At 41.3% G+C, this 47,075-nt stretch carries 51 protein-coding genes and 1 pseudogene (1 of these 52 running past the window's edge); 17 read left to right on the plus strand and 35 right to left on the minus strand.

Annotated features, from left to right (window positions below):
- Positions 1-467: the 3' portion of a protein-glutamine gamma-glutamyltransferase gene (locus B6A27_RS15720; protein ID WP_080862609.1), read on the plus strand. The gene continues 355 nt to the left of window position 1, outside the view; only the last 467 of its 822 coding nucleotides appear in the window; its start codon lies beyond the left edge, outside the window; its stop codon occupies positions 465-467.
- Here B6A27_RS15720 and B6A27_RS15725 read toward each other — a convergent pair.
- The gene (locus tag B6A27_RS15725) at positions 444-1,346 is read right to left on the minus strand and encodes a DMT family transporter (protein ID WP_080862610.1); all 903 of its coding nucleotides are present in this window, start codon (positions 1,344-1,346) and stop codon (positions 444-446) included. The genes B6A27_RS15720 and B6A27_RS15725 overlap by 24 nt on opposite strands.
- Positions 1,347-1,420: 74 nt before the next feature.
- Between B6A27_RS15725 and B6A27_RS15730 the strand changes: the two genes are divergently transcribed.
- Entirely contained in the window at positions 1,421-2,098 is a 678-nt protein-coding gene (locus B6A27_RS15730; RefSeq protein WP_044745071.1) for an MgtC/SapB family protein, read from the plus strand.
- A 293-nt stretch (positions 2,099-2,391) separates the two neighbouring features.
- Here the strand turns inward: B6A27_RS15730 and B6A27_RS15735 are convergent, their stop codons facing one another.
- A complete protein-coding gene (locus B6A27_RS15735; RefSeq protein ID WP_080862611.1) occupies positions 2,392-4,089 on the minus strand; it encodes a methyl-accepting chemotaxis protein in 1,698 nt (565 codons plus the stop codon).
- Complete coding sequence (locus B6A27_RS15740) at positions 4,086-5,264, minus strand: ATP-grasp domain-containing protein (RefSeq protein WP_066148905.1); 1,179 nt, start codon at positions 5,262-5,264, stop codon at positions 4,086-4,088. Before B6A27_RS15740 ends, B6A27_RS15735 begins: the two co-directional genes overlap by 4 nt.
- 694 nt (positions 5,265-5,958) lie before the next feature.
- Between B6A27_RS15740 and B6A27_RS15745 the strand changes: the two genes are divergently transcribed.
- On the plus strand, positions 5,959-7,599 hold the full coding sequence (locus B6A27_RS15745) for a M4 family metallopeptidase (RefSeq protein WP_080862612.1): 1,641 nt from the start codon (positions 5,959-5,961) through the stop codon (positions 7,597-7,599).
- A gap of 189 nt (positions 7,600-7,788) precedes the next feature.
- Here B6A27_RS15745 and B6A27_RS15750 read toward each other — a convergent pair whose 3' ends face one another.
- A complete protein-coding gene (locus tag B6A27_RS15750; RefSeq protein ID WP_044745075.1) occupies positions 7,789-8,055 on the minus strand; it encodes a hypothetical protein in 267 nt (88 codons plus the stop codon).
- Positions 8,056-8,135: 80 nt separating this feature from the next.
- Positions 8,136-8,639: a GNAT family N-acetyltransferase gene (locus B6A27_RS15755; protein WP_172798661.1), complete on the minus strand. Its 504-nt coding sequence runs from the start codon at positions 8,637-8,639 to the stop codon at positions 8,136-8,138.
- A 139-nt stretch (positions 8,640-8,778) separates the two neighbouring features.
- On the opposite strand from B6A27_RS15755, the gene B6A27_RS15760 reads away from it, so the two are divergent.
- Positions 8,779-9,951 (plus strand): MFS transporter, encoded by a 1,173-nt coding sequence (locus B6A27_RS15760; RefSeq protein ID WP_044745076.1) that lies wholly within the window; start codon positions 8,779-8,781, stop codon positions 9,949-9,951.
- Between the two features lie 568 nt (positions 9,952-10,519).
- Here the strand turns inward: B6A27_RS15760 and B6A27_RS15770 are convergent.
- The 3 genes and pseudogenes from B6A27_RS15770 to B6A27_RS15775 all read right to left on the minus strand — a co-directional run bounded on the left by B6A27_RS15770 (position 10,520) and on the right by B6A27_RS15775 (position 12,926).
- On the minus strand, positions 10,520-12,391 hold the full coding sequence (locus B6A27_RS15770; RefSeq protein WP_201722574.1) for a hypothetical protein: 1,872 nt from the start codon (positions 12,389-12,391) through the stop codon (positions 10,520-10,522).
- Positions 12,392-12,409: 18 nt separating this feature from the next.
- Positions 12,410-12,481 (minus strand): annotated as a pseudogene (locus B6A27_RS19445) (SEC-C metal-binding domain-containing protein); the annotation flags it as partial.
- Between the two features lie 256 nt (positions 12,482-12,737).
- Positions 12,738-12,926 carry an H-type small acid-soluble spore protein gene (locus B6A27_RS15775; protein ID WP_066148897.1) on the minus strand — a complete coding sequence of 63 codons (189 nt, stop codon included), beginning with the start codon at positions 12,924-12,926 and terminating at the stop codon, positions 12,738-12,740.
- Positions 12,927-13,262: 336 nt separating this feature from the next.
- Here B6A27_RS15775 and B6A27_RS15785 point away from each other — a divergent pair, with 336 nt between their 5' ends.
- Positions 13,263-14,246, plus strand: a complete 984-nt coding sequence (locus B6A27_RS15785; protein ID WP_231734629.1) for a potassium channel family protein — start codon at positions 13,263-13,265, stop codon at positions 14,244-14,246.
- On the opposite strand, the gene B6A27_RS15790 is transcribed toward B6A27_RS15785, so the two are convergent.
- From B6A27_RS15790 to B6A27_RS15810, 5 genes are all read right to left on the minus strand, one after another.
- Positions 14,240-14,644 carry a YugN-like family protein gene (locus B6A27_RS15790; protein ID WP_044745080.1) on the minus strand — a complete coding sequence of 135 codons (405 nt, stop codon included), beginning with the start codon at positions 14,642-14,644 and terminating at the stop codon, positions 14,240-14,242. The genes B6A27_RS15785 and B6A27_RS15790 overlap by 7 nt on opposite strands.
- 350 nt (positions 14,645-14,994) lie before the next feature.
- Positions 14,995-16,113, minus strand: coding sequence for an RNA-guided endonuclease TnpB family protein (locus B6A27_RS15795; RefSeq protein ID WP_080862614.1), 1,119 nt, complete (start codon positions 16,111-16,113; stop codon positions 14,995-14,997).
- A gap of 11 nt (positions 16,114-16,124) precedes the next feature.
- Positions 16,125-16,523, minus strand: coding sequence for an IS200/IS605 family transposase (tnpA, locus tag B6A27_RS15800; RefSeq protein WP_044745562.1), 399 nt, complete (start codon positions 16,521-16,523; stop codon positions 16,125-16,127).
- A 136-nt stretch (positions 16,524-16,659) separates the two neighbouring features.
- Positions 16,660-17,772: an AimR family lysis-lysogeny pheromone receptor gene (locus B6A27_RS15805; protein ID WP_080862615.1), complete on the minus strand. Its 1,113-nt coding sequence runs from the start codon at positions 17,770-17,772 to the stop codon at positions 16,660-16,662.
- Positions 17,773-18,059: 287 nt separating this feature from the next.
- A complete protein-coding gene (locus B6A27_RS15810; RefSeq protein ID WP_044745082.1) occupies positions 18,060-18,290 on the minus strand; it encodes a helix-turn-helix domain-containing protein in 231 nt (76 codons plus the stop codon).
- A 167-nt stretch (positions 18,291-18,457) separates the two neighbouring features.
- Between B6A27_RS15810 and B6A27_RS15815 the strand changes: the two genes are divergently transcribed.
- Complete coding sequence (locus B6A27_RS15815; RefSeq protein ID WP_236631860.1) at positions 18,458-18,826, plus strand: helix-turn-helix domain-containing protein; 369 nt, start codon at positions 18,458-18,460, stop codon at positions 18,824-18,826.
- A 313-nt stretch (positions 18,827-19,139) separates the two neighbouring features.
- Here B6A27_RS15815 and B6A27_RS15820 read toward each other — a convergent pair whose 3' ends face one another.
- Positions 19,140-20,489, minus strand: coding sequence for a glucose-6-phosphate isomerase (locus tag B6A27_RS15820; RefSeq protein ID WP_080862618.1), 1,350 nt, complete (start codon positions 20,487-20,489; stop codon positions 19,140-19,142).
- A 272-nt stretch (positions 20,490-20,761) separates the two neighbouring features.
- On the opposite strand from B6A27_RS15820, the gene B6A27_RS15830 reads away from it, so the two are divergent.
- Positions 20,762-21,370: a transglutaminase domain-containing protein gene (locus B6A27_RS15830; RefSeq protein ID WP_080862620.1), complete on the plus strand. Its 609-nt coding sequence runs from the start codon at positions 20,762-20,764 to the stop codon at positions 21,368-21,370.
- 86 nt (positions 21,371-21,456) lie between these two features.
- On the opposite strand, the gene B6A27_RS15835 is transcribed toward B6A27_RS15830, so the two are convergent.
- Positions 21,457-22,620, minus strand: a complete 1,164-nt coding sequence (locus B6A27_RS15835) for an iron-containing alcohol dehydrogenase (RefSeq protein WP_080862621.1) — start codon at positions 22,618-22,620, stop codon at positions 21,457-21,459.
- A 267-nt stretch (positions 22,621-22,887) separates the two neighbouring features.
- On the opposite strand from B6A27_RS15835, the gene B6A27_RS15840 reads away from it, so the two are divergent.
- Positions 22,888-23,121, plus strand: coding sequence for a DUF378 domain-containing protein (locus tag B6A27_RS15840; RefSeq protein ID WP_044745087.1), 234 nt, complete (start codon positions 22,888-22,890; stop codon positions 23,119-23,121).
- Positions 23,122-23,169: 48 nt separating this feature from the next.
- Here B6A27_RS15840 and yugI read toward each other — a convergent pair whose 3' ends face one another.
- Complete coding sequence (yugI, locus tag B6A27_RS15845; RefSeq protein ID WP_066148889.1) at positions 23,170-23,547, minus strand: S1 domain-containing post-transcriptional regulator GSP13; 378 nt, start codon at positions 23,545-23,547, stop codon at positions 23,170-23,172.
- A gap of 187 nt (positions 23,548-23,734) precedes the next feature.
- Between yugI and B6A27_RS15850 the strand changes: the two genes are divergently transcribed.
- Positions 23,735-24,100: a helix-turn-helix domain-containing protein gene (locus tag B6A27_RS15850; protein WP_044745089.1), complete on the plus strand. Its 366-nt coding sequence runs from the start codon at positions 23,735-23,737 to the stop codon at positions 24,098-24,100.
- A gap of 54 nt (positions 24,101-24,154) precedes the next feature.
- Here the strand turns inward: B6A27_RS15850 and B6A27_RS15855 are convergent, their stop codons facing one another.
- The 3 genes from B6A27_RS15855 to B6A27_RS15870 form a co-directional block, all read right to left on the minus strand.
- Positions 24,155-25,324, minus strand: coding sequence for an aminotransferase (locus tag B6A27_RS15855; RefSeq protein ID WP_066148888.1), 1,170 nt, complete (start codon positions 25,322-25,324; stop codon positions 24,155-24,157).
- Positions 25,321-25,821 carry an Lrp/AsnC family transcriptional regulator gene (locus B6A27_RS15860; protein ID WP_044745091.1) on the minus strand — a complete coding sequence of 167 codons (501 nt, stop codon included), beginning with the start codon at positions 25,819-25,821 and terminating at the stop codon, positions 25,321-25,323. The genes B6A27_RS15855 and B6A27_RS15860 overlap by 4 nt, the downstream gene beginning before the upstream one ends.
- Before the next feature lie 184 nt (positions 25,822-26,005).
- A complete protein-coding gene (locus B6A27_RS15870; RefSeq protein ID WP_044745093.1) occupies positions 26,006-26,269 on the minus strand; it encodes a DUF1871 family protein in 264 nt (87 codons plus the stop codon).
- A gap of 198 nt (positions 26,270-26,467) precedes the next feature.
- Here B6A27_RS15870 and B6A27_RS15875 point away from each other — a divergent pair, with 198 nt between their 5' ends.
- Entirely contained in the window at positions 26,468-27,634 is a 1,167-nt protein-coding gene (locus B6A27_RS15875; protein WP_066148884.1) for a MalY/PatB family protein, read from the plus strand.
- 586 nt (positions 27,635-28,220) lie between these two features.
- On the opposite strand, the gene B6A27_RS15880 is transcribed toward B6A27_RS15875, so the two are convergent.
- The 3 genes from B6A27_RS15880 to kapD all read right to left on the minus strand — a co-directional run bounded on the left by B6A27_RS15880 (position 28,221) and on the right by kapD (position 29,722).
- A complete protein-coding gene (locus B6A27_RS15880; protein ID WP_080862623.1) occupies positions 28,221-28,736 on the minus strand; it encodes a superoxide dismutase family protein in 516 nt (171 codons plus the stop codon).
- A gap of 59 nt (positions 28,737-28,795) precedes the next feature.
- Positions 28,796-29,005, minus strand: coding sequence for a hypothetical protein (locus B6A27_RS15885; RefSeq protein WP_066148880.1), 210 nt, complete (start codon positions 29,003-29,005; stop codon positions 28,796-28,798).
- A 90-nt stretch (positions 29,006-29,095) separates the two neighbouring features.
- Positions 29,096-29,722 carry a 3'-5' exonuclease KapD gene (kapD, locus tag B6A27_RS15890; RefSeq protein WP_066148879.1) on the minus strand — a complete coding sequence of 209 codons (627 nt, stop codon included), beginning with the start codon at positions 29,720-29,722 and terminating at the stop codon, positions 29,096-29,098.
- Positions 29,723-29,939: 217 nt separating this feature from the next.
- Between kapD and B6A27_RS15895 the strand changes: the two genes are divergently transcribed.
- The gene (locus B6A27_RS15895) at positions 29,940-30,362 is read left to right on the plus strand and encodes a hypothetical protein (protein ID WP_044745098.1); all 423 of its coding nucleotides are present in this window, start codon (positions 29,940-29,942) and stop codon (positions 30,360-30,362) included.
- 14 nt (positions 30,363-30,376) lie between these two features.
- Positions 30,377-31,705: an ArsB/NhaD family transporter gene (locus B6A27_RS15900; protein ID WP_080862624.1), complete on the plus strand. Its 1,329-nt coding sequence runs from the start codon at positions 30,377-30,379 to the stop codon at positions 31,703-31,705.
- Between the two features lie 372 nt (positions 31,706-32,077).
- On the opposite strand, the gene B6A27_RS18880 is transcribed toward B6A27_RS15900, so the two are convergent.
- Positions 32,078-32,230 carry a hypothetical protein gene (locus B6A27_RS18880; RefSeq protein WP_172798626.1) on the minus strand — a complete coding sequence of 51 codons (153 nt, stop codon included), beginning with the start codon at positions 32,228-32,230 and terminating at the stop codon, positions 32,078-32,080.
- A gap of 300 nt (positions 32,231-32,530) precedes the next feature.
- Between B6A27_RS18880 and B6A27_RS15905 the strand changes: the two genes are divergently transcribed.
- Positions 32,531-33,136, plus strand: a complete 606-nt coding sequence (locus tag B6A27_RS15905; protein WP_080862625.1) for a biotin transporter BioY — start codon at positions 32,531-32,533, stop codon at positions 33,134-33,136.
- Between the two features lie 38 nt (positions 33,137-33,174).
- On the opposite strand, the gene B6A27_RS15910 is transcribed toward B6A27_RS15905, so the two are convergent.
- From B6A27_RS15910 to B6A27_RS15925, 4 genes are all read right to left on the minus strand, one after another.
- Positions 33,175-34,173 (minus strand): inorganic phosphate transporter, encoded by a 999-nt coding sequence (locus tag B6A27_RS15910; RefSeq protein ID WP_080862626.1) that lies wholly within the window; start codon positions 34,171-34,173, stop codon positions 33,175-33,177.
- Positions 34,174-34,190: 17 nt separating this feature from the next.
- Positions 34,191-34,811, minus strand: coding sequence for a DUF47 domain-containing protein (locus tag B6A27_RS15915; protein ID WP_044745103.1), 621 nt, complete (start codon positions 34,809-34,811; stop codon positions 34,191-34,193).
- A 373-nt stretch (positions 34,812-35,184) separates the two neighbouring features.
- Complete coding sequence (locus B6A27_RS15920; RefSeq protein ID WP_080862627.1) at positions 35,185-36,678, minus strand: leucyl aminopeptidase; 1,494 nt, start codon at positions 36,676-36,678, stop codon at positions 35,185-35,187.
- A gap of 70 nt (positions 36,679-36,748) precedes the next feature.
- A complete protein-coding gene (locus tag B6A27_RS15925) occupies positions 36,749-37,120 on the minus strand; it encodes a DUF309 domain-containing protein (RefSeq protein WP_044745105.1) in 372 nt (123 codons plus the stop codon).
- A 90-nt stretch (positions 37,121-37,210) separates the two neighbouring features.
- On the opposite strand from B6A27_RS15925, the gene B6A27_RS15930 reads away from it, so the two are divergent.
- The gene (locus B6A27_RS15930) at positions 37,211-38,041 is read left to right on the plus strand and encodes a cobalamin-binding protein (protein WP_080862628.1); all 831 of its coding nucleotides are present in this window, start codon (positions 37,211-37,213) and stop codon (positions 38,039-38,041) included.
- Between the two features lie 184 nt (positions 38,042-38,225).
- Here B6A27_RS15930 and B6A27_RS15935 read toward each other — a convergent pair whose 3' ends face one another.
- The 5 genes from B6A27_RS15935 to B6A27_RS15950 all read right to left on the minus strand — a co-directional run bounded on the left by B6A27_RS15935 (position 38,226) and on the right by B6A27_RS15950 (position 41,553).
- Positions 38,226-38,927 carry a 3D domain-containing protein gene (locus tag B6A27_RS15935; RefSeq protein WP_066148862.1) on the minus strand — a complete coding sequence of 234 codons (702 nt, stop codon included), beginning with the start codon at positions 38,925-38,927 and terminating at the stop codon, positions 38,226-38,228.
- Positions 38,928-39,033: 106 nt separating this feature from the next.
- The gene (locus B6A27_RS15940; protein WP_044745108.1) at positions 39,034-39,357 is read right to left on the minus strand and encodes a YuiB family protein; all 324 of its coding nucleotides are present in this window, start codon (positions 39,355-39,357) and stop codon (positions 39,034-39,036) included.
- 132 nt (positions 39,358-39,489) lie between these two features.
- Positions 39,490-39,618 (minus strand): YuiA family protein, encoded by a 129-nt coding sequence (locus B6A27_RS18735; RefSeq protein WP_159720923.1) that lies wholly within the window; start codon positions 39,616-39,618, stop codon positions 39,490-39,492.
- Between the two features lie 138 nt (positions 39,619-39,756).
- Positions 39,757-40,254 carry an NUDIX domain-containing protein gene (locus tag B6A27_RS15945; protein WP_080862632.1) on the minus strand — a complete coding sequence of 166 codons (498 nt, stop codon included), beginning with the start codon at positions 40,252-40,254 and terminating at the stop codon, positions 39,757-39,759.
- A gap of 75 nt (positions 40,255-40,329) precedes the next feature.
- Positions 40,330-41,553 carry an NAD(P)/FAD-dependent oxidoreductase gene (locus B6A27_RS15950; protein ID WP_080862633.1) on the minus strand — a complete coding sequence of 408 codons (1,224 nt, stop codon included), beginning with the start codon at positions 41,551-41,553 and terminating at the stop codon, positions 40,330-40,332.
- A gap of 267 nt (positions 41,554-41,820) precedes the next feature.
- On the opposite strand from B6A27_RS15950, the gene B6A27_RS15955 reads away from it, so the two are divergent.
- Entirely contained in the window at positions 41,821-42,813 is a 993-nt protein-coding gene (locus tag B6A27_RS15955; protein ID WP_066148859.1) for an NAD(P)/FAD-dependent oxidoreductase, read from the plus strand.
- Between the two features lie 153 nt (positions 42,814-42,966).
- Here the strand turns inward: B6A27_RS15955 and erpA are convergent, their stop codons facing one another.
- Together erpA and dapF are read right to left on the minus strand one after the other, a co-directional pair.
- On the minus strand, positions 42,967-43,329 hold the full coding sequence (gene erpA / locus B6A27_RS15960; RefSeq protein WP_080862629.1) for an iron-sulfur cluster insertion protein ErpA: 363 nt from the start codon (positions 43,327-43,329) through the stop codon (positions 42,967-42,969).
- Positions 43,330-43,488: 159 nt separating this feature from the next.
- The gene (gene dapF, locus B6A27_RS15965) at positions 43,489-44,343 is read right to left on the minus strand and encodes a diaminopimelate epimerase (protein WP_044745112.1); all 855 of its coding nucleotides are present in this window, start codon (positions 44,341-44,343) and stop codon (positions 43,489-43,491) included.
- A 192-nt stretch (positions 44,344-44,535) separates the two neighbouring features.
- On the opposite strand from dapF, the gene B6A27_RS15970 reads away from it, so the two are divergent.
- The gene (locus B6A27_RS15970; protein ID WP_249218696.1) at positions 44,536-45,249 is read left to right on the plus strand and encodes a DUF2225 domain-containing protein; all 714 of its coding nucleotides are present in this window, start codon (positions 44,536-44,538) and stop codon (positions 45,247-45,249) included.
- Between the two features lie 219 nt (positions 45,250-45,468).
- On the opposite strand, the gene B6A27_RS15975 is transcribed toward B6A27_RS15970, so the two are convergent.
- Positions 45,469-45,708: a YuzB family protein gene (locus B6A27_RS15975; RefSeq protein WP_044745114.1), complete on the minus strand. Its 240-nt coding sequence runs from the start codon at positions 45,706-45,708 to the stop codon at positions 45,469-45,471.
- 226 nt (positions 45,709-45,934) lie between these two features.
- Here B6A27_RS15975 and B6A27_RS15980 point away from each other — a divergent pair, with 226 nt between their 5' ends.
- Positions 45,935-47,005, plus strand: coding sequence for an NAD(P)/FAD-dependent oxidoreductase (locus B6A27_RS15980; protein ID WP_080862630.1), 1,071 nt, complete (start codon positions 45,935-45,937; stop codon positions 47,003-47,005).
- Positions 47,006-47,075: the final 70 nt, after the last annotated feature.

Here is a 47,075-nt window from a genome sequence, read left to right on the forward strand (position 1 = left end):
CTATTGTCATCATTTTCTATAAGGCAGTCTTAGATACGATTGACCGGCAAACTTTTAATCAACTGTTCGCCAACCTTCTTTTATACGATTGGCATTATGACGAAGATTTAGGAGTACAAACAAAAACCGGGAACGACTACATTCCCGGCGATTGTCTATATTTTAAAAATCCTGATGTCGATCCAGAAATGCCTCAATGGCAAGGAGAAAACACCATTTACTTAGGAGACGACCTTTATTATGGGCATGGGATCGGAATCAAAACAAAGGATGAAATTATTTCAGCACTCAATAAACGGCGAAAAAAAGCAGCGAAAAAGTCAGCTTACTTATTAGAACAAACAACAAGAGTAGATTTTAAATATTTAAGTAGGTTTGCAAATAGCGAGCAGCGCATAGCTTTGCCATTCGATCCAAGCCGTCTGTTCATTGGGAAAATCGGTTCATCCACTTTCTTGAATTTGTAATGTTTTTTTTCGATTTTCACTCCATAAATATGTGCCGATGCCCAATAAAATTAAGGAACCGCCAATCCATTGCGATTGCTGGATCATTTCTCCAAGTAAAAAATAGGCTAAAATAGCTGCACCAACAGGTTCAAATAAAATTCCCATTGAAATGGTCGCAGCACTTACCCATTTTACCGACCAATTCATTAACGAATGGCCCAGCAAAGTAGGGATGATAGCAAGTAAAATAAAACAAAGCCAATCTGTTTTTTTATAAGAAAATAGAGGATAGCGAAAGCAAAGCACATAGAGCAGCAGGGTGAGAGAGCTGATTCCATACACAACATATGTATAGATCGTCAGCGATAGTCTTTTTCGTAAATCCTGTCCAAACAGCCAGTATCCTGTAATCATCATGCAAGCAAGCAAGGCTAGCATATCACCGAATAGCGCCTGTCCGCTTATTCGAAAATCTCCCCAGCTAATGATGGTGCTTCCAACAATCGCAAGCAAGCCGCTTAACAACGCGCCAATCGTCAATCTTTCCTTAAAAAACACGTAGCCTCCAGCGAATGCAAACAATGGTTGCAGCGTCACAAGCACAACAGAGCTTGTTACCGACGTATAGTTTAAAGATTCAAACCAGAGAATAAAGTGAAAAGCTAACAATACACCAGAGATAGCAGAAAACCACCAATCTCTTTTCGAAATTTTCAATAGTTCACGCCAAGCCGGGAGAAACATCGGAGTCATCAGTAAAACTGTGAAAAAAAGACGGTAAAAAGCGATTACAGCTGCAGGAGCGTGCGCCCATTTTACTAAGATGGCCGATGTTGATATCGAGAGCGCACCGATAAAAAGAGCGAGATACGGCTTAAATAAATTTTGTGATTGCATCATCCATCCCTCGTTCAACGTTTTATAATTTATAATGATTATAACATTGACTGAAGAAGAAAAGGTGATAAAATATGGATTTTCATCTTTTTATGAAGCTAGGAATATCAACAGTATTAGGCCTTGTGATCGGCATCGAGAGAGAATTAAAGCGAAAGCCGGTGGGATTAAAGACATGTTTAGTCATTTCCATTGTGAGCTGCTTATTAACGATTGTTTCTATTGAGTCGGCATATGTATTTCCTTTAAAAAACCGCATGGCCATGGACCCGCTTCGTCTTGCTGCGCAAATTGTATCCGGCATTGGTTTTTTAGGAGCAGGCGTCATTTTGCGACGGGGGAACGACAGCATTTCAGGTCTGACAACGGCTGCTCTTATTTGGGGAGCAGCCGGAATCGGCATTGCCGTTGGGGCGGGATTTTACTGGGAAGCTATTTTAAGCGTGGGATTACTTATTTTAAGCGTAGAACTCATTCCTCTTCTCACCTCTTTTTTCGGCCCAAAGCAGCTGCGAGAAAAAGAGTTTGTTTTACAAATTACTATTTCTAATAACGATCATATTGATGATGTGATTTCTGCCATTAACCAGCAAATCATTGATATAAAAACGGTTCGAATTAAAGATTTTGATGATCATCATCATCTTATTAGACTAAAAGTAGCTGTCGATCAGAAAAAATCAATAACGGATGTCTATTATTCGCTTCGCAGCATCTCATCCATTGTTCATATTGATATTGAAAGTGGTTAATGGTGGACAATCCAAGAATGCAATGATCCATTATTTTACTAAAAATATGGAATAATTGAGCTAGACACAAGCGTTTCTGCCAGATGCATGCCCAGTCGGCAAGCGAATGGCTTGCCGACTATGGCAGAAAAGCGAGGAATCAAGCGATGCCAATTGTTTTTTATTGAATCATCAACACACCTGACATTCCATTAAAGTGATATCATTACACTTGATTACGCCGCTTAAACGAAAAGGCCGAAAGATTCACTCGACTCTTTATAAATTGAGATCGTGATTTTACTGAGGAATACTTACTCTATCTTAAACTTTGCAATCATCTCTTGAAGGTGATCAGCTAAACGTTTTAGTTGAATGTTCTGCTCCTTTAAGTAATCAATAGTATGGTTTTGTTGAATAGCAGAAGCAGAAATCTCCTGAATCACCGCTACCCCTTGTTCAGAAATAGCCGCAATTTCCTGAATGGATGTCAAAACCTGATCGGAGGATTGGTATAGATCTTCTGTATTTTTGGCGATAGCATCCATTCCTTTTGTTAACTGCTCTACGGATTCATAAATCGCATGAAATAGTCGGCCATTATCTTCAGCAATCTCCACCCCTTTTACAATATCTTCAAAATCTTGCTGATTTAGCTGAAGCACCACTTTAGCCTGTTCGTTCATTTCCTCTATCGCTTGAGAAATGACTTGAATGGATTCGTCGGTTTGATGGGCCAGCTTCTGAACTTCTTGAGCTACGACCGAAAATCCTCTCCCTGCATCTCCAGCGCGGGCTGCTTCGATGGAAGCATTTAAAGCCAGCAAATGAATCTGCGATGAAATCTCTTGAATCATTTGAATAATGTGGTTAATCTGTTTTAGTTTTTCCCCAAGATCAGACAGATTTTGTTTACTCGTTATTCCATTTTGTTTAATTTTACTCATTTGTTCTGTAATCATTTGTACTTGAATGTTCCCTTTTTCCGCCTGCTCTCGTGCCTGACCTGTAAGGTTTTTAATCCATTTTGTTTGCTCGTCGACATTAGAAATAGACATCGACATTTCAGAAATCATATGAGAAATGCGATCAATATGATGCGCTCTTTCCTCTGATCCTTTTGCTTCTTCATTTGTGCTGACAGCAATTTGCTGCGATGCTTGAGACAATTCGGCAAAGGACCCCAAAAGAATTTCACTGCTTCCATGGATGGTTTGTGAATTATCGCTTACTTGCTGAATGATATGGCTTAAATTTTTTCTCATTTCTTCAAAACTGGCTGCTAAAATGCCGATCTCATCTTCTCGTTTCATCTTGATCGGCTGGCTAAGATCCCCATTAGAGAGACGCTTTGTGTACTGTACTAATTGTTTTAAAGGCTTGTCTATTCGATTTCCGATGAATAGCGCCAGTATGATGCCAGCTGCAATCATCACCGCAGTTAAAATGATCGAAAAGGTCCATATCCAATGCTCGAGTTGCTTAATAAACTTAGCACTCATGTCCACGCCAATGATCGCATCCGTTCCCCGCACCGGCATAAAAAAGGATTTATGGACTCCCCACTTATCTTGGTAAATGCTGCTTAAAATCTGTTCTTTTTGTTCATATGATTGTTTTTGTTCCTCTGTAAACGGAGACTCCACCATAAATTCGTCGCTGTCATTTAAAGCGACAATGACATCTCGCCCATTATGTCTCGCCAATACATATACATACTCAATTCCGTTTTTATTTTTAATAAATGAGTCAAGCTCTTGTTTAAGCTCCTCCCCATATTTCTCTGGAAAGGCAATAACATTTTGAATAAGAGTTGGATCAAGTTTTTCCGCCAATGTTTCACCATTTTCAGTTAAGCGCTCATCAAACTGTGGAATTACATGATCTTGGATAATGTAACTAGACACATAATAAACAAAGCCAAATGCAACGACGGAAAATAGAATAAAAGGCAAGATAAAACTTATAATAAGCTGAGATCGAATCGATTTTCTCCAAAGCATCTTTTTCATTCTTTAGCCCCTTCTCCCGAATATTGAAGTTCCTTTCTGTGGATAAATGCTTGTAAATCGAGCCGCAGCAACCGATAAAGCTCGTCCATTGTTTTGCTTTTAAAAAATACGATCGCAAAAGTTCGGTCATTTGCTGCTTGTATCGGCCGGTATTCTAAGATGTGGTCAAACTGTTTTTGAAATAATGGGTGATTAATGGATTGAATCAAGCTTTGAGAAATATGCATAGGAATTTCGGCGCAAAGGAAGCTATAGATGTGATCGTCCATATGTTGAAGCGTTCTGTTCCAGTCCGGGCATGTTCCTCGGAAATAGTGTTCATATACATTGCATCCATAAGCATAGAATCCGAGATCTGTTGTACCTGCTCCAGCAAACCGAAGCGGGTTCACTTCAATCGGAATTATGCTGTCATTGTTTTTTCTAATTTCAAAATGAATAGGAAAGTTTTTTAATGGATAAATTTCTTGAAACTGATGCATAAACGCAAGAATGTCATCGTAAATCTCGGCAATCACCTGCTTGGATGTATAATAAATCCGGTCTGATGTATCATATTCATCTTTAAACAATCGTTTAAAAACATTTAAAATCACCGGATGACCGCTGTGGTCATAATAGCCATCAATCGCGTATTCTTCTCCAAAAATCCATTTTTCAATTAAAATACTTTCTCCATCAATAACACTTTGATACATATTCTCCGCTACAAACAGTTCTGTTTCTAACTGCCGCAACGCCGCTTCCCATTCATTTGCGCTTTTTACTTTATATACGCCTACGCTTGAGTACCCTTTGCTGGGCTTTATGACAACAGGAAAAGGGATCTCATCAATCGAATGGCTGTACAGCTCATTCCTATCCGCAACTTTGTAAAAATAATCTGGATACATTTTTTTCAAAGCAGAACGAAAAAGCCCTTTGTCTTTTAACTGTTTGGACCAACGGTTTTGCACGCTATCTGGGGCATATGATTCAAGCAATTTTAAACAGCTTTCTGAATTCGTTAATAGTTTTGTTTGCTCATTCATGAGCCCAAAAAATTCTGTCTCGTCTAATGTCTTTAAGCCATTTAAAGAATTCGATGGATTCCCCTGAACCAAAACAGGGATATCCAATTCTTGCAATGATGCAAGCAAAATCGGTGAAATAATTTGATCATTGATAAGAATCATCTTGATGCACCTTTCTAATAAATAAAAATTAGTACTATAGAAGCACGCTCGTCCATGCTACATCCATGTCTTATCATGTTACTCTAACTGTACAAAAACATTAGGTTGACTATACCGCAATGAAACCAAAGCACTACTCCTTTCACTATTATTTTAGTAAACTATTTCTAACATTTTCTTTATCGTCAGGACTGGAGTAATTTTTAACATATTCCACTGTTATTACTCTATTGTGTAAATTGGCTCATTTCAGAAAGTATTTAACTTTTTCCAATAAACTTTCCTCATTAGGAAATTTGTTCAGGGAATTTCGGTTGTTTATGTCTTCTTTCTCTTTATTTAAAGCGATCATCTATCGAGCAATACAATCAAACTAATTGTCCTTCGTGCTGTAATAATTATGATGAATGGACCGTATTAAAACTCACGATCGGGAGGCAAATCGGCTCGCCGGCTTCAGATGAAAAGCGAGGAATCCGGTATTGTTCATTGGTTTTTATTGGATGATCAACACGCCTGATCGTTAGCTGCAATGAGGCACAGTCCATTTAACACTATGAACATATTGAAAAATAAAGGCCAAATCATTCCCATCTCTATCCAACTTTAATGACCACTTTCTCAATACCCATTTGTCGTTTTGTATAATACAATTTTTATCGTATATAATCCAATTTTACAAAGGAGGAAATTTATGAAAAAGAAAGCTACTTTTATTTTAGCAGCAGGTTTAACGTTTAGTGCCCTTCTTCCATCATCGTATGCGGCCGTACAATCTCCCGCAGCACAAAAGCATGCCCACCAGAAAATGCAAATCCTCCAAGAAAACTGGGATGCGAAAAACGGTGCTCCAGAATTTCTATCCGGAAAGCTATCTTCACAGTCTTTTAAAAGCGAAAAAACGATCCGGGAATTTTTGAAAAACAATCAAGAAATTTATCAGATCAATCCTGACACAGAGCTTACATTAGTCGATGTGAAGACCGATGAATTAGGCATGACCCACTATAAATATGTTCAGTCACTCAATGGCGTTCCGATAGATGGCGGAGAATTTTTAGTCCATACGGATAAAAACGGGATTGTCAAAGCCACGAACGGAAAGCTCCGTCCTAGCGCTTCGGACAAATTTAAAAACAAAACAGCCGCTAAAATTTCGGATAAAGAAGCCATTGACTTGGCTTGGAAGCACATTAATGTAACGAAACAAGAAACCGAGGTCAAAGAGGATAACGCACCTTTAAAAGAAAAAGCGGATGTCGCCAATACGGTGGAAAAAAGCAAACTAGTTGTTTACGAGAAGGATGGAAACTACTATTTGACCCACAAAGTAGAATTGCAATTTATTTATCCGTATCCGGCCAATTGGAAAATTTACGTTGATGCAAATAACGGCAAAATTGTCGATGCCTACAACGCTGTAGCCGAAGAGGCAACAAGCGGCTATGGCTACGGAGTATTGGGAGATTATAAACGTCTTAACACTTATTATTCTAACGGCACCTATTATTTATACGATGTGACAAAGCCGATGTCAGGGGTCATCGAAACACGCACGGCGCAAAATGGCACGAGCTTGCCTGGCTCCTACTCTGTTGACAGCGATAATGCATGGACTGCTTCTTCACAACGTGCTGATGTAGATGCCCATTATTATGCAGGAGTCGTCTACGACTATTACAAAAACACGCATAATCGCAATAGCTTTGATAACAACGGAGCAACGATTCGCTCAACGGTTCACTATAGCAATAGATATAACAACGCATTTTGGAACGGAGTACAGATGGTTTATGGAGACGGGGACGGAACGACGTTCGCTCCTTTATCAGGCGGACTCGATGTTGTCGCACATGAGTTAACACATGCTGTCACTGATCGAACAGCAGGGCTCGAATATCGCAACCAATCAGGCGCATTAAATGAATCAATGTCAGATGTTTTCGCTTGCTTTGTAGATTCAAATGATTACTTAATCGGAGAAGACGTCTATACACCTAACGTTTCCGGCGATGCTTTAAGAAGCCTTTCTAATCCTCAAGCATACGGACAGCCAGCTCACATGAACGACTATGTATACACCTCTTCAGATAATGGCGGAGTGCATACAAATAGCGGTATTCCAAATAAAGCTGCCTATTTGACGATTACTGCAATTGGCAAGGAAAAAGCAGAAAAAATTTATTATCGAGCATTAACTGTCTATTTAACTCCAACAAGCAATTTCAGCAATGCTCGAGCCGCTTTATTACAAGCTGCTGCTGATTTGTACGGATCCGGCAGTTCAACATATAATGCGGTGGCCAACGCTTGGAACCAAGTAGGAGTATATTAAACCTCCTCCAAATAGAGCCAAAGCCAAAAGAATATGATTTCTTTTGGCTTTGGCCTTCTTTCATCTATCGAATGATGCAACCCGCTTCACAAGCAGAATCTCATTTTTTCGACGGTCAGAGGCTAATCAAGGTACCGTTCGCTTGAAGGGCGGAAATCTACTTAGCAAATGTATGATGACATGTTTTGGTCAGTGTTTCGGCAAAAATTCCTCAATGATATGGCTGTCTCCACCATGAATCTGATTGGAAGCTAACAACTCTTTTTCCGTTAATAATTGAAATCCATACCTTTGCAGCTCGCGTTTTTGAATTTCAGACAACTGCTCATAAGACACAATAGCCGGTGTCCCCGACGATTTATAAATTAGGTTTTTCGTGACTGGACATTGGAATACATCAGCGACAAATCCTTCTCCATCTTGGATCGTAAATAGACGAATCGGCATTACATTCATACTTTCTCCCTCTTTTCACTGTTTGTTGGCCTTTATAAGTACTGACGATTTATCTATTATATTTCCCACCAACCGACTGTCTATACGATGCGTTTTCCTACAATGATAAGATCTCGCTCCACGCCATCTAATTCCGCAACTTTCGGAAAATGCCCCCATGTAGTAAAGCCAAAATGAGAGAAAAGACGCAAGCTTGGTTCGTTATGGGCAAAAATAAATCCGAGTAGCGTTTTAATATTCAGCCTTGGGCATTCATCAATGGCGGCTTGTAACAATTGCTTTCCCATTCCTTGTCCGCGATATTGTTCAGAAATATAGATGCTGATTTCCGCTGTATGCTGATAAGCAGACCGTCCATAAAAAGACTGAAAGCTGAGCCATGCACATATTTGCCCCTCTTTCTCAACGACCCATAGCGGCCGGGTGTCAGCAGAATGTTCCCAAAACCAGCTTTCTCTGCTCTCTACCGTTATCGGTTCTAAATCTGCTGTGACCATTCTTGAGGGAATGGTTTCGTTATATATACGAACAATCGCCGAAAGATCCTCATAACGAGCATCCCTAATAATCAATGATTCCTGCATACTTCCCATTCCTCCTTAAGCATTTTATTTGCAAAAATACATAAAAAGGGAGCATACTTAAATATTATTTAAAGCGAGTGACTGAATCTTCCAGAAGCGCTGATTTTACTTCTTAATAAAACATGAAAGGAGGAAGCAGATGAATAAGACACTGATCGTGTATTTAGTGTCGCTTGCTGCATTTCTTGGTCCATTTACACAAACGATCTACACACCTATTTTACCAGAAGTCACAAAAGATTTTGGCACATCTTCATTTTTGGTGAATTTGACAATCTCCATTTTTACTTTGTTTTTAGCACTCATGCAGATCGTTTATGGACCTCTTACAGATACAAAGGGGCGAAGAAAGGTTCTTTTATTTGGTATTTTTATTTATGTACTAGCATCTCTTGGCTGTTTCTTTTCACATTCCATTTCTATCTTGCTCGTCTTTCGCGCTCTGCAAGCCATTGGAATTGCGGCTGGCTCCGTCGTTGCTGCTACGGTGATCGGCGATTTATTTGAAGGGAAAGCAAGAGGAAAAGCGATGGGAACGTTTCAAATGATGGTTTCGCTTGGCCCGGTCGCAGGGCCGATCGCTGGAGGCTTTATTGGGGGAAGCTTTAACTTTCATACCGTCTTTCTTGTCCTTGTATTCGTAGGCGCTGTTATTTTCCTGTTCAATTTTATTTTTTTAAAAGAAACTAAAACGGAAACAGGCTCTACAGAACGCTTCCAGCCACGGGATTTTGTTTTTATTTTAAAAAATCACACGGGCGCGTCCATCATTTTATTGGGCTTTACGCAATACTATGCGCTATATAACTTTTTAGTATTTTTGCCAAACATTTTGAACGACCGATACGCGCTTCCAGCAGAACAAAAGGGAATCGTGTTTCTATGCATGTCTTTGTTTATTGTCGTGGGCAGCTTCGTCGGCGGAAGGATACAAGGACGCTTCCCAAGCCGAAATGTGATTGTCACGACCGCCTATTTAAATGTGTTGGCCGTGTTCTTATTTCTTTTAGTTTCACATATAGCGCTCCCATTACTGATTGTTTCCATCATGCTATTTGGATTCTTCCTAGGAACCTCTTTGCCTGTACAAACAACTCTTCTTACGCAAATATTTCATTCCAACCGATCTACTGCTATTGGGGTCTATAATTTTTTCCGATATATTGGAATGGCGTGCGGACCTATAATCGGGAGCTGGCTTCTTAAAATCGGCGGATATGATACGATCTATGGATTTGTTGATGTGCTGTTTCTCTGCTGCTCGTTAATACTTATGAAGCAATTTGGCAAAGCAGCCTATAAGCCGCAATAATCCAACGTTTCTAGTGGTCATTTAGGGAAGGACGTTCGAACAAGATTTGTCCTTTCCCCCATTGAACCATATCGCTTTTCGTGGCCAACAAACTCGTAGGTTGAAAACATATTATAAGACTCTTCCGTTGAAAAATGAAGAAATTAAGGTAGCTGGAGCATCATGGATATGAGGCCTTGCTGTTTCGGCAGCCGGGTGTAAGACTGAAAGCAACGTTCTCAAACCTTCGTCACACAGATGCGTGACGAAGGCAAATTCACAAATTCGTTTCCGGTCGCCGCTCTTCCAAAGATCGTTCGTCTCTTTTTTACTAGCGTTGATATAGCGTGAACGGATGCTCCGGCTAACATATCGCCCCATTTCTGCCCTATAATCTAAACTTCCAAAAATCAAAAGCCCTTTCTCCTCCGCGTCTGATCGTTTTGCCCAGGTGGTAATGGATAAGATGGAAGAGAAAAAATACGAAGCACAGCTTGTTAGGGGGTTGGAGGCATGTAGAGATGATGGGCAACTAGGCTGAAAGATTCACTGTCCATGATTTTTTATTCCTCATCCCGTTCTCATGTTGCTACCATTTTGTTTTAAAAGAAGGAGCCATTGCTTGAAGCCACCCAAGCAGTTCACGCTCCTTTTGCCAAAAAGCAAGATGTTCTTTTGCATATATGACAGCTTCATTTTCATCGCCAAGACTATAAAACGAAGGAGAATTTGTTGGAGGCCGCTTCTTTTTCAATACATAATCCATCACATACTCATTTGTTTGCCAAGCTTGCTCTAACAATTCCTCCATCTCTTCATGAAGACCGTATCTCAAGTACGCTAAAAGCAAGCGATTATAGCTGATGAAGGCAGTGGGCTCATCATACTGCTCTATCAGTTCTTCTGCTTTTTCGTATTTTTCCGTTTCTAAATAAGCAGGCAACAGCACATAGCGAGTTCCTTGATTGTCGTTAAAATCTAATTGAAGCAGCTGCTCATACTGCTTAATCGCTTTTTCTTTTTCTCCGAGCAGCCAAAGTGCCTGTGCGTACTTTTCTTTTGCTCTCATATATGATCTTGTTTCCGTTATCATCCAGAAATGACCTTTATAGTCACGGAAGAAGCTCTTTCCAAGCTCCTTTTCTCCCGCTTCCATTCCTTTTTGATAATAGGTCACCGCTTCCTTCAATGTCGTTGCTTCGTCACCTAAAATATTATAAGCAGCTGCACTATTCGGGTACAAACGCAAAGCTTGATGCACAAGCTCCTTTCGCCTTTTTGGATTTACTTCGTGAAATGCTTGATCAAGCAATTCTTGTGCTTGTTCTCTCAACGATTCGCTCTTTTTATTAGTAAGCATCGATTGAACAAACAAGTGTCCTTCTTGAGCTGCTGAATCGTTTGGTTTCTGTATGAGACGACGAATATTATGCCTGTTTGGTTCAGTCGTGATTTGCGAATGGGGAATGAACTCTGGGGTTAAAATGCGTCCTTCTTCAAAATGATCTATTTTTTTATATATTTGTGCGATAAACTCTGCCATAGACTCTTCCATTTCGCGATATTTGATAGCCATGCTCCTGCTGGAAATCCTGTAGCATTTTGCGATCTCTTTCTGTGTTGCCGCTTGGTACGGAATCACAATGACAAGAGTTAAATAATGGATAGCAGCTGCATACAGCTCCGGCTTTTGAATAAAAGGCCGCTCTAAGTCGCAATATACCTTCCATAGCACAATAGCCACATAAATCCAAGGCCCATTTCCATGAATTTCTTCCATTCGCTCCTGCAATACATAGGCCACCTGTTCATAAACTGGTTGCTCCCATTCAAGCGATTCAATTGAAAGATATTTAGAAGATAATTGTAAAAAGCATTCATATAATAGCTCCGGAAAAGATAAGGTAACAAATTCACGGACAGAAACATCTTTTTTTTCATCAAACATCTCCTGAAGGAGTTCAATGACTGTTTCGGCTACGTGCCTTTCTATTTCTAAACAAGAAATAAAAAAAGAATAGGCTGGACCAGAGGATACAAGGGTTCCGATAAGCAAATGGCCCTCTTTTATTTCTGGTTTATCGAAGGCAATACGTTTTTGTTTTTGGGTAAAAATATCTTCAGCGATCACAAAGCTGAGGGATTCTCGTTCGATGACGCGCACAAACGAAGGGAACTCACGACCCCAAGTGTGGAGAAGTTTGCGGATAGTTGGGCTCTTAATCTGTGAAGCGCATGTTTGGATATAATGTTCAATAATCGTTTTTCTGTTCACCAACGGTTGGCAGAATATCGCCCATAAAGTGGTATAAAATACAAACAGTTCGTCCCATTCATCATCTAGTAAATGGTTCGTTCTTCGCGCAATAAATTCACCCAGTTCCTTTTTATGTTTTGTCAAGGCATAATGGAGCAAATCGCGCTGGACCTGCATAACCTCCTGCATGATGAATTCATTCATCGATATTACCTCTCGCTGCTTGCCACAACATTTTTGATATTTTTTTCCACTTCCACAAGGACAAAGATCATTTTTCCCTGCTTTCTCCATCCATCTTCACCTCTTTCTTATTGTTTATGATCATATATTTTTGACCACCTTGCTAGAAAATCCTCTATATTCACCTTAATATTTCTTAATATTTCGACATATAATCCTCTCGATCTCCACTCCGTTAAGAGATGGGATCTCGGTGGATGATGTTAAAACAATGAAAATTATATGATCTGTCTGTTATGGTCGATTGATAAAGGAGTTTAAAAAAATAAAAGCAGCCTTTATTGCAAAAAATTTAAAAACGCCTTATTCAGGCGTTTTCTTCTTCCAGCTCTTCGACTGGCACTTCTCTCGTTTCTTGAAGCAGACCGTCACGCATATGTACCTTGGCTGTTCCAGCTTTCTCATTGTAATCGTCAATCCAGACAGGCACACCATTGTAATAAACAGAAACATCAGCAGGTGAAGAAATAATTTGCTTAACACGGTTCATATCCATGAAAGCATCCTCCTTGCATTGGTTAATAGCAGTAGTAGTGTTGGCAATTGAAGAAGATCTATGCAAGAAAAACATGATTTTGTGCAAAATATCCATATCTATAAAAATGCAGAGGGCTGCGGAAAATCGAAAGCTAAAGGCAAAGCCACGGACTTTTTCTTGCGTTATGTGACCATCACATGGCAACAAGCCAAACAACGTCGCCTCCAGCCCCATTCATGGATCTATAAGCGATTGGTTATTCAGCGACCCAACCATTGAACCATGCAAGCCTTATCTCATACCAAAAGCGAAGTGGTGAATCTGCATCTATATGCCTAAATGAAGGAGGAAACGATGAAATACGCTTATTTTCGTCTCCCTATATTTGTCCGCATGCTGCTTGTAGGATTCAGCTTTATTCTTTTATTCGGAGGTCTGATTCATGCCGCAGAGCCGAATACATATCGAACGTTATTTGATGGCATATGGTGGGCCATTGTAACGGCCGCAACCGTCGGCTATGGAGATTTTGTTCCCAAAACGATGCTTGGCAAATTTCTTGGCATTGCGCTTATTTTATTTGGTACAGGCTTTATTTCGGCCTATTTTGCAGCGCTATCTGCTTCCGCCATATCCAGAGAAAATGCTCTCTTGCATGGAAACGTTGCTTATACAAAAGAGGGGCATGTTGTTGTCGTCGGCTGGAACGAACGAGTACGCGAGCTGCTCAAGCAGTTAACAGCCGCTCACCCGTCCTTTACTTTTGTTATTGTAGATGCAACACTAGACGTTCTTCCGGTTTCTTATAACCAAGTCCACTTTATTAAAGGAAATCCGACCTATGATTCGATCTTACAAAAAGCGAACGTAGCAAAGGCAAAGATGATTGTTATCACAGCCGACCAGCATAAAAATGAATTGGATGCCGATATGGCATCAATTTTAACTTTATTGTCAGCCAAAGGAATCAATCCAGACATTTATGCCATCATTGAAATTTTGACGACGCAGCAAGTCAACAATGCCAAACTAGCAGGTGCAGATGAAATTATTCAAACGAACCAGCTCTCAAGCTTTTCGATCATCAACAGCCTTCAGTCTCCGGGCATTTCGCCGCTAATTGAACAGTTATTGTATCGACTTGGGGAAAACTGTTTTCAATTTCTTGATCCACCTGATGAGCTGGTTGGACAGACAATGGCTGAAAGCAGCCGCATTTTGCTTAATCAACAAATTCTGTTGATTGGAATTATCAGAGAGGGAGTGCCATTTATGAATCCCTCCCCCCTTTTTACCATTCAACAAAGCGATCGGCTTTTTGTGCTTAAGCATCACTGAAGCAAATGATTTTCCAGCTCCTTCACAAGTATTTTGCCTATATTGATATATTTTTCTGGAATTTGAGCGTCTGGGTCTTGTGGCTCTGCAAATTGATTAAATGATGCGCTCAAATTTCCGATATGGGCATGATCATCCACGCCAATTTGGTATTTGTGTGATAATAAATAGGGGCGCCCTAGTTTGACGGTTGTCCCATTGGAGTCAAGCTGCCCATCAACGGCTTCAAATGGGACACGCAAAAATTGATAGCCCACTTCGTCGTCAATTTTATAATCGAATGAACCATGGTCGTAATCCCAATTGCCACCAATAACATAGCCGAGCGGTTTAAGCTCCTGTTCAAGCTTATATAAGCGAAATGTTTTGCCTTCTAATGCGGAAGGAATTTCAATCATGACAAATGACCTCCTTTTTTAAATAGATTGCCCTAATTGTCATGATCTTAAAATATATACACACAACTTAACATGTTAACATTTGCTTTTTTCTACTTAACAACGCCGCGTTACAGAAGCAAGAATAGGTCTAAAAGCGGCGTTGCTTCAACCGTAGCATGCTTGTTTGATCTTTAGGTGATATTTTTATACTAAAAAGGCATGCCGTTTCCTCTATTGTTCCATAGCTTGTGAACTACCCACCACTTATCAATCTTGCGGTTTGATTGAAGTGGGGGCTTCTCGGGTAGTCCTATCTAACGATAGGAAATGGACCGAGCGAACCCTCTTGTTCCAAGAGTTGTTGTTTTTTATGCGAACGCTACTAAGCGTAATCCTTCATTTTTGATATTGATCGCAGAATTGTGATCGCGATCCAATACTAAACCACAAGAACATTGGTACACACGTTCAGATAACGGCATTTCTTTTTCTTTGCCACAACAAGAACACTTTTTTGTCGAAGGAAACCATTTATCGATTTTGATCAGTTGTTTTCCTTGCTCTTTTAGTTTGTATTCTAAGAATCTTGTGAACATCCCCCACCCGTTATCATGAACGCTTTTTCCAAAATGAAGGGCTTGAGACATACTTTTCATGTCTAAGTCTTCGATGACTACAGCGTCATAAGTGATTGCTAATTCTTTTGACTTGTGATGAAGAAAATTCATGCGTTGGTTTGCTATTTTTTCATGTAATTGAGCCACTTTTAAGCGTTGTTGTTCCCATCGTGAAGAACCTTTCTTTCTACGGGAAAGAATTCGCCCTGCTTTGGCCAGTTTGTCTAACGCTTGTCGATAGTAACGTGGGTAATTGGCTTTCTCACCCCGTTCGCTCTCGACATATAGACCGTCCATGGCAAAATCTAAACCGACCACTTTTTGAATCTTGACAGGTTCCATTTTCTTTTCATATTCGGTCAAAATCGAAATATAGTATTGGCCCGACTTTGTTTTAGAAATGGTGCAAGATTTGATTTTATACTCGGCGGGGATTTCTCGATGTTGCTTCATTTTGATCGGTTTTTTGAACTTGGGCAATTGGATATGACCATTTTCCAACTTAATATTGCCGTTGACCATGTTGGTTGTGTAAGATTGCTTATGCTTTTTACTTTTGAATTTCGGAAATTCCGTCCGACCTTTGAAAAAGTTTTTATAGGCATTTTGCAGGTTGATTTGCGCGTTTGCCAAAGCTAATGAGTCCACTTCTTTGAGAAACGGAAATTCTTCTTTATATTTGGCGGGTGTTGGCCACTTTTGCTTTTTAAGCCGTTCTTTATCGTTTTTGAATTTTTCATATCGTTCTTTGCGTTCGGCGAGCATTTGATTGTAGACAAACCGCACACAACCAAACGTTTTCTCTAATAACTCTTTCTGTTCTTCATGGGGGTATAGGCGAAACTTGAACGCTTTGTGTTGATGGGTCATATCAAATCAACTCACTTTTTGCCTTGATTCTCAATATACTTCCTTATGACATCTATTGGAGCACCGCCTGTTGTAAGCATACAAAAGCTTCTTGACCAAAACATTTCTTTCCACAGTTTTGTTCTGATATGAGGAAAATTTTTCTTTATCAGTCGAGAACTTGCGCTTTTATAGGCATTGATAAACTTTGACAATTCGGAATTAGGATGGGCTTTGAATAGAACGTGAACATGATCGTTGTCATGATTCCATTCTGTCAAAGTAATGTTGTATTTGCTTCCAATCTCAATAAACATATTTTTTGCAAAATCAGATATTTCATCAGTGAATACTTCTCTGCGGTACTTCACGACTAATACAAGATGGTAATGTAACGAGAACACTGAATGATTATTACTATCTAATTTCATTGATATATCAATCCTTTTATCTTTATAAGACTGATTATATCAAAACCTTTGGTTATCGCCAACCGAAATTCATCTCCCGCCTACTCACGGGGCTGTGCCCTTCACGTTCCTTGAGGCGGGAGACTTCTTTCAGAAATTACGTTAAATATCTTCTTGGCAGCCGAACGTGGAATAATTCCCCGTTTTTCAGAAATTCTGTTTCAGCAAATTTCATGAGTCGCAAATCGCCTAATGCGAGGGCTTTGTAGCAAAGATGAAACGGAGAAAGCTTCCCGTTTTCTTTAGCTATCTCTTCCAATAAATAAAGAGCTCTTTCTTTTGAAAAAGCATCTGGCTGGCGCGCTAAATAATGTGCTTTTTCCGCCTTATCAGTTAAATATAAATTTTGGTGCATTCCATTCGTGATTTTAATAAAATCATGCGTCGCATAAAGGGCGTGCTCATAATCCAAAAATCGCTCAGAACTTCCAATTTCCTTAAAATGTTCAATCGCTTTTTCAATATAATAAATACTTTTGTTATAATCGTCATAAACATAGATCTCTGCTAATAAATGCAGCATAGAATTAACAAAAAATGGGAATTTTCTGAAATTTTCTAAATTGATCGTCTCTTGAGCGATTGAAATCGCATCTTGTAAATGCGATTGCTTTGTATAATAAATCGCCATGATTTCTTTGATTCGAATCATATAGGATTCTTTGATATAGCTGTTTTTAATGAATTCCGCTTCGTTAAACGCTTCGGCAGCTACCGGTAAAATGAGTCCGTATGAATGTAAGCTAAGAAAGCTATATAAGGACATAATTTTCACTAAAACAAGAACTTCAGGTACCTCCGCTTCTTTTCCTAAGCGAAATTTCATTTTTTCTAACTCATTGTACAATTGAACAGGAGAAATCTCAGCGTTTTTTTTCTTCAGACAAAGCAAATACAGATCGCTAAAGCAGCTCGGATAAAGCTCAGCCAAGCTAGATACCAGCTCATATAGCCCATTGTTGGCGGCCCATTCAATCGCTTCTCGAACAGCCTCGTCGTTCTTATTATTTAGACAGTAATCGATAATGAACGATGACTGATGATCTGTGTCAAATAAAAGACAACTCATGGACAAAAAATGATGAAAATGCATGGATTGATTTTCCGGAACATATTCGTGAATCTGCTTGTCCAGCATTTGCGTGCATTGCAAAGCAGGATCCTCTTGCTGCGTCCGTTCTTGATTCATTTTTTGCACAAAATTCCCCACTATACTCCTCCTCTGTCAACAGGATTTTTTTCATGTAATAAAATTAGCGAAAGCAGAAGGAACAAAAGCTGGTTCTTTCAATATTCGCTCTTATCTTATTATTATGGCATAAAAAAATTAAACATCCAACAGATATGGATAATTATGGTTTGTTTATTTTTTTGCAATACATTCATTCTCGACTGCATCCTGCAACAAAGGCCAAAAGTATACGAAATAAATCTTTTTCCTACCACATTGCCTGCCTTATTCTCTGCATCCTACCAATGCAGCATTTTCTGTACGTCCTACATATTGTCTCGCTTTTTAGCATAATCCCATATAAAAAAATGCTCATAAGGTACATTATACAGCTGAGCCAGCTCCATTAGCTCCTCCGCCGTAAAAGGCTGCTGGCCGCTTTCTTTGCGATGATAAGGATAGACGGTATTGAACCCTAAAAGCTTTGCAACCTCCCCTTGTGATAAACCTTTTGCTTTTCGACATTCTCTAATTTTGCGAAGATTGACCTTTACCAATGACCCCACCCTCTTTTCTGTTGCATTTTTCGCAATCAACACTTCTTATTATATGTTTCATTTTTCGCAACGTCAAACATTTTCTTTCGTTTTTCGCAATTTTGTTTTGCATTTTTAGCAATTATGATATGATTTTTTTCGAGAAACATAAGGGAGTTATGCGAGTGATGAGTGTACTAGGTTATCGGTTGAAAAAGTTAAGAGAAAAGCATAACCTTACCCAAGAACGGGCTGGGGAAATTTTCGGTCTTACAAAATATCAAATTCATCGCTATGAATCAGGAGCAAGCAATCCCGATCCTGAGACGATTCGAGAATTTGCAGATTATTATGGTGTATCTACTGACTATTTGCTTGGACGCACCGTCAATCCGGACAAGGCAACGGGCGAGGAACATGCTCAGAAGGAAGAACACGATCCGGAGTTAGATGTATTGATCAAAGAGTTGAAAAACGCTCCTAAAGAACAACGGCAGCAACTTCTAAAAATATGGGAGATTATTAAAGGAAAAGGAAATCAAACGAACGAGGAATAATGATAGTTGAGTTTTATTGTTCAAAATAAGAGGCTGTCTCTATCCATATGATCCTTGAGAGGAATGGAGGCGGAGCCTCTTTTTTGTTGGGAGCCGAGGACAGCTGTTGTCTCTAGCATGTTTCAGCTCATAAGCTTCGTTTCCCCAATATCTTTTATCAACTAAGGAGCTTTCCCTTCTATACTCTTGGCTAGAGGCAGGAGGCTTCTAGGTGAGTATTATGGTCAATTCCTTAAACACATCGCAAATCGGGGTCCCTCAACATTGTAAGAGACCCCGATTTTTCTTGCTTTTTATATGTCGCAAAACCTCGTTATTTCAAGCGTTTTTCAAGCTCGGCCTTCTTCTCCTCATAGCCCGGCTTGCCTAAAAGAGCGAACATGTTCACTTTATAAGCTTCTACTCCCGGTTGGTCAAATGGATTCACTCCTAATAAATAGCCGCTCATGGCGCACGCTTTTTCAAAGAAGTAAACGAGGTAGCCGAATGTATATTCATCTAATCGTGGAAGCGTCACGACCAAATTCGGAACTCCTCCGTCAGTATGAGCGAGCAGCGTGCCTTCAAACGCTTTTGTATTAACAAAATCAACCGTTTGCCCCGCTAAATAGTTCAAGCCATCCAGATCGCTGTCTTCGGCTTCAATCGTCAGTTCATGGCGCGGTGTTTCCACTTTAAGAACGGTTTCAAATAAATCGCGACGTCCTTCCTGCACATATTGTCCTAATGAATGGAGATCGGTCGAGAAGTTTGCAGATGCCGGGAAAATGCCTTTTTGATCTTTCCCTTCGCTTTCGCCAAATAATTGCTTCCACCACTCTGCAAAATATTGCAGCGCAGGCTCGTAGTTGATCAGCATTTCGATTGTTTTTCCTTTATTGTAAAGAATATTACGGACAGCCGCATATTGATAAGCCGCATTTTCTTCAAGCTCAGATTTGCTGAAGTCTTCATGCGCTTGTGCTGCCCCTTTCATCATTTCTTCAATGTTAGCACCGCTGACCGCAATTGGAAGCAAACCAACAGCCGTCAAAACGGAATAGCGTCCGCCCACATCATCCGGAATAATAAAGGTTTCGTAGCCTTCTTCTGTCGCCAATGTTTTAAGCGCGCCCCGAGCACGGTCCGTTGTCGCGTAAATGCGTTTACGAGCTTCTTCTTTTCCGTATTTTTCTTCCAGTAGCTTGCGGAAAATACGGAAGGCGATTGCTGGCTCCGTCGTTGTTCCTGACTTGGAAATCACATTAATGGAGAACTCCTTGCCTTCCAGCAAATCCATGACATCTTTCATATAGGTCGAGCTTATGTTATTGCCAACAAAAATAATTTGTGGCGTGCGGCGCTGTTCCTTTGGCAGCACATTATAAAATGAATGCTGGAGCATTTCAATAGCCGCCCGGGCCCCCAAATAAGACCCGCCGATACCAATGACAAGCAATACATCGGAGTCTGCTTGGATTTTAGCAGCTGCTTTTTGAATACGGGAGAACTCTTCGCGATCATAATCAACAGGAAGGTCGATCCATCCTAAAAAATCATTTCCCGCTCCTGTTTTTTCATGCAATGAATGGTGTGCCACCTTCACGGCATCGCGCAAATATGTAAGCTCATGCTCTCCGAAGAAAGATCGTGCTTTCGAGTAATCAAAACGAATATGTGTCATACTCTCGTTCCTCCAAGAGAAAAATATTGTACTTCTTACACTTTAACGAAACAAGCAAGGATAATCAAGCGATCAAAAAAGTTGAAAACGGATTCATTTTGAACATTTTTGTCTTTGACAATAAATCTGTTCAAACAACAAAGATCCTTCTTCTTATTATCAAAAAGCGAACAAATCACCCGCGCAACGAAATGGTCTTTCATAAGAAATAATTGGATTTTAGTTCAAAAAAACATATAATTATGCAAAAAAAAAAGAAAGGATCGCTATCAATGAAGCTAGTTCCTGAATCTTCTCATTTCCAGGATTATCTTGAAGAATTAAATGTGGTGAATTTCTCTCATCCCCTTATCCAGCAAGCTATCTGTGAATTGTTTCATCAAGGGATGCCTGAAATGGAAAAAGCAAAAACAGCCTATGAATTTGTAAGAGATCGCATCGCTCACTCTTGGGACATTCAAAGTTCAAGAATTACATGCAAAGCTTCAGAGGTGCTTTACTATAGGGAAGGAATTTGCTATGCCAAAGCGAATTTATTAGCCGCATTATTGAGATCACAAAAAATTCCAACCGGTTTTTGTTATCAGCGGCTTAGGCTCTTTAATTCTCCAGACCAAGGCTATTGCATTCATGCATTGAATGCCGTATTTCTCCGGGCAATCAATCGCTGGATCCGCTTAGATGCCCGTGGGAACAAGCAAGGCATACATGCGGAATTTTCCCTTGATCAAGAAAAGCTTGCATTTTCTGTCCAACCACAATGGGACGAACAAGATTTTCCCGTCATTTACACTAAACCGAATCCGAAAACAATCGCTGCCCTGCGGGAAAACACAAACGCGCTCGTCATGTATCAATGCCACCTCCCCGAAAATTTATAAAAATACACGTTCAAAATAGGATAGGTAAAACAGGATGCAACAAAAGGAATGCCTTTCCTTTGTCGCATCGCTTCATGCTTTTATCACTAAAGAGAGGCCCGTAAAATCGCCAGCACGTCCTCACGGTTTAAGCTTTTAAAACGGCCAAATTCGCCAAACGCCATCGCTTTATCAGCCATTAATTCAAGCTGTTCATCACCGATGCCATAATCAACTAAACGCGACGGTGCGCCGATGCTTGTCCAGAACTGGCGCAGCTTCTCAATCCCTTCAAGCGCTGTATCCCGATCAGATTTTCCAGTCGAATCAACATCAAAGACGCGAACAGCAAGCTGTTTAAAACGAGCCACATTTTCATCGACAACGTGCTTCATCCAATTTGGAAACAAAATGGCCAGTCCTCCTCCGTGAGGAATGTCGTATACAGCTGATACCGCATGCTCGATATTGTGAGTCGCCCAATCGCCGCGTAATCCCATTTGCAAAAAGCCATTGAGCGCCATCGTTCCGCTGTATAAAATCGTTTCTCGCCATTCATAGTTCTCCAAATCATTGACAAGCTTCGGCGCTGTTTCAATGACTGTTTTTAACACCGCTTCGCACATCCGATCTTGAAGTGGCGTATTAGGAACATGGTGAAAATACTGCTCAAATACATGTGACATCATATCTACTATTCCATAAATCGTATGCTCTTTTGGAACAGTCATCGTGTAGGTTGGATCTAAAATCGAAAATTGCGGAAATACAGCCGGACTGCCCCATCCATACTTTTCCTTTGTCTCCCAATTCGTAATAACAGAGCCTGAGTTCATTTCTGATCCAGTCGCCGCTAACGTCAAGATCGTTCCAAATGGAAGGGCCTCTGTCACAAATGTCTTTTTCGTCACAAAATCCCATGGATCTCCCTCATATTTTGCCGCAGCCGCTATCGCTTTCGTGCAATCAATCACACTGCCGCCGCCAACTGCCAGTAAAAAATCCATGTGCTCCTTCCGGCAAAGCTCTGCTCCTTTGCGAACCGTTGACACACGCGGATTAGGCTCCACTCCGGATAGTTCGAATATCTCCTTCCCCATTTCGGCTAATAACGCCACGACTTCATCGTATAATCCGTTGCGCTTGATGCTACCGCCACCATATACGATGAGTATGTTTTTAGCATCCTTAGGAATTTCTTGTCGCAACTGTTCAATTTGTCCTTTTCCAAAAATTAATTTCGTTGGATTGTGAAAAACAAAATTCTCCATACCTCTTCTCTGGCTCCAAAAATTCCAAACGGCTCCACTGAGCAATCGCCATCTCTCTCCTTATCTATCGACCATGTCCACTAGTCGCTCAGCTATTTAGTGCCAGAATTTACACCTCCTTCTTTTACCATCATTATCGTACGTTTCATTTCCTTATGTAAAATAATTTGCTTTGAAGAAACAACCAGGCATATTTTTGTGCATATTTTTATTCTTGATTATGCAACCTATACTTGAACGATCTAAAAGCAAAAGGAGGAATCCTCAATGAGTGGACTTCAACGCGTTGCGTTATTACTTACAATAATCGGTGCGATTAACTGGGGCTTAATTGGTTTCTTTCAATTTGATTTAGTAGCAGCTATTTTCGGAGGACAAGACTCAGCATTAGCTCGTATCATTTACGGCCTTGTCGGAATCGCTGGATTAATTAATTTAGCGATTTTATTTAAACCAGCCGAAGAGCTTGGACGTACAGAACCCAAAACCTCTCGTACGTAAAACAACAAACATAACACTCACCATTCACAGGGTGAGTGTTTGTTTTTATTAATTGAATGAATCCTCGCACTTCGATTGTTCAATCCATTCTTCTAATTTTCGCTTTAAAGTATTAAATCCTTTGGCTGATTCATTGGCTTTTACAATTTTAACCTTTCGCTTTCTTCCCCTTTTTTCCGCGCCCGAAGTCTCAAGCGCACGTATAGAAAGGCTGGCTCTCTTTGTTTTTTCATCAATGGAAAGCACCTTTACGGTTACTTCATCACCCATTTTGATAAAATCGTGAATATTTTTAACATATTGATGGGAAATTTGCGAAATGTGAATAAGTCCTTGTATATCTTCATCAATGGATACAAACGCGCCATACGGCTGAATTCCCGTCACAATCCCTTTGACGACGCTTCCCACTTTTAATTTTCTCAAAAAAAACAACTCCTATTTGTTGATTTTCAAATATGCAGTTCTAAATTATACCATGATTGAGCAAACGAATCAAAAAATTATAAAAATTTTCTGCACAGTTTTCAACGAATTAGTGAAATGTCCTATCAAGAAGAATAAAACATGATATGATGGAGATACAAAGAATGCAAAGGAGGGTAATAAATTCATGAGTGCGATTGGCGAGAACATCAAAATGTACCGAGAGAGGCGCAACATGAGTCAACAAGAGTTGGCGCTAAAAGTACGTGTGGGGACAGCCACAATTCAAAAATACGAATCTGGAGAGCAAATTCCTGACGTCCCAACCATTCTTAAGCTTTCTACCGTGCTGGATGTTCCAGCTTCAGAGCTCTTAGAAAAAGGGGCAAATAATACCGCTTCGGAAATGGATCCTGAAATTGAGCATTTGATCAAAGAAATAGGATTAAAGCGGGCAAAGCTGATTTTGCGCAAAGCAAAGGAGTTCAGCGAGGAAGACTTTCTCCGTGTCATGCAAATGCTTTATGAAATCAAATACGGAGACCCTCAATAAAAGAGGGCGTTTCCGCCACCTCAAACAGTGGCGGAAACAACAAGCTTCCCGCGTTTACAGCTGAAGCAAAAATCTTCTCATTCGCTTGGTCGCCTCTTGCAGTTGCTCAAGTGATGAGGCATAGGAACAGCGTACATATCCTTCTCCATTCTCCCCAAACACACTGCCAGGGACAACTGCCACTTTTTCCTTTAACAATAGCTGTTCGGCGAATTGCTCCGATGTAAGACCTGTTTCCCGAATGGAAGGGAATGCATAAAATGCTCCACCCGGCATATGACAGCGCAGGCCTATTTCATTTAATGATTGAACAAAATAATTGCGGCGGCGGCGATAGCTTTTGCGCATTTCCTCCACGTCATGTTCACCGTTTTTTAACGCTTCAATGGCTCCATATTGAGCCATTGTCGGTGCGCACATCATCGCATATTGGTGAATTTTCAGCATCGCTTGCATGATTTCCTCAGGAGCAGCTACAAAGCCGAGGCGCCATCCCGTCATCGCGAACCCTTTTGAAAATCCAGACACTAAAATCGTGCGCTCCCGCATTCCTCCCACTGCGGCAAAGCTCGTATAATTCTCGTCATATGTTAGCTCGGCATAAATTTCATCGGAAATGACTAGCAAATCATGCATGTTCGCAATGTGAGCAATCGCGGCCAGCTCTTCTTTGTTCAATACAGTACCAGTCGGATTATTGGGCGAACAAAGGAGGATCGCTTTCGTTCGTTCCGTTAATGCTTGCAAAATTTGTTGGGGACGAAGCTTAAATTCATCTGTTCCCTCTGTCCGAACCGGTATAGGAGTTCCTCCAGCCAACGTCACAAGCGGTCCATAGGAGACAAAGCTTGGTTCAACAATGATGACCTCATCACCCGGATTGATGATCGCCCGCAAAGCCAAGTCCAGCGCTTGGCTCGCTCCAACTGTCACAAGCACTTCACCCTCCGGGCAATATTTCACTTGAAACTTCCGCAGCAAATAAGAGGAAATTTCCTCCCGCAGTTCCATTAGTCCCGCATTGGCCGTATAAGATGTATGCCCTTGTTCCAGCGATAAAATGCACGCTTCTCGCACGTTCCATGAGGTGATGAAATCAGGTTCTCCCACCCCAAGCGAAATAACGCCATCCATGCTTGCAGCCAAGTCAAAAAAACGCCGAATGCCTGATGGCTTTAATCGGCTGACCGTTTCCGATACATATGTTTTGGTTGCCCGCGTCATGGTGACACCACGATACGCCGATCTTGTTCTCCTTGCTCAAACACCGTACCATCGTGTTTATATTTTTTCAAAATAAAATGTGTTGTCGTGGAAATGACTGATTCTAGAGTCGATAATTTCTCTGAAACAAAATGAGCCACCTCCGACATCGAGCGTCCCTCAATAACAACAGATAAATCGTACGCTCCTGACATTAAATACACCGACTTAACCTCTGGAAAGCGATAAATCCGTTCCGCAACTTCGTCGAATCCAACGCCGCGCTTCGGTGTCACTTTGACATCAATCATCGCCGTTACCCCCTCATGCCCATCAATTTTCCTCCAATCAACAATAGCGGCGTATTGAACAATGACTTTTTTCTCCTCAAGCTTTTCTAAAATCGCTGCTGCTTCTTCTGTTGTTAATGAGGCCATCTTTGCCAATGTCTCCAGCGGCAAACGGGCATTTTTTTCGAGTATTTCCACGATTTCCAGTTCTTTTTCCGTCAATTTCATCATGAATCCCCCCTATAGAGAATTTTCACACAATTCATGATCATTTGCACGAAAAATTTTTGATAGAAGCAGCAAAAATAAGCAAAGCGATCCGCAGCCGTTCATCTGCGCGATCGCTTTGCCCCATTGACGTTTTTCATGGCGCTCATCCATGTTTTTATCAGCCAAAAGCGAGAATCGATTATCATGACAGCGAGCATTCTGCTCCATGCTTGACCACTAATAAAGCTTCCGCTAATTTCATGCAGTTGCTGAAAGGAATTAGCTGTTCAAAAGAGAATTCATAAATGGATTGGATTTTTTTAGCAAGCGTATAAGCATCATGGCATTCATGAACAGCTTGAATCACATCTACCGCCTCCGTTTCATAGGCTTCTACTCCGTAGCCAAACGGGTCCCAGCGCTGAATCATCTCAAGCAATGTTTGATTGGTTTTCGCCGCATTCATCGCATGATCCGCCTTTCCTTATGAGATGATAAACCAATTATAATCGATCACACGGATCAAAATAAAGCGGTGGATGGAGCCTTTCTTTTAGCGTGGGCATCGCGGCTTTTTTGGAGGCTCTTTCTCAATCAGAAAAAAATAAGCCATGATGGTCATCCTTCGCTCAGTGATTATTTTGCAAGAAAGGGGTTATTTACCATGTATTCATTTGACGATATGATCGAGCGGCGGCACACCCACTCGGTAAAATGGGATGAAGCAGAACAAATATTCGGGGTTCCAGACGTATTGCCAATGTGGGTAGCGGATATGGATTTTCAAGCTCCTCCTCCTGTCATCAAAGCGCTCACTGACCGTTTGGAGCATGGGGTATTTGGTTACACTGCCATCCCTCACTCGTTAAAAGAAGCACTCGCAGAATGGCTGAAAAACCGACATCAATGGACGATTGAGACAAATTGGATCTCATTTTCTGCTGGTGTTGTTCCAGCGCTAGCAACATGTATCGAAGCTTTCACTTCCCCAAATGATGCGATTGTGGTTTTCACGCCAGTATATCCTCCTTTATTTCAACTTGTACAAAAAAATGGGCGAAAACTGTTCAAAAGTCCCCTTCTTCTGACTGAGGGTGGATATCAAATCAACTGGGACGATATTAAGGAAAAGTTAAAAGGGGCCAAAATGCTGCTTTTATGCAGCCCTCATAATCCTGGGGGACGAGTATGGACCAGAAAAGAATTGGAGACTCTAGGATCTCTCTGCTTAGAAAATAACGTGATCGTTGTATCCGATGAAATTCATGCGGATTTAACATTTTCGCCATTTCGCCACACTCCGTTCGCTTCCATAAACGAAGCCTTCGCCAGCATAAGCGTGACATGCTTGGCACCGACGAAAACATTCAATTTGGCTGGCTTGCAATCAGCGAGTGTGATTATTCCAAATCGCGATTTAAAAAAACAATTCGATCAAGTTCAGCATCGGCGCGGCTTTTTTACACTTAACACATTCGCCACTGTTGGAGCGGAAGCCGCCTACCGTTATGGAGGTCCGTGGCTTGATGCACTATTGGAATATTTAAAAACCAATATAGACCGTACATGCACGTTTATTCACAATTCTTTCTCAGGCGTACAAGCCGTTCGTCCAGAAGCAACATACCTTATCTGGATCGATTGTCGCGGCCTTGGAATAACAGAAACGGAGCTTAAGCAGCGGCTTCTCCATAAAGGGAGAATTGCTGTGGAAATGGGCAGCAAATTCGGTGATGAAGGACGTGGATTTATCCGTCTTAACATCGCCTGCACAAAACAAACGCTTGAAAATGCCTTCGAACGACTTCGGGACGCTTTCGAGGGACTGTAAGCCTATTTTTCTGCTTTGAAACTCAAAAACCTTGACGAGCAATAGCTTGGATTGAAAGGATGGGATATAGATGAAAACGATGGTCATAACAGATTTTGGTCCGCCGGAGGTCATGAAGTATACGGATATACAGAAGCCAGACATTTCACCTAGCTTTTAGCAACTGGACAGCTAAAAATGAAAATCGGAAAACCATTTATGCGGAAAGAAGCGATCGAAGCGCACCATTAGCTCGAAAGCAGAAGTAGCGTCGGAAAGATTTTATGGACGATTCGATAAACCTCCCCACCTCCACTTCGCTTAGAGGTGGGAGACTTCTCGATGGATGGTGTTAGAATGCGAAAAATATGAAAAGGGAATAGAAGCGCCATTCCCTTTTCATATATAGCGAAATCAAAAATATCTGCTCTCTTGGACAGAAGCGAGTCTACTATTCATTCTTATCACCTAAACACATCATCCAAGCCTCTTCATGTTGCTTCCCGACAAATTGCTTGATCGGAATCGATCTAAAAAAGATGAAACACAACACTTTATTAAAAATGAAAATAAAAATGAAAAAACTTGCAAAGAAATCCTCTATTCTTTATCGTTTGATCTCGCCACAGGCAATTCGATCTCCCGCATCTCCCGCCGGCTGAGTCATTCCATCATCTTGGCCTGCATGAATCACTAGAGCGGTGCCTGCTTTGGTTAGTAATGTCTCCTTACCTTCCTTTAGTGTCACCTGCGGGGCCATCAATTCCGTTTTTACAGTTCCGTCCTCTTTCACCATAATGTTGGGCAAATCACCGGCATGCGCTCCTTCTGGATGAAGTAAACCGTGCTTTTTCTCATCAGGATTATAATGGCTGCCAGCTGACTGAAAGTCTGGTTTTTTGCAGCTGGCTTTTTCATGAATATGAATTGCATGCGTCCCCGGAGGAAGCCCCTCCAAATCTAATGAAATTTTGACCCCTCTCGGCTGCTCGGATAGCTTCGCCGTCCCCAATACTTCGCCTGCACGATTCACCATTTTGACATTGAGCTTTGTTGGCGCAGACTGCTTGCAGCCGCTGGCAAGCACAAGTATAGCCAATAACACATATAATCTTTTAAACACAAAATCCCTCCCGCCTCTTTTTTCATGCAGTATTTCCAGACGAAAGGGAATTTAAACGATTATTTGTCATCTTGAATAATGTTTTCTCTTCTGAGCTGCTCTTCAAATTGCTTCGCTTTTTCTTCCTGATATTTTGAAATTTTAATAATAAGCCGCATCGTTAAAAGAGCAGCGATTAAAAATAAAGTACACGTAATAGCCGCTGGAATGTATTCACGCTTGTCTTCCGGAAAATATAAAAATAAGTTAAGGATATATGGAATCATCATTTCGTCAGCCTCTCATTCGATAAAATCTTGGCAAGATTGATTATAACAAAAACAAACAAGCCAAACCACTGCACATGGTGACTTGGCCTATTATAACGCAAATTTTTTTAGCAGCTGGCTAAAGTCTACACGCTCGCCAATCGTTGGCTGCTCTGGCTTCGCTAAATATTTTTTATCCTTCTCTACTAAATTAAAAATATTATAGGTAGTAAACGCATCATCTAGCGCACAATGCGCCTTTCCGACTCCTTCTTTTCCATACTCTTGAACCGCTTTGCGCAGCCCAGTTTGATTGCGTTCTCCAAAAAACATTTTATATTCCATCGCTAAATCACGGTGTTCACCGGTAAACGGAAAAGGGAGATTGGCTTGCAAACAATTATGCCTTAGCACTTTCATATCCATGTTTCCCCAAGTAACAACGGTATTCGGGCATAAACGGTCATATTCCTGCAACCAATGTACGAGCTCTTCAAAAGAAATTCCTTGATCAACTTGTTCCTGCGCAATGTTCAAAAATGACTTACATCGCTCCGTCAAAGTGGGAAAATGAACTGGCTTGACATAGGAAGAAAATTGGTCATAGACTTGGCCATTGATGACCGATACAAGGCCGGCTTCAATGATTTCTGGAAAAAAACCGCGCGGCTTTGTCTTGTTTTCAGGCATCGTGAATTCAAAATCAAGAAACAAATATTGATGGTCCTTCGCCTGCATGATTGTCCCTCCTTTCTCCACACTCGTTCGCCATGATTCATCACTCGGACGATGATCGTACTTTTATTATATCATGAGATTCCATTCTTTTACTTATTTTTTCAGAAAATAAACAAAAAAGGGCGAACGTACGCCTCTAAAAATTTTTTGAGTCCCTATAAAGAAAAAGCTATAATAAACATTGGGGAATATACTGTCAAAGAAAGGGGAACCATCGTTGAAAAATGTCGTCATTCATAAAATCGTGACCTTGATTTTTACGGAGGAACAATTGAAAGCATATTGGGAAAAGAAAAAAACGGGTGTGCCATTTGTTTCGTTGACAAATGAGCAATATATGAAATTGGCTGAGGAAATGCTTCAGCATTCGTCTCATAGCCAGCTGCAGCAGCATTTGATCGACCAGGGCTGGCGAACAAAAGAAGAAGCCGAAGGACTTGTCGTGGCGGAAGACGATTCGCGCGAAGCGATTCATGTAGAGATGGTTGATACATCCATTCCGCAGCGCCCATCGCATAAGCTATTTATTGATCGCTTGACGGAAGTGCAATGCTCGAATTGCCAGTTTATGTTTTACACAAGAGACATTGAGAACTCATCCCCTTTGCTTTGCCCTTCCTGTGGACAAACTATTCAATAAAGAGGTGAAAACCATTGCATGACACAGTAGCAGCAGAAGTTTCAAATGTGCAATATTCTGCAGCAATCGCTATTTTTTTAGTCACCTATGCCATCATTATTTCAGAAAAAATCAATCGCGCGGTGATTGCCCTTCTTGGAGCCGCACTCATGGTGATTTTTGGAATTGTTGATTTGCATAAAGCCTTTACTCATCACATTGAGTGGGAAACCATTACATTATTAATCGGAATGATGATTCTTGTGAACATTACCAGCAAATCCGGCTTTTTTCAGTATGTAGCCATTAAGGCCGCTAAAGCCGCTAAAGGTAATCCCGGCCGCATTTTAGTGATGTTATCTTTGCTGACAGCTGTATTATCAGCTTTTCTTGATAATGTCACAACCGTCTTGCTTATCGTCCCGGTGACGTTCTCAATTACGCGTATCCTTCGCGTGAACCCAGTTCCTTATTTAATCTCTGAGGTGCTTTCCTCAAATATCGGCGGTACCGCTACTCTGATCGGCGATCCCCCCAACATTATGATTGGCTCAGCAAATAAACATCTAGATTTTAACGATTTTTTAACGAATTTGGCTCCCATCATCGTCATTATTATGCTTGTAACGGTGGCTATCTTATTTTTGATTTATCGACGCCAGTTAAAATCCGATCAAAAATTAATTGAGCAATTAATGGAACTGAATGAGAGCGATTACATTAAAGATAGCGTCTTGTTAAAAAAGTCCGTCACCGTCTTAGTGCTAACGATTTTGGGATTTATTCTCCACTCTTCTATTCATGTCGATGCAGCGGTGATTGCAATGACTGGCGCGACGATTCTCATGGTGATTGGAGTGCAAGAGCATGAGATGGAAGATATCTTTTCTTCAGTAGAATGGGTGACGATCTTTTTCTTTGCTGGGTTATTTACATTAGTAGGAGGGCTTGTCGATATCGGTTTGATTAAAAGTCTCGCTGAAAAAGCATTGGATGTGACAGGAGGCAATATTTCAGTCGCTGCCTATTTTATTCTTTGGGTTTCAGGAATCGCCTCAGCAACTATTGATAATATCCCGTTTGTCGCCACGATGATTCCGCTGATTAAAGATATGGCAGCAGGAATGGGATTGTCGCCTGATGCTCCGCAAATTGATGTTTTATGGTGGGCGTTAGCGCTCGGAGCCTGCTTAGGAGGAAACGGCACTCTCATCGGTGCCTCGGCTAATGTTATTGTCGCTGGCATCGCTTCACGAGAAGGACATGGATTCAGCTATATGGATTTTTTGAAAATCGGTGCTCCTTTAACGCTGATCACTTTGCTTCTATCACATTTGTATTTATTTTTGCGCTATCTAATGTAGTAAAAAAGAGCGAGTTCATGCTAATGACTCGCTCTTTTCTGTTTCATGCTCATGACGTATAGTGAGCCTTCCCACATACACTCGGTTAAGAGGGGGAGAGGGTCGTCTAGCATGCCCTATTGCTGCCAACTAACCATCGGACTGCGTTGGAACGTATTTTAGTTTTTGAGATACTTGAGAAGCCAAACATCTCAGATTGCAAATAAAATCCATTTTTTCTTTAACCATCTAAGCATCCATTCATTTCCCTCAGATTGTCTTGAAAACACTTGTCAGATAAGGAACAAAGCTAAGCATTGAATCAAGACGTTCATAAGCGGACGAACAAAACAAGTGATGCAACATGAAAGCATTTGTCAACAGTCTGATGTTTTATTCATGATCGAGTTGCTTTCGTCCAACCTCTTGTGCATCCCGTAAATCATAATCGCTTCCTTCATCATCTGAACTTACATGGATCAGATCCTCACGAGCACCTTGTTGGCTTGCCCTCTCAATATGGCTTCTATCTTTCTCCGGTTTCACCATCAATCCCCCCATATTCTCGCTATTGAAGCATTTATAGTAACCCATGGTAATGATACTGAATCAGCATCTATACAAAAGTAAGCAAACCATGATCTCGTTGCGGCGGCACGCTTTCATGCGAGTGAGGCAAGCCACCGATTTGCCTCTAACCGGTAGACTGTACAGATACTATTTGTTCCATTTTTCATTTGTATTTATATATTTTCTAAAAACGACCGCATTATTCAAAAAATTAATTGACAGTCAAGCAATTGTTCGATACGATTTTGTTAACCAAATAAACAAGGAGGTTCACATATGACATCAAAACCGTCATTCCGTGCATTTGATATGACATTAATCGCCATGTTCGCAGCCTTAATGGCCATTGGAGCCAATATTACTTCTTGGGCACCATTTTTAGTCATTGGCGGAGTACCGATTACATTGCAAACGTTTTTTTGTTTGTTTGCCGGTGCTGTTTTAGGACGGCGCCTCGGCGCCTTTGCCATGATTGTATATATGCTCGTCGGTTTAGTTGGCGCACCTGTATTCGCCCAATTTTCTGGTGGATTCAGCATGGTTGTCCGTCCGACATTCGGCTTTATTCTATCCTATATTTTAGCAGCATATATCACTGGTTGGATCGTCGAAAAAGGCAACCCGTCTCCTTCTGTCGTTCGTTTTGTTGTCGCTGCACTCATCGGAATGATCATCAATTATGTAATCGGTACAAATTGGATGTTTTTAGCGTATAAATATTGGGGACAAGCTCCAGAAGGATTCTCTTATAGCATGGCATGGGCCTGGATGCTCGTACCTCTGCCAAAGGATATTATATTATCCATCGTCGCCGGCGTAATATCGCCTCGAATTTATGCCTCTCTTCGCAAATCGTTCGCAGCCAATCGACATGCAGCATAATTGAAAAAACCGGGCGTAAAATCAACGCCCGGTTTTTCTTATAAGAATAATTTAAATAATTGGTAAATAAATCCAGAAATCAACGCTGAAACAGGCAGAGTGATAATCCATGTGAGCACAATGCGCTGTGCGACTCCCCATTTTACACCTTTCACACGCTGTGCCGCACCAACCCCCATAACAGCAGAAGAAATGACGTGAGTCGTACTCACCGGCAATTTAAATGTCGTTGCCGCAAAAATAATAAGGGCAGAAGAAAGGTCAGCTGCCGCCCCGTTGACAGGACGAATTTTCATAATCTTTCCGCCAACGGTTTTAATGATTTTCCAGCCGCCAACGGAGGTTCCAAGCCCCATGGCAATGGCTGCTGAGAAGCGCACCCACTCTGGAATGTCAGTGGAGTGATGATAATTTCCAGCAATTAATGCCATCGTAATAATCCCCATCGCTTTTTGCGCATCATTCGTCCCATGTGTATAAGCCTGCATCGCTGCCGTCAACACTTGAAACATGCGAAATCCCTTGGTCGTTTTGGAGAGGTTGGCGTTTTTAAACGTTATTCGGAATAAATTCATCATAATAAATCCTACGCCAAATGCAAGAAACGGAGAAAGGATAAGGGATTGTAAAATTTTCAAAAATCCTTCGTAGTTCAAAACGTCAAAACCGGCTGCTGAGATAGCAGCTCCGGCAACAGCCCCAATAATCGCATGAGAAGAGCTGCTTGGAATTCCGTAATACCATGTAATTAAGTTCCAAGCAATCGCTGCTGTCAGCGCTGCTAAAATAACAACGGAACCATTCTCTAAGGCAAACGGGTCAACAATATCTTTCGTAATCGTTTTAGCAACCCCTGTAAAAGTTAAAGCACCGATTAGGTTCATCGTCGCTGCTAAAATAATCGCTTGACGCGGCGTCAGTGCTCTTGTCGAAACTGATGTTGCAATCGCATTCGCTGTGTCGTGAAAGCCATTAATAAAGTCAAAAGCTAACGCAAAGATGACAACTAAAGCTGTAAGTATGAACACCGTATCCATAAAAGAACAATCTCCTTTTACGCGTTGCGCATAATGATGGTTTCAATGGTATTGGCAACATCCTCACAGCTGTCAGCGATCTCTTCTAGCATTTCATACAATTCTTTATATTGGATCAATTTAATTGGATCTTTTTGTGTCACAAATAAGTTTTTAATAGAGGCTCTTAAAATTTCATCACATTTTGTTTCATAATCTTTGATTTTTATGGCATGTACCCGCATATCAAGCAGTTTTTTGCTTGCTAACAGTTTCAACGCTTTAGCGATTTCAATGGTACTTTGATAAATATTTTCAAAAAATTTCGCCATATGGTCATCAATATCGGTAAACGAAAACATTTCAAAACGAGCAGAGCATTGCTCAAATCCATCTAATACATCATCCATTTTCATCGCTAATTGGTGAATATCTTCCCGTTCAATCGGCGTAATAAATGTCTTATTTAAAGCAACGACAAGCTCATGAATAAACGAATCGCCTTTCTTTTCATACTCTTTCATGACACGTGCAAACTCTTTGAGATCACTAATGTTATTGATTTTGTATTCAACAAAATACTGTGCTGCCTCTTTTACATTCTCCGAAATTGTAAACAATAAATCAAAAAAGACATCTTTTTTTGGTGCAAAAACCATAAAAAAACCCCCATTTTATGTAACTAATGTTGAGCCACCCTGTCTTATTTTATCAATAACCGTCGAATTTACAACAATTTAAAAAAAAATTAACACTAAATTTACATTATCTTTACATTTGGATGAACGATTCGCTCGTATTCGTCTTAGAGTTAACATATCTACTAAAAAGCCTCCCACCTCTAAATGAAATGGAGGTGGGAGTGGTTCAGCGTAGCAGCAGCAAGCTTAACAAAAAACTTTGTCTCATTTAATCATTTTGATTTTTCCCTTCGCCGATCTGAGACACGGAACACAGCCGAGTGCGGCAAACGATGTAGGATAAAAAGTTCTCAACAGTCTGAAGAAGCCGCTGATGAACGGCTTCTTCTCCTTACTGGAAACGCTCGACGAAAGTAGCAAGAGTGCGCACCATCACACCGGTTGCACCGGCCGGCCCTAAATCATGGTCTTTCGATGTAACGGAGGTACCGGCAATATCTAAATGTACCCAAGGAGTGTTCTCAGCAAATTCAGCGAGAAAGGCTCCGCCCATAATCGCGTGGCCTTCGCGTCCTGGAGAGTTGTTGAGATCAGCGATCGGACTATTGCGTACACGTTCCTTATCTTTTTCTGTAATTGGCAGGCGCCAAATACATTCACCGGTTTCCACTGATGCCTCTAAAAGCTGCTCAAACATTTCCTCATGATTCGTCAGCGCGCCTGTAGTATGGACACCAAGCGCAATAATGACGCCCCCTGTTAAGGTAGCTACATCGATAATGTAGTTCGCACCATGATGCTTGGCATAAGTAATGGCATCCGCTAAAATCAAGCGCCCTTCTGCATCAGTATTCTTAATTTCAATCGTTTTACCGCTCATGGATGTAATCACATCGTCCGGTCTAAACGCATCAGCGCTAATTAAATTATCAGTAGCTGGGATGACGGCGATCACATTTTGCTCCGGCCGGAGTTCACCGATAATTTCCATCGCACCAAGGACAGCGGCTGCACCGGCCATATCGGTCTTCATACCGACAATTCCATCCTTTGTTTTAATGGAATAGCCGCCTGTATCAAAGGTTACTCCTTTTCCGACAAGCGCGATGACATTCTCCCACGCTTCCTTCCCTTGGTACTTCAAAACAATCATTTTCGGCGGTTCCGACGACCCTTTATTAACAGCCAACAGCGCTCCCATTCCGAGCTTTTCCATTTCCGCTTTTTCCAGCACCTCGTATTCAAACTTATATTTTCGCGCCAATTCTACTGCATAATCGGCCAAATCTGTCGCCGTTAATAAATTACTTGGTGTATTCACCAGCGTCCGAGCTGAATTGGTAGCCCTTCCATAAACAGAACCGACCAAAAGGCTCGCTTCCACTTCTTTAGGGTCCGCCGCTGTATAGACAGTCATCTCTTCCAGTTTCTTTTCTGGTTCATTTGATTTTTGTTTATATCCGACAAATTGATATGTCGCCAGCGCAAACGCCTCAGCAAAAGCGTGAGCTGCCTCGCTAGCATCAAGATTTTCGGTAATAAACGTATCGAGAGCCACTGCTGCTTCTGTGAGCTTTTCTCCTTTTAACATTTTAAACAGCCGGCCAATCGCTTCTCGTAATCCATCAAATGTCAGGTCTGATTCCTTGCCTAATCCTACAAAATAAAGGCGCTTGATATTCAATTGCCCTAGCGTATGTATTTTAGCAATTTGCTTTCGCTTTGGAGAAAGATCTCCTTCTTTCAACAATGCTGTAAGTTGTCCATTTAACTGTTCATCCCAAGCAGCCAGCACACCACCCAATGCGCTCTGCCGCTCAAATATCCCAACAATACAAGCCTCATGCTTTGTTTCATTTAGAGACTCCTGAACCACTTTAAACATGATATGAATCCTCCTTTGTCTGATTTTTCCTCTATCATCATACAATGCATCATCCCATTTCGCTAGCCAGCTAATCTTGTAGCACTAATACAAGCTCAGGAAGAGAAGGCAGACGATGAATCTGAGAAAAATCCACTCGCTCAATATCTGCTGGAATCAAGTCAAGACAGCGCTCAATAAAGCTGTATACCGCTTCTACATCCAGCCCCCAATGGATGGGCCGATAAGGCTGCAAATAGTTTTGGGCAGCTTCCATCATCATCCGTGTTCCTTTCACATTGCCATAGCTATAATGATATAAAGCTACCGTCATTTGCAGCAATCCTTTAATGAAAAAATTGCTTTTATCCTCCATCCAAATTTCTTCCAATAAATCATGGCACGTATAAAAATCTCCCTCGTTAAATTTCACAAAAAACTCATAATACGCAAGCGGATACACGCTTCTCCCTCCCCTTTTTCAGCATATCACAAGGAAACCGCACAGCAGAAGAAGAATACACCATTATGGAATAAAAAAGAGGTGATAATCATGAGAATCATTTCCATATGCCCAAGCAATACAGAACTGCTCGCTTACCTAGGAGGCTTAGAGAATTTAATCGCCGTGGACGATTATTCGGATTGGCCAAGAGCAGTACATTCCCTTCCTAAAGTGGGGCCTGATCTAAAGATCGATATGGATGCAGTCGAAGCGATGAATCCAGATCTTGTGCTTGCTTCCTTAAGCGTGCCAGGAATGGAGAGAAACATTGCTGAGTTGCAAAAACGACGTATTCCTTATATCGTCTTCCAGCCAAATTCGTTGAATGATATTGCTTCCGATTTGCTTTTATTAGGAGAAGCAATGCACAAAAAAGAACAAGCACAAAAAATCGTCACTCGTTACCAAGCATTTATCCATCACTATAAGCAACTAGCTAAAAAGATCGAGACGCCGACCTCTCTCTACTGGGAATGGTGGCCAAAACCTGTATTCACTCCTGGAGGAGCAAATTGGCTTACTGAAATAAGCGTGCTAGCGGGAGGAACGAATGTTTTTGCTGATATCGAGGCAGCCAATATCCAAACAGACTGGAATGAAGTAAAAAAACGAAACCCGGAACATATTTGCCTTGTTTGGGTTGGAGTGAGAACGGAAAAAATCGATCCAACCATCGTCAACAAGCGTCCCGGATGGAGCGAAATCCAAGCAGTAAAAGCAGGGCGCATTTCCGTCCTCGAAGAATCTTTATTTTGTCGTCCTTCACCAAGGCTACTGCTCGGATTAAAAAAGCTTGCTGCTTTGCTTCACCCTGACATATTTCCAGAATATGATCATATCGACCCTTTACTTCACGAAAAAAGACAAAGTCACTGTTGACTTTGTCTACAACCATTTTAACATTCTTCATTGATGATGGCGGTCTCACACCAGACTGGCTTGAAGCCACTTGGCAGACAAGAAACATGGCCGAGTGCTTGAGACGTACGAGAACAGTGACGCAGGATGGAAGCATTTATAAACAATCTGAAGGGCTGTCATGAACAGCCCTTCTCTATTTTCATTAACTTTCCGATTTCAAATATTGTTGCCGAAACACTTGCATGGCTTCATCCTCATTTAATTTAGTTAGCTCTTGCTCGGATAATGTCCCATTTCCTTTTTTCACAATATAAACTTTTACCGTTTTCTTGCCCCAATGTTTGTACACATCATCTACTGTATGGTAGTATAAATCAATGCGGTTCCCTTTAATAGCCGCTCCTTTATCTGCCACTACCCCATATCCATATCCCGGAATAAACAAAATCGTTCCAATAGGAAACACATTTAAATCAGCAGCAATCGTTGAAAAGAGATCTCGTTTGACTCGTACACCTGAATAAGTAATGCCGTATTCCGGATGGTTCGGCGATTTCCCTGTCGATTCCACGCCTGCTGTATAGCCAGTCGCAACAACAGTAGTGGAAGGGTATTGCGACCAATCGATCGCTTCCTCTAAGTTTAGCGAGTGATTCATCGTTTGTTCGGATGAAATTTGCGGCTGCACCCGCTCTTCATATCGAGTCCATTGCTCATTTGCTAATGCATGGTTGTCTATCTCGAAGTTATCAAAAAAAGAATAACTGCGTTGAAAAAATGAAACGGATGAATTATAAAGTGAGTGAACAATTGTCTTCGCTTCTACTCCAGAAACAGATTGAAATGTAGTAAAAAGCGCGCCGATAAATAAAAGCGTCATACTCATTCTTCTAATTATATTCATTTCCTCACTCCTCCCATGGTTCTATTTATTTCCACAGGGAAAACGAAATATTCACCGGGGGAAGAATGAGAAAATAAAAAAGACTCTCGCTTATTCAGCGAAAGTCTTAAAACATTTGATATCCTTTAGCACGCAGCGCCCGAATCGCAATTCCGGCAAAAATGGCGCCGACAAGCCCGCTGCTAAGGATCATAACATCAGCAGGCGCCAGCGATAGTATTTTGTGTTTGAGCGCAGTAAACGAAGCGCCTGGATGAGTAAAATATTCTGTCCATCTCACATCATCAATAATAAAAATAAAGACAATCGGACTTAAAATGGCCATAATCCACGACATTCTTAAAATCATATTCAATAAAAAGCCAATCCCAAAAAATAACACAAAAAACAATAACATGGATATTAATAAAACGGGTACGCTCATTTCCATCCCCATCACCTCCAGTACATCCTTCTTAAGTGTACTGAAACGTAGAATGGGAGTCAATGAAAGCATTCATATAAGCGCTTTTGCATAGCAAAATGCTAGAGGCAAGCATGTAAACTTGCCCCCAGTTATCATTTATTTACGATTTTTGCTATCGGTTCCTTTTCCAGAGCAGCAATAGCATGTTTCTGAACCGCCTAACAACAATTGAACGTAACCATTTCCTTCACAATATGGGCATACCGTTGATTCTGTCTTTTTCATCATGTCATCCCTCTTCCCTTTTCTTAATTTTCTGATAATATATCAAAGATCTATACAAAAAGAAAAGGAGCATTTCGGACGATTTCCCTCGATGTAAACGGATACATTGGCAAAATCCTTTCATTTCCTTCGATTTTCTTAATTTTTTGAATTTTTGAAATAAACGTGGTATTTTGTATATCCGAATGGTTCACCCGGATCCAATCCGTTATGAAAATGGAAATAGGATAAAGGCCATGCTTTCAGCAGATGCTGCAGCAAAGTCGACGCACTTGAATCACTCAAAAGAGACTCTTTCGATAAAAACGCCGCTGTCCATAGTTCATCTTGTTGGATGACCATTTTTTTGGATAAAGCCTTCAACAAAAAAATCATCATATTGTCGCTGATTTCATCATCTATGACTCCTGTGCGCAATCCAATCAATCCGATCACTTCGGCTTGGATTCCTGTTTCTTCCTCCACTTCCCGGATCACCGCTTCATCTGCTGTTTCTCCACGCTGCACGAATCCTGCCGGCAATGACCATTGTCCTTGCAATCCGCCATACTTCTTCTTGACAACAAGCCAATCCCCCGCATCATTTAGTACGATCCCTGCCGCCGCCAACCACACATGCCCACGCTTCTTTTTCATATAGCTCCAACCTCTTTTTCCTTCAATTTTAAAAAAAGGGCAAACAAAAGCTTGTTTGCCCATACAATTTCTTTATTAGAAGAACTTAAATTTTCCTTTTTTCATAACGAGAGATGGACCGCCGATCAAGTAGAGGGCACGATTGTCAACCATTTTTTTCATAAAGCTTGCTTTTGCCCCCCACATCTTTTTACCAAACACAACGCCAATAGCGTCGTCATGCCCAAGCGAACATACCGTTCCTTTAATATCTGGCTTAAATGGCTGCAGTTCGCCCTGTTCGCGAATTAAAACGGCAAGGTTTTTCGCGCATAACTCGCCTTGCTGCATCGCAATTTGTGCTGTAGGCGGATATGGGCGATTCGTTTCTTCATTAATCATTAGTGAACAGTCGCCGACAATGAATACGTTATCATAACCAGGAGCGCGCAAGAACGGATCCACTTTTACACGGCCCCGCATTGCTTCAAAGCCAGATTCATCAATGACATAGCTTCCACGCACACCCGCGGCCCAAACGACTGTGCCTGCTTTGATTTCTTCAACTTCGTCACCTTTCGCAACCACAATGCCCTCTGGTGTACATTCTTTAATGGCTGTTCCGATTTTAAACTCTACTCCTTTGCGCTCCAACAAGCTAACCGCATATTCCACAAGCTCTGGATCAAAGCCAGGAAGAGCTGTCGGAGCAGCCTCAACGCAAATGATGCGCACTTTTTTCGGATCCACATCATATTCACGGCAAAGCTCTGGAATGCGGTTTGCCAGCTCGCCAAGAAATTCGATACCCGTAAATCCAGCACCGCCAACAACAATCGTTAAACGCTCATCGCGCTTTTCTTCTTCTGTATGATAGGTCGCAAATTGATATTCGATATGCTCGCGAATTTGGCGGGCGGCATTCACGTTAGCAATAGAAAATGCGTACTCTTTTAGCCCTTTAATGCCAAATGTTTCAGATTCGAAACCGAGCGCAATGACTAAATAATCGTAAGTTAATTCGCCGTTTTGTAAAATCACTCGCTTCTCTTGCGGAACTACTTTAACAACCGTATCTTGCACAAATTGCACTTTGCTGCGATCAATCACATCAGCGATTGGATAGCGCACGCGATCATGATGCAGCGTTCCAGCTGAGGCCTCATGCAACCACGTAGTTTCGTAGTGATAATTGTTTTTGTTGACAAGAGTAATGTTCGCTTCATTCACTCCAACAAACTTTTGCAAGCGCACCACGGTCATCAAACCGCCATAGCCTGCCCCTAAAATTACAACATTTGGCTTTTTCAACTCAATCACTTCCACCTTTTTATTTTTTATTTGCAGCATTTACCACTAGCGTGCACTTTCATGCTGCATTTTATTGAAAAAAAGTTTGTGAATAAATTCACGATGAGGGACAAAAAAATGTCGAATAATTGTCAAAAAATCTTAACAATCCATCCAAAAACATATTAGTCTTTTTTCGTATCGTTTTCAAGTGATTTTTTTCTTTTTTATAAAAGTAATGAATATGTTATGATGTAAGTGTCTGCATTTTTCATTGAGTAGGGGGGAGAAGGGGTCATGAAGGAAGACCAGAAGGTATATGATATTACGATTATTGGCGGCGGACCAACAGGGCTGTTTACAGCGTTTTATGGAGGAATGCGCCAAGCAAGCGTAAAAATTATTGAAAGCCTTCCACAATTGGGAGGACAGTTATCTGCTCTTTATCCAGAAAAATACATATACGACGTCGCTGGGTTTCCTAAAATTCGCGCACAAGAACTGATTGATAATTTAAAGGAGCAAATGGCCAAATTTAATCCGACCGTTTGCTTAGAACAATCCGTTGAAAAACTGGAAAAGCAGGATGATGGTATTTTTAAACTGACAACAAACAAAGAAATCCATTATTCGAAAGCTGTCATCATTACAGCTGGAAACGGCGCCTTCCAGCCACGACGCCTTGAGTTGGCAGATGCCGCTCAATATGAAGGGAAAAACCTGCATTACTTTATTGATGATTTAAATAAATTTGCGGGACAAAAAGTGCTTGTTTGCGGCGGCGGCGACTCGGCTGTCGATTGGGCGCTTATGCTTGAGCCAATTGCTGAAAAAGTGACCATTGTCCATCGCCGCGATAAATTCCGGGCTCATGAGCATAGTGTAGAGAATTTAATGAATTCCAAAGTTGTTGTCAAAACACCATTTGTGCCCGTTGATTTAGTCGGTGACGATGGGGGCATTCGCCAAGTGATTCTCGAAAATGCAAAAGACGGCTCAAAAGAAACGATTGATGTGGATGCCGTAGTGGTCAACTATGGATTCGTATCATCCCTTGGACCGATTAAAGAATGGGGACTTGAAATTGAAAAAAACTCCATTAAAGTAAACTCCAAAATGGAAACAAATATTCCAGGCATTTATGCAGCTGGCGATATTTGCACATATGAAGGAAAAGTAAAATTAATTGCCTGCGGCTTCGGTGAAGCGCCGACGGCAGTCAATAACGCGAAAGCCTATATTGATCCAAAAGCCAAAATACAGCCAATGCATTCTTCTTCTATGTTCTAAACCATCTGCGGCAGGGCGGTCGATTCCTAGACCTCCCTGCCGTGTTTTATTTTCTTCACAAATATGGAGCACAATGTTTATGGCAAATAGCACAAAAGAGCGCCCTTAGCATAAGGACGCCCTTTTTATAAAGAAGTTCGTCGCTAAATAGCCTTAGCACTCCTCCGGTGTTCCAGCGTTTGCCGCCGTACGGAACGACGATCCGCAGCCGCATGTGGCGATCGCGTTCGGGTTGTTGATTGTAAAACCTCCACCCATTAACGACTGTTTGTAATCGATAATCGTGCCTTTTAAAATTGGCACGCTTTCTTTATCAATCAATATTTTAATACCATGCTGCTCCAGCTCATGATCATCTTCATGGCGGTCATGTTCAAACCCCATGCCATATGATAATCCGCTGCAGCCGCCGCCCTTTACTCCTACGCGGAGATAAGCGTTCTCTTCTCCATGCTCTTTCATCATATCTTTAATTTGAAACGCCGCTGCTTCCGTCAACTGAATGACGTCGCTCATATCATTCCCTCCTTTTTCATTAGTATATCTGTTTTCCTATCACTTGTTCAAACGATTCAAATCGTCAGCCTCCATTTTGCTACAGCTTTAGCTTTATTTGGACAACTAACGATCATTTGGGCCAAAGATCCATTTACCGATTGAGATCAACACTTGGTCTTAGTACTCATACACACCTGTACAAATCGTTTCGGCAGGCCCTGTCATCAGCACATTTCCTTCCTCTGTCCAGGTAATAAATAAATCGCCACCTAACAGATGAACAACTGTTTCACGATTACGGGCCGTCCAACCATTCAGTACGGAGGCTACCACCGCTGCACACGCCCCTGTTCCGCACGCCTGTGTGACTCCTGAACCGCGCTCCCATACACGAAAGTGCAGTTCATGATCACTGACAACTTCTACAAATTCCACATTAACCCCCTCTGGAAACCGTTTGTCTTTTTCAACAATAGGACCAAGCGAGGTCACAGGAGCCTGGTGAATATCATTTACATAAAAAATGACATGTGGGTTCCCCATGGAAACAGCGGTCATCGTATATGTTTGATCAGCGATTCGAATCGGTTCTGCGACCACCTGCTCTGCTTCCTCTCCGATCATCGGAATTTCACTCCGCTTAAGGCGAGGGTGCCCCATATCAATAGTTACGTTAGTCACAAGGCCATTTTCCACAGAAACTTCGGCTTTCACCAGCCCTGACAATGTTTCAATAAAAAATGAGCGCTCCTTCACCAACTGATGCTCATAAGCATATTTCGCTACACAGCGAAGGCCGTTGCCGCAATTTTTTCCTTCGGAGCCGTCACTATTAAAAATCCTCATGCGCACAGGAGCGACGTTTGACGGACAAATTAAAATCAGTCCATCCGATCCAATCCCTGTGTGAACATTGGATACTTTGATCGCTAGCTCTGGCAAAAGCTCTTCTGGGATCGTCTCTTCAAACAAATTGACATATATATAACTGTTTCCTAAGCCGTGCATTTTCGCAAACGAAAAATTGCCCATTGTGCATCCTCCTAAAAATTTTGTACATATAAGTATAAACGCGATATTGTTGGGAAACAATGAAAATATCCCCCGTTTTTTCATATACACCTTTAAAAGAAGATGCTCTGGCATCTTCTTTTTTTGTGCTCTTATCTGTATAATAAATTTGTAATAGGCCTTTATCCTTAAATCAATCGCGGGGGAAGCATCATGGAAATAAATGAGTTATATGATCGGAAGATTTCTTGCCTTGTTTGTCATCAGCCATACACCACGAAAAAGATTCGCTCCCGCTTTCTTCGGCCAATAAAACACGACAGCGATTTTTGTTCATACTACCAGTCTGAAGACCTAAATCCGCTGCTTTATTATGTGAGTGTTTGTCCTCATTGCGGATTTTCGGTGACAGAAGATTTTTCTGCTTATTTCCCTCCTCAAACATTTGAAGCGATTCAGCAACATATTTGTCAGCTTTGGAGCGGACACAATTATAGTGGAAAGCGAACGTTTCAAGAAGCGGTTAGCACGTATAAGCTCGGGATTTATTCAGCTACGCTGAAGCAGGAAAAACACATTGTTCTTGCTGGCTTGTATATGCGTCTTGCTTGGCTTTATCGCACATACAAAGTTCCTGAACAAGAAAAGCGTTTTATGCGTCTCGCTTTACAGGAATACATGGCATCCTATAGCAACGACGATTTTCTTGGAACCCATATGTCTGAGGTGCGTATTCTTTATCTCATAGGTGAACTGCATCGAAGATTAGGTGAAACAAAACAGGCGATTTTATATTTTTCAAAAGTGATTGCGAAAAAGAAGGAAACCATTGAAACAGGGATTATTGCTATGGCTCATGAACGATGGCAGGAAATTCGCAGCGGCGAAAACTCTAACCATCAACACGGCGATGAACGGCTAAAATAAGCGCAAGTGGTCGATTTCTAGCACCAATGGCTCCCAAAAATCGATATGCATGCATTTATAAAGATTGAACGAATAAATCTTAGATTCAGAGCTTCTTGTGACTGATCTTTTCTTCATGCATTCGCATGGCAAAAATCTGACGAACTCTATGCTAACATATCAAGCGGCAACCATATAAAGAAGGATATTCAAAAAGCGGCTGTCTGCAGCCGCTTTTTTCTAAAACATTGGATTTTCCTCAAGAAATTTATAAATGTTTTCTACCAAATGCTCCGGCGTTTCCCCTGTTACTACTTCGCCGTTTACTAACGCAAAAAGCGACTGGCCGCATTTCCCGCAATAGCTTAGGCATCCATATTCAATGATATCTAGGTTCGGATCTTTTTCCAATTTTTCCAGCGCTTTTTGTGAACCATTCGCTAAGTTGCTTATACAAAATTCAATAATTGGCTGAATCAACGCTTGTCACCTCACTACCTGCTTTAAATGGTAACGATTTTTATCGTCGCCGTCAATTTATGACACTTTATTTCTTGATTCCGCCATCCTGAATAAAGAAAGTCCTTTATATATTTATCATTTTTTTCGAAAAATTATTGTGATTTTGTCACAATTTCGCTATACTTTTAATGTCATTTGGTCAACGTTTTGCGTGAAAAGACAACTACAAAAGGGGAATTCTAGCATGAGAAACCTCGTTCTGCTTGGTGGGGGCTATGGAAATATGCGAATTTTGCTTCGCCTTCTCCCAAACCATTTACCTGAGAACGTTCACATTACGCTGATTGACCGTGTTCCGTATCACTGTTTAAAAACGGAATACTATGCATTGGCTGCTGGTACCGTCAGCGACCACGATATTCGTGTACCTTTTCCAGAACACCCTCGCCTCACATATTGCTTTGGAGAAGTTGTTCGTATTGATTTGGATGCCTGTACGGTCTTATTGCATGATGGGACGACTGTAGCATATGATGATTTAGTCATCGGATTAGGCTGTGAGGATAAGTATCATAACGTCCCTGGGGCGGAACAGTTTACACATAGCATCCAGTCGATTGAAAAATCCCGTGTCACATATCAAACATTAAGCAATTTACCTCCGCAATCCACTGTCGGTATCGTTGGAGCAGGATTAAGCGGTGTCGAATTGGCAAGTGAGCTGGCCGAAAGCCGTCCTGATCTTCACGTGATGCTATTTGACCGCGGAGAACGAATTTTACCTATGTTTCCAGAGCGGCTCAGCCAATATGTCGAAACCTGGTTTCATGAGCATGGCATCAGCATTGTCCGCCATTCCAATATCACAAAAGTTGAAGAAGGCATATTATATAATCACGATGAGCCTATTCATTGTGACGCCATTGTATGGACAGCAGGAATCCAGCCAAGCCGGGTCGTTCGTGAGTTAAATGTGGAGAAAGACGGGCAAGGCCGCGTGGTCTTAACCAACCAGCACCATATCCCTGAATATGAAAATGTATATGTTGTCGGCGACTGTGCGAGCCTTCCTCATTCCCCAAGCGCACAGCTTGCGGAAGGACAGGCGGAGCAAATTGTTCAAGTGCTGCAAAGCCGCTGGCGCGGAGAAGAACCGCCAAACGAATTTCCGCCGATTAAGCTAAAAGGCATTCTCGGTTCTCTCGGCAAAAAGCATGGATTTGGCCTTGTCGCTGACCGCCCTTTAACCGGCAGAGTGCCGCGTCTGTTAAAATCTGGCGTTCTTTGGATGTACAAATATCATAATGGATATTGATGCAAAACGGCTCAAAATATCTTCAAACCCTTTGATCAATCAGTATTTGTTAAGTATAACTAAATTGAAT

Origin of the sequence: Anoxybacillus sp. UARK-01, assembly GCF_002075365.1 — a bacterium.
In the GTDB taxonomy this organism is placed as follows: domain Bacteria; phylum Bacillota; class Bacilli; order Bacillales; family Anoxybacillaceae; genus Anoxybacteroides; species Anoxybacteroides rupiense.

Excerpts from the sequence above, each read along its gene's own strand:
- B6A27_RS15775 (WP_066148897.1), bottom strand. The coding sequence starts at position 12,926 with ATGGATATGAACCGTGTTAAGCAAATTATTTCTTCACCTGCTGATGTT.
- B6A27_RS15855 (WP_066148888.1), bottom strand. The coding sequence starts at position 25,324 with ATGACGCGGGCAACCAAAACATATGTATCGGAAACGGTCAGCCGATTA.
- B6A27_RS15835 (WP_080862621.1), bottom strand. The coding sequence starts at position 22,620 with ATGGAGAATTTTGTTTTTCACAATCCAACGAAATTAATTTTTGGAAAA.
- B6A27_RS15790 (WP_044745080.1), bottom strand. The coding sequence starts at position 14,644 with ATGATTGAAATTCCTTCCGCATTAGAAGGCAAAACATTTCGCTTATAT.
- B6A27_RS15735 (WP_080862611.1), bottom strand. The coding sequence starts at position 4,089 with ATGAAAAAGATGCTTTGGAGAAAATCGATTCGATCTCAGCTTATTATA.
- B6A27_RS15860 (WP_044745091.1), bottom strand. The coding sequence starts at position 25,821 with ATGAAATTGACGGAAAAAGAACTGGAAATCGTGGAAATACTCGAAAAA.
- erpA (WP_080862629.1), bottom strand. The coding sequence starts at position 43,329 with ATGAGCGACGTCATTCAGTTGACGGAAGCAGCGGCGTTTCAAATTAAA.
- B6A27_RS15815 (WP_236631860.1), top strand. The coding sequence starts at position 18,458 with ATGAGTGTACTAGGTTATCGGTTGAAAAAGTTAAGAGAAAAGCATAAC.
- kapD (WP_066148879.1), bottom strand. The coding sequence starts at position 29,722 with ATGCAGGCGAAGGACCATCAATATTTGTTTCTTGATTTTGAATTCACG.
- dapF (WP_044745112.1), bottom strand. The coding sequence starts at position 44,343 with ATGGGCAATTTTTCGTTTGCGAAAATGCACGGCTTAGGAAACAGTTAT.
- B6A27_RS15940 (WP_044745108.1), bottom strand. The coding sequence starts at position 39,357 with ATGGAAATGAGCGTACCCGTTTTATTAATATCCATGTTATTGTTTTTT.
- B6A27_RS15910 (WP_080862626.1), bottom strand. The coding sequence starts at position 34,173 with ATGGATACGGTGTTCATACTTACAGCTTTAGTTGTCATCTTTGCGTTA.
- B6A27_RS15870 (WP_044745093.1), bottom strand. The coding sequence starts at position 26,269 with ATGAATGCGGCGAAAACCAATCAAACATTGCTTGAGATGATTCAGCGC.
- B6A27_RS15760 (WP_044745076.1), top strand. The coding sequence starts at position 8,779 with ATGAATAAGACACTGATCGTGTATTTAGTGTCGCTTGCTGCATTTCTT.
- B6A27_RS15935 (WP_066148862.1), bottom strand. The coding sequence starts at position 38,927 with ATGAATATAATTAGAAGAATGAGTATGACGCTTTTATTTATCGGCGCG.
- B6A27_RS15885 (WP_066148880.1), bottom strand. The coding sequence starts at position 29,005 with ATGATGATTCCATATATCCTTAACTTATTTTTATATTTTCCGGAAGAC.
- B6A27_RS15795 (WP_080862614.1), bottom strand. The coding sequence starts at position 16,113 with ATGACCCATCAACACAAAGCGTTCAAGTTTCGCCTATACCCCCATGAA.
- B6A27_RS15770 (WP_201722574.1), bottom strand. The coding sequence starts at position 12,391 with ATGAATGAATTCATCATGCAGGAGGTTATGCAGGTCCAGCGCGATTTG.
- B6A27_RS15725 (WP_080862610.1), bottom strand. The coding sequence starts at position 1,346 with ATGCAATCACAAAATTTATTTAAGCCGTATCTCGCTCTTTTTATCGGT.
- B6A27_RS18735 (WP_159720923.1), bottom strand. The coding sequence starts at position 39,618 with ATGAAAAAGACAGAATCAACGGTATGCCCATATTGTGAAGGAAATGGT.
- B6A27_RS15945 (WP_080862632.1), bottom strand. The coding sequence starts at position 40,254 with ATGAAAAAGAAGCGTGGGCATGTGTGGTTGGCGGCGGCAGGGATCGTA.
- B6A27_RS15745 (WP_080862612.1), top strand. The coding sequence starts at position 5,959 with ATGAAAAAGAAAGCTACTTTTATTTTAGCAGCAGGTTTAACGTTTAGT.
- B6A27_RS15915 (WP_044745103.1), bottom strand. The coding sequence starts at position 34,811 with ATGGTTTTTGCACCAAAAAAAGATGTCTTTTTTGATTTATTGTTTACA.
- B6A27_RS15740 (WP_066148905.1), bottom strand. The coding sequence starts at position 5,264 with ATGATTCTTATCAATGATCAAATTATTTCACCGATTTTGCTTGCATCA.
- B6A27_RS15930 (WP_080862628.1), top strand. The coding sequence starts at position 37,211 with ATGAGAATCATTTCCATATGCCCAAGCAATACAGAACTGCTCGCTTAC.
- B6A27_RS15970 (WP_249218696.1), top strand. The coding sequence starts at position 44,536 with ATGGAAATAAATGAGTTATATGATCGGAAGATTTCTTGCCTTGTTTGT.
- B6A27_RS15755 (WP_172798661.1), bottom strand. The coding sequence starts at position 8,639 with ATGCAGGAATCATTGATTATTAGGGATGCTCGTTATGAGGATCTTTCG.
- B6A27_RS15840 (WP_044745087.1), top strand. The coding sequence starts at position 22,888 with ATGAGTGGACTTCAACGCGTTGCGTTATTACTTACAATAATCGGTGCG.
- B6A27_RS15875 (WP_066148884.1), top strand. The coding sequence starts at position 26,468 with ATGTATTCATTTGACGATATGATCGAGCGGCGGCACACCCACTCGGTA.
- B6A27_RS15850 (WP_044745089.1), top strand. The coding sequence starts at position 23,735 with ATGAGTGCGATTGGCGAGAACATCAAAATGTACCGAGAGAGGCGCAAC.
- B6A27_RS15750 (WP_044745075.1), bottom strand. The coding sequence starts at position 8,055 with ATGAATGTAATGCCGATTCGTCTATTTACGATCCAAGATGGAGAAGGA.
- B6A27_RS15830 (WP_080862620.1), top strand. The coding sequence starts at position 20,762 with ATGAAGCTAGTTCCTGAATCTTCTCATTTCCAGGATTATCTTGAAGAA.
- tnpA (WP_044745562.1), bottom strand. The coding sequence starts at position 16,523 with ATGAAATTAGATAGTAATAATCATTCAGTGTTCTCGTTACATTACCAT.
- B6A27_RS15920 (WP_080862627.1), bottom strand. The coding sequence starts at position 36,678 with ATGTTTAAAGTGGTTCAGGAGTCTCTAAATGAAACAAAGCATGAGGCT.
- B6A27_RS15980 (WP_080862630.1), top strand. The coding sequence starts at position 45,935 with ATGAGAAACCTCGTTCTGCTTGGTGGGGGCTATGGAAATATGCGAATT.
- B6A27_RS15955 (WP_066148859.1), top strand. The coding sequence starts at position 41,821 with ATGAAGGAAGACCAGAAGGTATATGATATTACGATTATTGGCGGCGGA.
- B6A27_RS15785 (WP_231734629.1), top strand. The coding sequence starts at position 13,263 with ATGAAATACGCTTATTTTCGTCTCCCTATATTTGTCCGCATGCTGCTT.
- B6A27_RS15905 (WP_080862625.1), top strand. The coding sequence starts at position 32,531 with ATGACATCAAAACCGTCATTCCGTGCATTTGATATGACATTAATCGCC.
- B6A27_RS15820 (WP_080862618.1), bottom strand. The coding sequence starts at position 20,489 with ATGACACATATTCGTTTTGATTACTCGAAAGCACGATCTTTCTTCGGA.
- B6A27_RS15730 (WP_044745071.1), top strand. The coding sequence starts at position 1,421 with ATGGATTTTCATCTTTTTATGAAGCTAGGAATATCAACAGTATTAGGC.